This is a genomic window from Marinomonas sp. PE14-40, from assembly GCF_051623805.1.
Taxonomy (GTDB): Bacteria; Pseudomonadota; Gammaproteobacteria; order Pseudomonadales; family Marinomonadaceae; genus Marinomonas.
The window spans coordinates 1,211,101-1,266,582 of the sequence record NZ_CP130700.1 but is presented as its reverse complement, the minus strand read 5'-3'; the positions used below and the strand labels follow the sequence as shown (position 1 = coordinate 1,266,582).

The 55,482-nt window shown below is 39.7% G+C and carries 61 protein-coding genes (1 of these 61 only partly in view); 36 read left to right on the top strand and 25 right to left on the bottom strand.

Translation table 11 applies throughout. The annotated features are described in order from the left end of the window. Positions 1-2,923: the 3' portion of a DEAD/DEAH box helicase gene (locus Q0A08_RS05840; protein WP_438465543.1), read on the top strand. 599 nt of this gene lie to the left of the window's left edge; the window shows 2,923 of its 3,522 coding nt (coding positions 600-3,522); the start codon falls outside the window, past its left edge; the stop codon is at positions 2,921-2,923. Between the two features lie 319 nt (positions 2,924-3,242). Here Q0A08_RS05840 and Q0A08_RS05835 read toward each other — a convergent pair whose 3' ends face one another. Together Q0A08_RS05835 and Q0A08_RS05830 are read right to left on the bottom strand one after the other, a co-directional pair. Further along, positions 3,243-4,490, bottom strand: coding sequence for a tyrosine-type recombinase/integrase (locus tag Q0A08_RS05835; RefSeq protein ID WP_438465542.1), 1,248 nt, complete (start codon positions 4,488-4,490; stop codon positions 3,243-3,245). A gap of 260 nt (positions 4,491-4,750) precedes the next feature. Further along, complete coding sequence (locus tag Q0A08_RS05830; RefSeq protein ID WP_438465541.1) at positions 4,751-5,959, bottom strand: multidrug effflux MFS transporter; 1,209 nt, start codon at positions 5,957-5,959, stop codon at positions 4,751-4,753. Between the two features lie 135 nt (positions 5,960-6,094). Between Q0A08_RS05830 and Q0A08_RS05825 the strand changes: the two genes are divergently transcribed. Together Q0A08_RS05825 and Q0A08_RS05820 are read left to right on the top strand one after the other, a co-directional pair. Next, positions 6,095-7,126, top strand: coding sequence for a S66 family peptidase (locus Q0A08_RS05825; RefSeq protein ID WP_438465540.1), 1,032 nt, complete (start codon positions 6,095-6,097; stop codon positions 7,124-7,126). A gap of 227 nt (positions 7,127-7,353) precedes the next feature. Further along, positions 7,354-8,664, top strand: coding sequence for a diguanylate cyclase domain-containing protein (locus Q0A08_RS05820; protein ID WP_438465539.1), 1,311 nt, complete (start codon positions 7,354-7,356; stop codon positions 8,662-8,664). Between the two features lie 20 nt (positions 8,665-8,684). Here the strand turns inward: Q0A08_RS05820 and Q0A08_RS05815 are convergent, their stop codons facing one another. Together Q0A08_RS05815 and Q0A08_RS05810 are read right to left on the bottom strand one after the other, a co-directional pair. Beyond that, on the bottom strand, positions 8,685-9,128 hold the full coding sequence (locus Q0A08_RS05815) for a MarR family winged helix-turn-helix transcriptional regulator (protein WP_438465538.1): 444 nt from the start codon (positions 9,126-9,128) through the stop codon (positions 8,685-8,687). A 47-nt stretch (positions 9,129-9,175) separates the two neighbouring features. After that, the gene (locus Q0A08_RS05810) at positions 9,176-9,808 is read right to left on the bottom strand and encodes a cytochrome b/b6 domain-containing protein (RefSeq protein ID WP_438465537.1); all 633 of its coding nucleotides are present in this window, start codon (positions 9,806-9,808) and stop codon (positions 9,176-9,178) included. Between the two features lie 147 nt (positions 9,809-9,955). Between Q0A08_RS05810 and Q0A08_RS05805 the strand changes: the two genes are divergently transcribed. Together Q0A08_RS05805 and Q0A08_RS05800 are read left to right on the top strand one after the other, a co-directional pair. Further along, positions 9,956-10,438, top strand: a complete 483-nt coding sequence (locus tag Q0A08_RS05805; RefSeq protein WP_438465536.1) for a c-type cytochrome — start codon at positions 9,956-9,958, stop codon at positions 10,436-10,438. A 114-nt stretch (positions 10,439-10,552) separates the two neighbouring features. Continuing rightward, entirely contained in the window at positions 10,553-10,915 is a 363-nt protein-coding gene (locus Q0A08_RS05800) for an antibiotic biosynthesis monooxygenase family protein (protein ID WP_438465535.1), read from the top strand. A 118-nt stretch (positions 10,916-11,033) separates the two neighbouring features. Here Q0A08_RS05800 and Q0A08_RS05795 read toward each other — a convergent pair whose 3' ends face one another. Then, positions 11,034-11,324: a putative quinol monooxygenase gene (locus tag Q0A08_RS05795; protein WP_438465534.1), complete on the bottom strand. Its 291-nt coding sequence runs from the start codon at positions 11,322-11,324 to the stop codon at positions 11,034-11,036. A gap of 57 nt (positions 11,325-11,381) precedes the next feature. Then, on the bottom strand, positions 11,382-12,407 hold the full coding sequence (locus Q0A08_RS05790; protein ID WP_438465533.1) for a zinc-binding alcohol dehydrogenase family protein: 1,026 nt from the start codon (positions 12,405-12,407) through the stop codon (positions 11,382-11,384). A gap of 88 nt (positions 12,408-12,495) precedes the next feature. Between Q0A08_RS05790 and Q0A08_RS05785 the strand changes: the two genes are divergently transcribed. Further along, positions 12,496-13,461 (top strand): LysR substrate-binding domain-containing protein, encoded by a 966-nt coding sequence (locus tag Q0A08_RS05785; protein ID WP_438465532.1) that lies wholly within the window; start codon positions 12,496-12,498, stop codon positions 13,459-13,461. A 15-nt stretch (positions 13,462-13,476) separates the two neighbouring features. Here Q0A08_RS05785 and Q0A08_RS05780 read toward each other — a convergent pair whose 3' ends face one another. Further along, on the bottom strand, positions 13,477-14,358 hold the full coding sequence (locus Q0A08_RS05780; protein WP_438465531.1) for an AraC family transcriptional regulator N-terminal domain-containing protein: 882 nt from the start codon (positions 14,356-14,358) through the stop codon (positions 13,477-13,479). A gap of 271 nt (positions 14,359-14,629) precedes the next feature. Here Q0A08_RS05780 and Q0A08_RS05775 point away from each other — a divergent pair, with 271 nt between their 5' ends. From Q0A08_RS05775 to Q0A08_RS05760, 4 genes are read left to right on the top strand one after another with little or no spacing between them, the layout of a single operon-like run. Next, positions 14,630-15,091: a (2Fe-2S)-binding protein gene (locus Q0A08_RS05775; protein ID WP_438465530.1), complete on the top strand. Its 462-nt coding sequence runs from the start codon at positions 14,630-14,632 to the stop codon at positions 15,089-15,091. Between the two features lies 1 nt (position 15,092). Continuing rightward, on the top strand, positions 15,093-17,255 hold the full coding sequence (locus Q0A08_RS05770) for a molybdopterin cofactor-binding domain-containing protein (protein WP_438465529.1): 2,163 nt from the start codon (positions 15,093-15,095) through the stop codon (positions 17,253-17,255). Between the two features lie 11 nt (positions 17,256-17,266). Next, on the top strand, positions 17,267-18,313 hold the full coding sequence (locus Q0A08_RS05765) for an XdhC family protein (RefSeq protein ID WP_438465528.1): 1,047 nt from the start codon (positions 17,267-17,269) through the stop codon (positions 18,311-18,313). Further along, positions 18,313-18,936, top strand: coding sequence for a nucleotidyltransferase family protein (locus tag Q0A08_RS05760; RefSeq protein ID WP_438465527.1), 624 nt, complete (start codon positions 18,313-18,315; stop codon positions 18,934-18,936). The genes Q0A08_RS05765 and Q0A08_RS05760 overlap by 1 nt, the downstream gene beginning before the upstream one ends. A 55-nt stretch (positions 18,937-18,991) precedes the next feature. On the opposite strand, the gene Q0A08_RS05755 is transcribed toward Q0A08_RS05760, so the two are convergent. After that, positions 18,992-19,804 carry a TauD/TfdA dioxygenase family protein gene (locus Q0A08_RS05755; RefSeq protein ID WP_438465526.1) on the bottom strand — a complete coding sequence of 271 codons (813 nt, stop codon included), beginning with the start codon at positions 19,802-19,804 and terminating at the stop codon, positions 18,992-18,994. A 202-nt stretch (positions 19,805-20,006) separates the two neighbouring features. On the opposite strand from Q0A08_RS05755, the gene hxpB reads away from it, so the two are divergent. Beyond that, a complete protein-coding gene (gene hxpB / locus Q0A08_RS05750; protein ID WP_438465525.1) occupies positions 20,007-20,663 on the top strand; it encodes a hexitol phosphatase HxpB in 657 nt (218 codons plus the stop codon). On the opposite strand, the gene Q0A08_RS05745 is transcribed toward hxpB, so the two are convergent. Then, positions 20,632-21,066, bottom strand: coding sequence for a PACE efflux transporter (locus tag Q0A08_RS05745; RefSeq protein WP_438465524.1), 435 nt, complete (start codon positions 21,064-21,066; stop codon positions 20,632-20,634). The two genes, hxpB and Q0A08_RS05745, sit on opposite strands and share 32 nt — an antisense overlap. A 116-nt stretch (positions 21,067-21,182) precedes the next feature. Between Q0A08_RS05745 and Q0A08_RS05740 the strand changes: the two genes are divergently transcribed. Next, the gene (locus Q0A08_RS05740) at positions 21,183-22,037 is read left to right on the top strand and encodes a LysR family transcriptional regulator (protein ID WP_438465523.1); all 855 of its coding nucleotides are present in this window, start codon (positions 21,183-21,185) and stop codon (positions 22,035-22,037) included. A gap of 75 nt (positions 22,038-22,112) precedes the next feature. Here the strand turns inward: Q0A08_RS05740 and Q0A08_RS05735 are convergent, their stop codons facing one another. The 3 genes from Q0A08_RS05735 to Q0A08_RS05725 form a co-directional block, all read right to left on the bottom strand. Beyond that, positions 22,113-22,697, bottom strand: a complete 585-nt coding sequence (locus tag Q0A08_RS05735; RefSeq protein WP_438465522.1) for a LysE family translocator — start codon at positions 22,695-22,697, stop codon at positions 22,113-22,115. 100 nt (positions 22,698-22,797) lie between these two features. After that, positions 22,798-23,631 (bottom strand): helix-turn-helix domain-containing protein, encoded by an 834-nt coding sequence (locus Q0A08_RS05730; protein WP_438465521.1) that lies wholly within the window; start codon positions 23,629-23,631, stop codon positions 22,798-22,800. A gap of 178 nt (positions 23,632-23,809) precedes the next feature. Then, positions 23,810-24,667 carry an aminotransferase class IV gene (locus Q0A08_RS05725; RefSeq protein WP_438465520.1) on the bottom strand — a complete coding sequence of 286 codons (858 nt, stop codon included), beginning with the start codon at positions 24,665-24,667 and terminating at the stop codon, positions 23,810-23,812. Positions 24,668-24,803: 136 nt separating this feature from the next. On the opposite strand from Q0A08_RS05725, the gene Q0A08_RS05720 reads away from it, so the two are divergent. The 8 genes from Q0A08_RS05720 (at position 24,804) to Q0A08_RS05685 (ending at position 32,165) form a co-directional block, all read left to right on the top strand. Further along, positions 24,804-25,838 carry a LysR substrate-binding domain-containing protein gene (locus tag Q0A08_RS05720; RefSeq protein ID WP_438465519.1) on the top strand — a complete coding sequence of 345 codons (1,035 nt, stop codon included), beginning with the start codon at positions 24,804-24,806 and terminating at the stop codon, positions 25,836-25,838. A 136-nt stretch (positions 25,839-25,974) separates the two neighbouring features. Next, a complete protein-coding gene (locus Q0A08_RS05715) occupies positions 25,975-26,361 on the top strand; it encodes a YciI family protein (RefSeq protein ID WP_438465518.1) in 387 nt (128 codons plus the stop codon). Between the two features lie 4 nt (positions 26,362-26,365). Further along, positions 26,366-27,655, top strand: a complete 1,290-nt coding sequence (locus Q0A08_RS05710) for an RNA polymerase sigma factor (RefSeq protein ID WP_438465517.1) — start codon at positions 26,366-26,368, stop codon at positions 27,653-27,655. Positions 27,656-27,849: 194 nt separating this feature from the next. After that, positions 27,850-28,677, top strand: a complete 828-nt coding sequence (locus Q0A08_RS05705; protein WP_438465516.1) for a c-type cytochrome — start codon at positions 27,850-27,852, stop codon at positions 28,675-28,677. Positions 28,678-28,880: 203 nt separating this feature from the next. After that, positions 28,881-29,582, top strand: coding sequence for a ceramidase domain-containing protein (locus Q0A08_RS05700; protein WP_438465515.1), 702 nt, complete (start codon positions 28,881-28,883; stop codon positions 29,580-29,582). A gap of 112 nt (positions 29,583-29,694) precedes the next feature. Beyond that, positions 29,695-30,327 carry a LysE family translocator gene (locus Q0A08_RS05695; protein WP_438465514.1) on the top strand — a complete coding sequence of 211 codons (633 nt, stop codon included), beginning with the start codon at positions 29,695-29,697 and terminating at the stop codon, positions 30,325-30,327. 211 nt (positions 30,328-30,538) lie between these two features. Further along, positions 30,539-31,603, top strand: coding sequence for a hypothetical protein (locus tag Q0A08_RS05690; RefSeq protein ID WP_438465513.1), 1,065 nt, complete (start codon positions 30,539-30,541; stop codon positions 31,601-31,603). Between the two features lie 121 nt (positions 31,604-31,724). Then, positions 31,725-32,165, top strand: a complete 441-nt coding sequence (locus Q0A08_RS05685) for a hypothetical protein (RefSeq protein ID WP_438465512.1) — start codon at positions 31,725-31,727, stop codon at positions 32,163-32,165. Positions 32,166-32,360: 195 nt separating this feature from the next. Here Q0A08_RS05685 and Q0A08_RS05680 read toward each other — a convergent pair whose 3' ends face one another. The 3 genes from Q0A08_RS05680 to Q0A08_RS05670 form a co-directional block, all read right to left on the bottom strand. Further along, entirely contained in the window at positions 32,361-32,807 is a 447-nt protein-coding gene (locus Q0A08_RS05680; protein ID WP_438465511.1) for a hypothetical protein, read from the bottom strand. Positions 32,808-32,905: 98 nt separating this feature from the next. Beyond that, entirely contained in the window at positions 32,906-33,175 is a 270-nt protein-coding gene (locus tag Q0A08_RS05675) for a hypothetical protein (RefSeq protein ID WP_438465510.1), read from the bottom strand. A 309-nt stretch (positions 33,176-33,484) separates the two neighbouring features. Next, positions 33,485-34,369, bottom strand: coding sequence for an MBL fold metallo-hydrolase (locus Q0A08_RS05670; protein WP_438465509.1), 885 nt, complete (start codon positions 34,367-34,369; stop codon positions 33,485-33,487). A 98-nt stretch (positions 34,370-34,467) separates the two neighbouring features. Between Q0A08_RS05670 and Q0A08_RS05665 the strand changes: the two genes are divergently transcribed. Continuing rightward, the gene (locus Q0A08_RS05665; protein ID WP_438465508.1) at positions 34,468-35,307 is read left to right on the top strand and encodes a LysR family transcriptional regulator; all 840 of its coding nucleotides are present in this window, start codon (positions 34,468-34,470) and stop codon (positions 35,305-35,307) included. A gap of 10 nt (positions 35,308-35,317) precedes the next feature. Here the strand turns inward: Q0A08_RS05665 and Q0A08_RS05660 are convergent, their stop codons facing one another. From Q0A08_RS05660 to Q0A08_RS05640, 5 genes are all read right to left on the bottom strand, one after another. Continuing rightward, complete coding sequence (locus Q0A08_RS05660; RefSeq protein WP_438465507.1) at positions 35,318-35,902, bottom strand: paraquat-inducible protein A; 585 nt, start codon at positions 35,900-35,902, stop codon at positions 35,318-35,320. Between the two features lie 212 nt (positions 35,903-36,114). Continuing rightward, on the bottom strand, positions 36,115-36,507 hold the full coding sequence (locus tag Q0A08_RS05655) for an ArsR/SmtB family transcription factor (RefSeq protein WP_438465506.1): 393 nt from the start codon (positions 36,505-36,507) through the stop codon (positions 36,115-36,117). Positions 36,508-36,641: 134 nt separating this feature from the next. Continuing rightward, on the bottom strand, positions 36,642-37,661 hold the full coding sequence (locus tag Q0A08_RS05650; protein WP_438465505.1) for a permease: 1,020 nt from the start codon (positions 37,659-37,661) through the stop codon (positions 36,642-36,644). A 370-nt stretch (positions 37,662-38,031) separates the two neighbouring features. Then, complete coding sequence (locus tag Q0A08_RS05645) at positions 38,032-38,277, bottom strand: DUF2024 family protein (protein WP_438465504.1); 246 nt, start codon at positions 38,275-38,277, stop codon at positions 38,032-38,034. A 15-nt stretch (positions 38,278-38,292) separates the two neighbouring features. Beyond that, positions 38,293-39,042 carry a hypothetical protein gene (locus Q0A08_RS05640; protein ID WP_438465503.1) on the bottom strand — a complete coding sequence of 250 codons (750 nt, stop codon included), beginning with the start codon at positions 39,040-39,042 and terminating at the stop codon, positions 38,293-38,295. Positions 39,043-39,146: 104 nt separating this feature from the next. Here Q0A08_RS05640 and Q0A08_RS05635 point away from each other — a divergent pair, with 104 nt between their 5' ends. Further along, complete coding sequence (locus tag Q0A08_RS05635; protein WP_438465502.1) at positions 39,147-39,704, top strand: MarR family winged helix-turn-helix transcriptional regulator; 558 nt, start codon at positions 39,147-39,149, stop codon at positions 39,702-39,704. 84 nt (positions 39,705-39,788) lie between these two features. On the opposite strand, the gene Q0A08_RS05630 is transcribed toward Q0A08_RS05635, so the two are convergent. Beyond that, on the bottom strand, positions 39,789-40,781 hold the full coding sequence (locus Q0A08_RS05630; RefSeq protein ID WP_438465501.1) for an SEL1-like repeat protein: 993 nt from the start codon (positions 40,779-40,781) through the stop codon (positions 39,789-39,791). Between the two features lie 257 nt (positions 40,782-41,038). On the opposite strand from Q0A08_RS05630, the gene Q0A08_RS05625 reads away from it, so the two are divergent. Further along, positions 41,039-41,701: a hypothetical protein gene (locus Q0A08_RS05625; RefSeq protein WP_438465500.1), complete on the top strand. Its 663-nt coding sequence runs from the start codon at positions 41,039-41,041 to the stop codon at positions 41,699-41,701. A 39-nt stretch (positions 41,702-41,740) separates the two neighbouring features. Here Q0A08_RS05625 and Q0A08_RS05620 read toward each other — a convergent pair whose 3' ends face one another. Beyond that, positions 41,741-42,628 (bottom strand): LysR substrate-binding domain-containing protein, encoded by an 888-nt coding sequence (locus Q0A08_RS05620; protein WP_438465499.1) that lies wholly within the window; start codon positions 42,626-42,628, stop codon positions 41,741-41,743. 143 nt (positions 42,629-42,771) lie between these two features. Between Q0A08_RS05620 and Q0A08_RS05615 the strand changes: the two genes are divergently transcribed. Both Q0A08_RS05615 and Q0A08_RS05610 read left to right on the top strand, forming a co-directional pair. Further along, entirely contained in the window at positions 42,772-43,452 is a 681-nt protein-coding gene (locus Q0A08_RS05615) for a pirin family protein (protein ID WP_438465498.1), read from the top strand. 82 nt (positions 43,453-43,534) lie between these two features. Further along, a complete protein-coding gene (locus tag Q0A08_RS05610; RefSeq protein WP_438465497.1) occupies positions 43,535-43,765 on the top strand; it encodes a DUF2798 domain-containing protein in 231 nt (76 codons plus the stop codon). 61 nt (positions 43,766-43,826) lie between these two features. On the opposite strand, the gene Q0A08_RS05605 is transcribed toward Q0A08_RS05610, so the two are convergent. Next, the gene (locus tag Q0A08_RS05605) at positions 43,827-44,729 is read right to left on the bottom strand and encodes a LysR family transcriptional regulator (RefSeq protein ID WP_438465496.1); all 903 of its coding nucleotides are present in this window, start codon (positions 44,727-44,729) and stop codon (positions 43,827-43,829) included. A 241-nt stretch (positions 44,730-44,970) separates the two neighbouring features. On the opposite strand from Q0A08_RS05605, the gene Q0A08_RS05600 reads away from it, so the two are divergent. The 4 genes from Q0A08_RS05600 (at position 44,971) to Q0A08_RS05585 (ending at position 48,644) form a co-directional block, all read left to right on the top strand. Further along, positions 44,971-45,966: a zinc-dependent alcohol dehydrogenase family protein gene (locus Q0A08_RS05600; RefSeq protein ID WP_438465495.1), complete on the top strand. Its 996-nt coding sequence runs from the start codon at positions 44,971-44,973 to the stop codon at positions 45,964-45,966. A 205-nt stretch (positions 45,967-46,171) separates the two neighbouring features. Continuing rightward, a complete protein-coding gene (locus Q0A08_RS05595) occupies positions 46,172-47,014 on the top strand; it encodes a lysostaphin resistance A-like protein (RefSeq protein WP_438465494.1) in 843 nt (280 codons plus the stop codon). An 86-nt stretch (positions 47,015-47,100) separates the two neighbouring features. After that, positions 47,101-47,592 carry a thioredoxin family protein gene (locus tag Q0A08_RS05590; RefSeq protein ID WP_438465493.1) on the top strand — a complete coding sequence of 164 codons (492 nt, stop codon included), beginning with the start codon at positions 47,101-47,103 and terminating at the stop codon, positions 47,590-47,592. A 239-nt stretch (positions 47,593-47,831) separates the two neighbouring features. Next, entirely contained in the window at positions 47,832-48,644 is an 813-nt protein-coding gene (locus tag Q0A08_RS05585; RefSeq protein WP_438465492.1) for a pyrroline-5-carboxylate reductase family protein, read from the top strand. Positions 48,645-48,711: 67 nt separating this feature from the next. Here the strand turns inward: Q0A08_RS05585 and Q0A08_RS05580 are convergent, their stop codons facing one another. Then, positions 48,712-49,395 carry a glutathione S-transferase family protein gene (locus Q0A08_RS05580; protein WP_438465491.1) on the bottom strand — a complete coding sequence of 228 codons (684 nt, stop codon included), beginning with the start codon at positions 49,393-49,395 and terminating at the stop codon, positions 48,712-48,714. 184 nt (positions 49,396-49,579) lie between these two features. Here Q0A08_RS05580 and Q0A08_RS05575 point away from each other — a divergent pair, with 184 nt between their 5' ends. Beyond that, positions 49,580-49,858 carry a hypothetical protein gene (locus Q0A08_RS05575; RefSeq protein ID WP_438465490.1) on the top strand — a complete coding sequence of 93 codons (279 nt, stop codon included), beginning with the start codon at positions 49,580-49,582 and terminating at the stop codon, positions 49,856-49,858. A 122-nt stretch (positions 49,859-49,980) separates the two neighbouring features. Beyond that, a complete protein-coding gene (locus Q0A08_RS05570) occupies positions 49,981-50,196 on the top strand; it encodes a hypothetical protein (protein WP_438465489.1) in 216 nt (71 codons plus the stop codon). 85 nt (positions 50,197-50,281) lie between these two features. Here Q0A08_RS05570 and Q0A08_RS05565 read toward each other — a convergent pair whose 3' ends face one another. Then, positions 50,282-50,779, bottom strand: coding sequence for a lactoylglutathione lyase family protein (locus Q0A08_RS05565; RefSeq protein WP_438465488.1), 498 nt, complete (start codon positions 50,777-50,779; stop codon positions 50,282-50,284). Between the two features lie 127 nt (positions 50,780-50,906). Between Q0A08_RS05565 and Q0A08_RS05560 the strand changes: the two genes are divergently transcribed. From Q0A08_RS05560 to Q0A08_RS05540, 5 genes are all read left to right on the top strand, one after another. Beyond that, positions 50,907-51,809 carry a LysR family transcriptional regulator gene (locus Q0A08_RS05560; protein WP_438465487.1) on the top strand — a complete coding sequence of 301 codons (903 nt, stop codon included), beginning with the start codon at positions 50,907-50,909 and terminating at the stop codon, positions 51,807-51,809. A gap of 200 nt (positions 51,810-52,009) precedes the next feature. After that, positions 52,010-52,843, top strand: coding sequence for a pre-peptidase C-terminal domain-containing protein (locus Q0A08_RS05555; protein ID WP_438465486.1), 834 nt, complete (start codon positions 52,010-52,012; stop codon positions 52,841-52,843). Positions 52,844-53,015: 172 nt separating this feature from the next. Continuing rightward, the gene (locus tag Q0A08_RS05550; protein WP_438465485.1) at positions 53,016-53,528 is read left to right on the top strand and encodes a GNAT family N-acetyltransferase; all 513 of its coding nucleotides are present in this window, start codon (positions 53,016-53,018) and stop codon (positions 53,526-53,528) included. 75 nt (positions 53,529-53,603) lie between these two features. Continuing rightward, positions 53,604-54,218 (top strand): DUF6151 family protein, encoded by a 615-nt coding sequence (locus Q0A08_RS05545; RefSeq protein WP_438465484.1) that lies wholly within the window; start codon positions 53,604-53,606, stop codon positions 54,216-54,218. A gap of 14 nt (positions 54,219-54,232) precedes the next feature. Beyond that, positions 54,233-55,465 (top strand): sugar efflux transporter, encoded by a 1,233-nt coding sequence (locus tag Q0A08_RS05540; RefSeq protein WP_438467608.1) that lies wholly within the window; start codon positions 54,233-54,235, stop codon positions 55,463-55,465. Positions 55,466-55,482 lie beyond the last annotated feature (17 nt).

Below are 55,482 nucleotides of genomic sequence, written 5' to 3'. Positions count from 1 at the left end.
TAAATTGCATTTAACCGGCCAAAAAAATAGCCCTCAATGTGTTGCTCAAAAAAGGGTCTTCGAATCGAATAAAGATGATGAAGGCTATAGTCCCGTGCAAGTTATTAACCAAACATCAGGCAAGCATGGTAATAAAGTTTTTTATGGTTGTTCGGCCAGAGGGGCAGTTTGGCAAACTATTGAAGAGGGAACCACATTTGAGGTTGACCATCGAGCAAATAAGAATAAATGCTATAAACTTAAAGCATATGAAGGAGAGATTCAGGTAGATTTACCAGAGCATATGGTTGAAAACCCATTCATTGGTTTGATATCTGGTCAACAAGTTAATGCCTGGTTTTATGAGTATGACTTACTTCTAGGGGGAAAGCGGCTTAAGCAATCCGAAAGGCAGTCAATAAAGCAGACTGTAAAGGTTAGTATGACTCCCTCAAACTCTACTGAATTATCTGAAGAACCTGTTTATCTATTATTTGATGAGCGCGATATTCAGGATGATTTCGCTAACTTTTTAAGCATTGATGGTGTATCGGATTGGATGCTAGCTGGTTCTAGAATTGATGTTGATAATAATAAGTATTCTGGTGTTATTGATTTAGTTAATCAGAGAATTAAAGTTACATGTGCTATTGATGCTTTAGGCGGTTTTTTGATTGCTAAGTCATGGGAGGAGTATCTGCCTACTGGCCAAGAAACATCTTTGAATGTTGACGTTATTCCGCTTTCTCAAAGTATTTGGAGTGATCATTTATATGGAAATGAAGGGTTGGTTAGTTTATGTGGGTATTGTCAGCAAGCAGAGGTAAGTCGTTCGTCTAATAACTTGAGGCATGAGTCAGCAGTTTTTTTTGATCGTTGGAGGCAAGTTGTCGAATATCAGAAAAAAGCAAAAGAATTTGTGCTGGAGTTCCCCATTACTCAACCTGAAAGCACTGAGTGTGGTGAGCTCACTATTCCTCATGTAGAAAAAATCATTTCTGAGGGAACAGCTACTACTGCGCAGTGGCTTAAGGAATACAGGCGTATTGAAAAAGGGATAAAAGGAAACTGGTCGCCATCTTGTTCTCTTGAAATTTACTACGGTTCTGAAAAAGGGAATCAAAACTCTACATGGAGAAAAGTGGCCGATTCTAGTGGAAAAGGAAATCGAAGATTAGAACTTCAAGTTGAAAATGGCCTTATTTCAGTCAGTTTGAATGAAGCTACAAGTGGAAAAATAGTAAGTCATGGAGGGTATGCTCGATTAACAGTTGATGAAAGAGATGCTTCTTTACAGCGTCAGCAAGATGCCTTAGTTGATTTCAAGAAAGATCGAATTGCTAACCCTATGCTAAAAGAAATTTTGGTTTCCCCCTCATCCTACATTTCAAAAAGTGACTTACACTGGAAAAATTACTTTTCTGAGAATGTAGCGTGGCAAAATGAGTTGTTAACCGATAGTCAGAAGCGAGTGATTGAAAGTGCGTTAAGTGAAAAGTACCTTTCAATCATCCAGGGACCTCCTGGAACTGCGAAAACAACCTCGATTGTAGAAATGTTGTTTCAGATTTATCAAAGTAATCCAAATGCTAGAGTATTACTCGTCTCTCAGCAACATACAGCCGTAGATAATGCACTTGATCGTTTCCTTAATATTTCTCCACTGTTAAAAGAGTCCGCGCCAGATATCCTTAGGATTGGCCCTGAAGAAAAAATGCATGGTGCAATTAAACCTTATGCATTGGGGACGGTGCTTGATGAGTTTAAGTCCAATTGTATCGATAAAACCGAAGAGTTAATCATGGGAGGGGATGCTGTTTTAAGAAACTTAGCTTTCCAATGGCGTAACGCTGTATTACCAAGTGATGAGGAAAGCAGAACTGACCCTGAGTTGGTTTCGTTGTTCTTAAATAGTCGTCAATTAGTAGGTTCAACGTGTGTTGGCCTAGCTAGCCGAATTGGCAGTACCGATAAACTGAAATTTGATGTAGTTATCGTAGATGAGGCGGGGAGGTCAACAGTTCCTGAGCTGCTCATACCAATCAACCGTGCTCGAAAACTAATTTTGATTGGTGATCATTTCCAGTTGCCACCAAGTATTGCACCGTTGTTGCGAGAGGATGACGCAAAGGAAGAGCTTGCATTTATTGAAGAGGAGTTTCTGGAAACTAGTTTCTTCGAGAGACTGTATGAAAGTTTACCTAAGCTTTGTAAAACTCGCTTGGAAGAACAGTTTAGAATGCCTGAGGCTATTGGTGATCTTGTCGCTAATATGTTTTATACCATTGAGGGTGAACGGCGTTTGTTCAATGGTCGGAGAAAATGTGAATGCAAATTCTTATTTCAGAGTAAAGAAATCATACAATGGGTTGATGTTAAGGGTAAGCAGGAAAAACCAAAGAATAGCACTAGCTCAAAAAATGAAAGAGAGGCTTATCAGATAGTGGCTTTTATTGAAGCCACTTCTAAGTATTTGAAAGGCTCATTTAAAAATAAGCTACCGTGTGGGTGCAATGAATTTAAAATTAATGAAAGTGGTGATGTACATAAAAGCGTGGCAGTGATTACTCCCTATGGTGAGCAAAAGAGATTACTCAGGTCTCTTCTGGAAAAGCATCAGGGAGTTTTTCGAAGTAATGAAGATCGTAATACGTTCATTCTTGGTAACTTGAGTATACGAATTGATACTGTAGATAGTTTTCAAGGAAGCGAGGCTGATTTGGTACTCTATTCAGTTGTACGTACTTATGGTGATTTACGATTTATTCTTGATTGGAAGCGCTTGAATGTTGCTTGTTCTAGAGCCAAAGAAAGTTTGGTATTTTTCGGTCATAAATCCTTTTTAAAAAATTGGAAGCCAAGGATGCATGAACGAAATCTATTTGGTGAAATTATTGATTTACTAGAAGTTGAAAAAATGCAGAAAGAAAAATGCTTGGTATAGGAGAAGCTTTAAACATGTTTGAGAAAAATCTTGTTGAACTAAGAACAGCTCAATGAGTTTTTTAACTAAAAGTCGATATATGACGTATTTTTAGATGATTTATATTTTAGATGATTTATATTTTATATTATTAAGTTTAGTTATTTTGTTGAGTTCTTGCTCGTTAGCTTGAATTATCTGATAATTCAAGCTAACGATGGAGTGCGAGTTTATTTTTATTCCTAAATACTTTTCTTTCACAAAATCAAATTTAATTATATGCAACAAGCAATCACTTTTTAAATTTACCTAAATGAATATGATATAAATGCTTTTAGAATTAATTTTCACAATCACTATTAGCAAAAGAGATATAAGTTTCCTGATACCAATCCTCCATCAGAACTCGTCTTTTCTGAAGTAAGTCTCCCCGTTGATAAGCCGCTTCCGCCTGATCTTTTAGTTTATGCGCTAGCGCATGCTCAATAACTTCTCTCGGAAAGCTGGTGGTTTCACCAGCCCAATCTCTAAAAGTAGATCGAAAGCCATGCTGAGTTAGGTCTTTTCTATCCATGCGTTTAAGAACGGCTGTAAGCGTCATATCTGACATTTGCTTACCTTGTTGGCCAGGAAATACTAAATTGCCACCAGCTATTCTAGGTAGCTTTTGAAGTATCTTCATTGCCCCAGATGATAGAGGAACGCGATGCTCTTTACGTGCCTTCATGCGTTCTGCTGGAATAATCCAAATCTTTTTATCAAAGTCTATTTCACTCCATGTCGCACCACGTACTTCACCTGAGCGTGCAACGGTCAAAATTGAGAATTCAAGCGCTCTGGCTGCGATGCCAGAGCGTTTGGATAGCTCTTTAGTGAAAGGGCTAATATCAGCATAAGGAAGAGCTGCATGGTGTTTGCGAGTTTGTATCTTACTTGGTTCCGGTAACAGGGGTTTTAACATCCCTTTCCAAGCAGCAGGGTTATCACCTTCTCGATACTCTTTCGCTTTAGCGTAATCAAGAATAGTTTCAATGCGACCACGTAGGCGGCTGGCGGTTTCATTTTTATCCAGCCAAATTGGTTGCAGTACATTTAAGACATGTGTTTTGTTAATTGTACTGACAGGGAGATGCCCAATAATTGGAAATGCGTAGTTCACTAAACTAGAACGCCATTGAGCGATATGCTTGGCGTTTTTTAGTTCTCGTTCTTTTATCACCAAGACTAATTCAGCACATTCGCTAAAAGATGTATTTCTACCTAGTTGGCGAACAGCTTCCGCACGTTTCTCTTTTTTCTCTTCGATGGGATTTATACCGCCTTTGATTTGACGACGGCTTTCTCGTGCTTTTTCTCTAGCTTGGGCGAGAGAGACTTCAGGGTAAGAACCGAGCCCTAAATACAAACGATTAGGTACTTCTTTGCCTTGTTTGTTGAGCTTAGTACCCATTACCATACTGAGTACCCAGCTTCGAGAGTTACCGATGATTTTCAAGTATAAACCTGCCACTCCACCAGCAGCATGACGACCTTCAGCTTTTAACTTAGAAACAGCTAGGGCGGTTAGTTCTTTTGCAATTTTTGGCATGCAATTCTCCTGTACATCATAAAGTACACCATTAAACTCTAGATTTGAGTATATTCGGTTGGACGCTATTGGAAAGGTTTATTATGTAACATATTGATATATAGTTGATTAATGGATAATTAAGGATGTTACTGGAATCTAATAGGGCGGACTTGCTCACCGCCATTATTCTAAAAAACCGCATCTTACGAGATGCGGTTTTTTTCCGTCTATCAGAAAGATCTGAATGTTTGGTTAAAGTGCTCTTAAGTAAAGAATGACTAAGATCGCTTTCTTTCGTCTTTCATTTCGAGTCTTTTATTCAGGTAAAAGCTACTTAATCCTAAGCATGCAAATCCAATCATGGTAAAGGCCATGGCGCTAATGGGGTTAAAACTCAAAATACCAATAACACCACTGGCGATGATAGCGCCTAAGGTGTGATACACCCCGTACACGGAACTAATTACACCAACCTCTTTAATTGAACTTGAAAAAGCACCAGCCAGAGCATTAGGGAATACCATTCTAGAAGAAAGCATTAGCAAGAATACATTGGCGCTCATGATAATAAGGTGGGGTCCGAATAGCTTGAAACTTAAATAAATGCTCATACCTGTAAGTAACATTCCAATTAAAGCCCATAAAATGACTTGATTTGGGCTTAGATACTTTAACAACCAATTATTAAAGAAACCGCCAATAATATAAGACACGGTAATAAGCCCAGCGAGCCAGCCAAATTCGATCATACTTAGCCCAAATAGGTTGAGGAAAATGAATGGCGCAGACACCATATAAGTCACAGCACAACCAAAAGCGCAAAGAGTTGCCATGCCGTAGGTAAATACCTCTTTATCTTTAATTACACTGATAAAAAGTTTACCTAGATGCTTAGGTTCAATGACCTTAGGGTCAATCTTAAGATTGGTTTCAGGTAAAAAATAATAGGTAAGTGTTAATACAAGAAGCGTTAATACAAAGAGTAATTGAAAAATGCGCTGCCATTCATAAAAGCTAGCGAGATAAGCTCCAATCAAAGGGGTGATAAAAGGCATTAAGGCAAACACCATATTAATACTGGAAGCCGCTTTTGATAGCTCAACGCCTGTAAATAAGTCTTTTAAAACTGCTCTAGCAACCGGAATACCGGAGGCCATACCAATGCCTAAAATGCATCTTCCAATAAAAAACTGCCAAATGGATTGCGCGCTAAAGCAAATAACTGCACCTACCGCACCAATTACAATACCTAATAGAATGACTTTTCTACGGCCTTTAGCATCGGATAAAGGGCCAAAGATAATTTGTGCAAAAGCAAAACCAATAAAATAAGCTGTCACACTAAACTTCAGCATGCTCTCGCTAGTTTGAAAATACTCAGTCAATAACGACAAGGCTGGTAAATAAGCATCAGCTGCAAGCGGTGCCAAAGAACCAACAAGTATCAGTAAAACGAGAATGTGGTTTTTCTTATCGACCGTAAGCAAGCGACTTCCTTTTTGCTAAATACAGAGAGGCTCTCTAGATAGCCAGATGCTAAAGGGTTGGCAGTTAAATGGATAGATGCACTAAACTAGTGGTCGCATTTTTAATGCTGAAAAATAAAGAATTAAGGACGATATATGATTTATCCCGCCCCATTGGAACAAGGAAGTGTTATTGCAGTTACCGCCTTTTCATCTGGAATCAATGATGCTGCAAAGGGAAGATACCAGCATGTAGTGACAGACTTAAAAGAGAAAGGTTATGTCATTATCGAAGGCAAGTGTCTGATGGGTAATCGCAAACATGTTAGTGCATCTGCAGAACAAAGAGCAGATGAGTTAATGTCATTCTTACTAGATGACACTCTTGATGCTATTGCCGCGCCTTGGGGTGGTGAACTTACTATGGAGATATTGCCGCTTTTAGATTTTGACCGCTTAAAAGAGGCTAAGCCTAAGTGGCTCTTTGGCTTTTCAGATATTAGTACGCTCATGGTTGTTATGAGTTCAAAGTTAAATTGGGCAACGGCTCATAGTCCAAATTTAATGAATCTAGTGGCAAATGAAACCGAAACCTTAACCGCTAATTTTCTAACGAATATAACGACAAACACAGGTACTAGTTTTACCCAATATGCGTCTCAAGAGTACACGGATAAATGGCCTGATAGCGTGACTAATACAGCGGCAGTGCTAGAACCTTATCTGAAAACACAGTGGCATTGGCTGGTGGCTCCTTTAAGTGAGTCAAGCATAGAGGGGCGTCTAATAGGGGGCTGTTGGGATACCCTGATACATCTATTTGATACACCTTACTTAGATTTAAAAAATTACGCTAAACAGCATGAAGAAGGCGTTATTTTATACCTAGAAAATGTTGAAATGACACCAGCGGACCTAACAAGAAGTATTCTCAGTATGAAGTTTAAAGGTGTTTTTACCCATCTCAAGGCCATATTACTCGGGCGCTCTGCATATCCAGATTCTGATGACAAAGATGATTTAAATTACTATGAAGTGATAAAAAGACATTTATCTGACCTTGGTATTCCAGTGTTAATTGATATGGATATTGGCCATGTGCCGCCAAACTTAACGCTAATTAATGGTGCATTAGCGAAGGTCGGTTATGAAGAGGGTGATTGGAGAATTACGCAAAGTTTAATCTAATACGGATTGACTTAAAGCTGTTTCGCCCTGATAAAAGCCACCATGATAGGCCTGAATTCTCATCTTATATGAGGGTTAAGCTAAGACGAATCTGTTCTTAATTTGATTAGCTGAACTACACTTATCTTTGGTATTCTAATTAGCTAAGAAACAAAAAGGACTCATGTTTAGGGATAGTGACTTAGTGGAGTCTGCTTCAAAGGCCTCACGTACTTGTTGGTAGAAATATGCTGAATCGAGAAGAGGAAGCACTTCTTAAAAAGCTAAAAAGAAGTGAACAAAGGTTAATTGCTGCTTATAAATTGGTGGCGTTAGGGACTTGGGATTGGGATCTGGTAACCAACGAGCAAGCTTGGTCTGATAAAACCTATGAGATTCTAGGTGTTGATTCGAATGTTGTGGTAACGCGAGAGTTATTTGAGTCCTTGTTACACCCTGACGATCTTGATTATGTCAGAGAAAAGCTAGAACAAGGTATTAGCCAAGAAGATGATATTACTTATGGTTTTCGTATCATCAGACCAAATGGAGAAGAACGATACATCTACTCTCATCTAACATTCGAAAAAGATGAGCAAGGTAAAAAAGTTAGAGTGCTCGGGACAAATCAAGACATTACCGATCAAAAACGAGCAGAGCATGCGTTAAGAGAAAGTGAAGAGCGCCTAAAAGCCGCTCAATCTTTAGTGAATCTTGGTTGTTGGGATTGGGACCTTAAGACTAACAAACAAATTTGGTCGAACGAGACTTATCGCATATTCGGTATAGATTCAGCTATTGAACCGAGTCGCACACTATTTGAAAATCTTATACATCCTGATGACCTAGAGCGAACACAAGCCGCAACACAAGAGGGCATTGATGCAGGTGTTGATTTCAACTTTGAATTTAGAATTATTCTACCCAACGGAGTAGAACGTTATATCTCCACACATGTTGGTATCAAGTCTGATGAAGAAGGTAATAGCATTCGTTTACTTGGTACTAATCAAGATATTACTGAGCAGAAAGAAATTGAATTACGCATTATCCATCAAGCCTATCATGACCCTCTGACTCAGCTGCCAAATAGAATGAAGCTGAATCAAGAGTTGGAATCACTTTTACAACAAGGCGAATCAGCTGGTCACCCTTTTGCTATCTTGTGGGTAGACCTTGATTACTTTAAACAAATAAATGATAACCATGGACACCTAGCAGGTGATGCCGTTTTGCAAGAAGTTGCAAAAAGGCTTAATGCTCAAATTCAAAGGGGAGATTTAGTTGCCAGAGTAGGTGGTGATGAGTTTATTATCATGCTGCAAAGTGCTGGTGATGCGCAAAAACTCAATTCCTGCGCTCAGAAAATACTGAAAGAGTTCCAACAGCCAATATTGTTTGAAAACCTATTGCTAAGAGTAGGAACAAGCATAGGCGGTGCCGTTTATCCTCTTCATGGCAACAGTGTTGAGTCTCTATTTAGAGCCGCAGACACAGCGCTTTATCAGGTTAAAGAAGGTGGCAGAAATGCCTACATATTAGCTCAATTGGAAAATTGAGCTAATTGAAAAAATAAGCATTAGCTCTGTTTGATAATTTTAGCCACGAGTTTATGTAATTCATCGTTTTCTTCTGGTGTTAAAGCAGATAAAAATTCTTGATTACACTCATTTGCACGGCTTGTGCCTTCTGCTTCTAAACTTCTGCCTTTCTCAGTCAAAAATATTTGAAAAGCACGTCTGCTAGTTGGATGTGCTCTTCTTTCTACTAAGTCTAATTTTTCAAGAGAGTCCAATACGCGAGTGGTCGTGTAATGGGCTGTTTGGCATCTATGAGCTAACTCTGTCTGAGTTAAACCTTCTTCTTCCCAGAGGGCAAACAAAGTAGGCCAAAGGCCAATATGAAGGCCTATTTCTTTTAGTCTGCTATCTAATCCGTTAGCCATTTGGCCACCTAGCACGGCGATTAACCAACCAAAACTAGTATGTCTAGGGAGTTTGTTATTTGGTGCTTCTTTGCTCATTTATATGGTCTCAAATCATTTAAATGTATTTGGCCATTTAAATGTCTTTAATAGCTTAAAAAATACAGCGTTGTAATTAAGCTAATCGTCACAAGTGGGCTTAACAAGAATGTTAACCCAGCTCGGAGATTACCTTTTAAAAAAGGCTGTTTCTGATCACTGCTACTATACCCACTAATCATTGCCTTTACCAAAAAAATGCCTTTCGATCGGTAGATAATAATGGCAAGAATATGAATGAAAATAAGCACTAATAACAAGATAGCATTCAACTTATGCAGATTTTCTAAAGTATTTATCTTGTCCATTCCTATTAGAAAAACACCATCGATGAAATCTGTTGTCATCAGTCCAGATGTCGTCTGAAGCATTAACAATATCAGCATCATTATTACCATAATAGCACCTGCAGGGTTATGTCCAACATGCTTACTTTCGCCGCTACTTAGATACTTTATTATGGCTTGCGGCCCTGCTAAAAAGTGAGAAAAACGGGCTGTTTCACTGCCAATCACTCCCCATGCAATACGCCAAAATAACAATGTCATTAAGATTAGCCCTGCGCCAATATGAATGAGAGTAGATCCTTTCCCGCTAAAACCAGATGTAAGTAAAAGCACCACTAATAAGGCTTGGCCCCAATGATAAAGCCTAATTGCTAGATCCCATTTTTTAATCATACCAACTCCAAAACATCTAAAAGCATGAATTTAGCGCCATTATAATGATAAAAAATAAAATTTAGCAAATGCTATTGTTGCGTTTGCAACTAATTTTTCTTCATGCTACCTTGTGATCAATCTCAGCAACTAATTGGACCGGTGAAAATGCATAAACAACTTCTATCAAGTCTTTTAATGGTGCTTTTCTCAGGATTTTTGGCAGCACAGCAGAATGTTGTTGAACAGAGGCAAGCGCTTTTTAATAAAGTGGAAAATGGCACTGAGTCATTAGAAAAGCTCATTGAGCAAGGTGAAATGTCAGCAATCTCGGTTCAAGCTGAGATGTTATCTAAACATGTAGCAGAGCTTGCTCATCTGTTCCCAAATCAAAGTGGAGGAAAGGGTGGTAGTAGCAGCTCCTGGAGAAAGTGGGTTTTCCCTGAAGGCTCAAAAAGTGATGGAAGAAGTAGCAGCAAAATTTGGAAGAACTGGGATGACTTTAGTGCTCGTTTATCGCGTTTAGAAAGTGCATATGTACAGATGTATGCAGCAGCTTCTGAAGAGGATGTAAAAAGAGTTAAGCAAGCCTTTAAGTTAGCTGACTCTTCTTGTCGTTCCTGCCATATGAAATACCGATCACTTTGGTAACCTCGTTTTTTAAAATGAGTATTCGAGTAATGAAATAGCGCACTGTTAAGTGTCAGGTTTAAATATTAAATAGGCTGAAATCCAGTAGGATAAAAGCTAGCAGAGGTAATAAAGATGAAAAATTTAGTTCTATCTATGATGTTTGTTGTATCAAGTGTTTTCTCTACATTTGCACTGGCAAACGAAAATATTGTCTTGATCAATTCCTTCAAGGTACCAGAGCATCAACTTGGAGAGGCCATTAAAATGTGGGAAAAGGCTCGAGATTATTTACAGCAACAGCCAGGCTATATTTCGACAGCATTACATCAATCCCTATCTTCAGATGCACAATATAGGCTGATTAATGTGGCTCAGTGGCGCACTGTCGAGGAATATACAAAAGCAACTCAATCAATGCGAGCGAATGCTGGTCTTCCTCGAATAGAAGGCGTAAAACCATCTCCAGCTTTGTATCATGTTATTCGCAGAGATTAACTAAGATTGAGTGGGACTACTCTAGTGAGTTCAAGTTCAGAAACCTAATAAAAAGCCTGATTAACAACAAGCGGTTAATCAGGCATTTATTAGGGTCGTTTCAACCGTTTATCTAAACTTAAGCGATGTGGTTCATTTCGTTAAGGGTAAACTCAACAACAGCGCCTTCAGTAGCGGCCATATAGTCTTGTAAATGTTGGTTGCCCATGTGTGTTTGCCAAAGTTCACGTGTTTCCCAGTTCTCAAAAAACATGAAGTGAGCAGGGTTTTCGTTATCTTGGTGAAGGTCATAGTTAATGCAACCTTCTTCAGCACGAGTAATGTCAACTAGCTTTAAAAGTTCCGCTTTTACTAATTCAATTTTATCTTCATGTGCTTTGATATTGGCAACAATCGTTAGCTTAGTCATTTTTAATTCCTTTCAATTTAATTTTTAATAATTGTAAAACGTTTTGATCAAACAGGTTTAGAAGCCTTCCAGAACAATCTTGCCAATAGATTGGCCTGATTCAATTGCTTCATGAGCTGCTCTTAGGTTTACTGCATTAATCGGGCTTAATTGCTTATTCACTGTGGTCTTAATAAATCCTTGGTCTACAAGGTCAGCGACTTTATTAAGCAGCAGGTTTTGCTTGTTCATGTCTTCTGTTTTGAACATAGAATGCGTGTACATAAACTCCCAATGAAGTGACAAGCTCTTACGCTTCATCTTAGAAACATCCAATGTTGCAGGATCATCTATGAGAGCAATCTTGCCAAAAGGCTTTAAGATTTCGGTATAGGTTTCAAAGTAGCTATCCGTGCTATTTAAACTAGCAACATGGGTAACAGGGCCAATTTCAAGTGCATTGATTTGATCTGCTAGGTCTTTCGTATGGTCAACCACATAATCTGCGCCTAACTCTTTAACCCAAGTTTTAGATGACTCACGAGATGCTGTACCGATAATGGTTGCACCAGAAATCGCTTTAGCCAGTTGAATCAAGATAGAGCCCACACCGCCTGCAGCTCCAACCACAAGAATAACTTCGTCAGATTTTGTATTTGTGCCAGGTGCTTGGGTTTTGATTGCAAGGCGATCAAATAGTAATTCATAGGCTGTAATGGCGGTTAATGGCAAAGCGGCAGCTTCAGCATTATTCAAACTTTTCGGCTTATGGCCAACAATACGTTCATCAACAAGTTGGAATTCAGAATTACTACCAGAACGAGTGAGATCGCCGGCGTAAAACACTTTATCACCGGGTTTAAAAAGGCTGGTGGCTTCGCCTGTAGCAACCACTTCACCGACAGCATCCCAACCAATAATTTTATGTTCATCACCTTCTGGCGCAACATTCTGACGTATCTTGCAATCCACTGGATTCACTGCAATTGCATCAATTTTAACTAATAAATCATGACCTGTAGCCTTAGGTTGTGCTACTTCAATATCCATCAAAGAGTTCGCATCTGAGATAGGTAAAGATGCTTTATAGCCGATCGCTTTCATTGTGTATCTCCTTTAAATTTTGAGTTCGTTTACTGAACTGATGAGCACATGATAGGGATTGCATATTGATAGATAAACAGGATAATCATTGAATCTTTTTCTAATAATTTTGGATAATATGCTTTTAGAAGATTTACATGTCGTCCTGAAAGTGGCGGAATTTCGTAGTATAACCGCAGCGGCAATAAGCCTAGATATGCGCACAGGCACAGCAAGTGCGGCATTAAAACGAGTAGAGGCTGAACTCGGTGTGTCTTTGTTTGTGAGAACAACAAGGCAACTTAGAATCTCAAGTGCGGGTGAAAAGTACATTCCTCAATGTCAGCAGGCCTTGCAGATATTGTCCCAAGCTAAACAGAATATGAAAGATGGGTTAGACATAGTTGAGGGCGAGTTAAGACTTGCTGTCTCATCAGATTTGGGGCGTAATCTTGTTATTCCTTGGCTAGATGAGTTTATGGATGACTACCCAGATTTAAGTCTTAGGACAAACATTAGCGATTCTAATATCGATTTCTATCGAGACTCTGTCGATATTGCCCTGCGATATGGCTTCCCTGATGATTCTAATCTTTACGGTTTTAAAATTTGCAATGTGCCAAGACTAACCTGCGCCACCCATGAATATCTCGCCCAACATGGCACACCCAAACATCCTCATGAGCTTTCTGAACATAATAGCTTGAACTACCAGCTACAAGATGTGGTTTATGATGTCTGGAATTTTAGGCATGAAAATAACGAGATCAAAATGAAGGTGAAAGGTAATCGAGTCTCTAATGATGGCGACCTCGTAAGGCGCTGGTGTGTCGCAAGCAAAGGCATAGCGGTTAAATCTAGCTTAGATATGGCGGCAGATTTATTAGCCCAAAGAGTGGTGAATATCATGCCTGAGTATCACCCAACTCCCACAGAGCTTTGGTTAATTTGCCCAAGCAAACAATCCATTTCACCCGCTGTCAGGTTACTAAGGGATAGGCTAAGAGAAAAGAGCCGTGACTTATTAAGTCAGTTAGTGGAAAAAGAGATTCTTGATGAGAGCGTGCTTAGCTAGTTTTTTCGCTTGCCTTTAGGTAAGCACGGCTAATTCTTGTCTTGGAGTATTACCAAATTTACGGGAATACTCTCGGCTAAACTGAGTAGGGCTTTCGTAACCGACTTCAAAAGCGGCTGCTGAAACTGAGGTATTCTCTTCTCGGATCAAACGCTGTGCTTCTATTAACCTTAATTCTTTTTGATACTGTAAAGGTGTCGACTTAGTCACTTGTTTGAAGTGCTCGTAAAAAGAAGAGGTGCTCATACCAATGTTTTTAGCAAGATCAGGTATAGATAGGGTCGTTTTAAAATTCTGACGTATTTGCTCAATGGCTTGAGCGACTTTACTCACATGGCTGTCTTGCCCTGTTAGGTGTCGCAGCATATTACCATTGGATGACTTCAATAATAAAAAGTGAATTTCTTTTAAAATTAATGGCCCCATCACCTTCATTTCTAAGGGCTTACCTACTAAGGAAAAATAGCGGCCCATGGCATCAATTAGCTCATGGCTGGATTGCGCTGTACTTAGTGGTTTGAACTCTTTGTTTAGAATATCTAGCTCACCAATTTCACGCTGTAAACTACGAAGTATGCTCAAATCTAAGCAAATGGCGAGGCCAATGTAAGGAGCTTCCTCGCTCGCTTCAACAATACGAGAAAAGGCGGGTACGCTATGGCTAGCAATTAATGACATGCCAGCCCGATAAGATATTTTCTCATCCCCAACAATAGCCTCCTTACTCCCTTGTAGAATGATGCAGGCAATAGGGTGATAAAAGCAGGCATTTAATTGAGTAGGCTTTTTCGACTGATGCACAAAGAAATCAGGGATAGGTGATAGTAGTTCATCGTTGCCCATTGACTGAGATTCCATGTAATTCGTCGCTAATGCTAACAACTCGGTTAATGTCATTTTGGCCTTGTTTCATCTGTGTTGGGAAATAAAAAGTATATTGAATTTTTTGCCATAAAGCACACCGGACACAATCTCTCTGGAGAATTAGGCAGGTGTTTTAGAGTATTTGATAAGTTCTCTTCAGCTAAAGTCTCTAGTATGAACTAAGTTGTAATGGCGCTATTTATAAGGAGCGAGCATTTCACATAACAAACACTTATTAAACATCACCGAAATAAAGAACGGGCAGGTTTGGGTGGTATTTGGTTAAACAGGCATGGGAGACGGTATGTTATACAAATTAAACGTTAACGGAAAAGCACAAGAAGTCGAAGCAGAACCAGGGACACCTTTGTTATGGGTTATTCGTGATGAGCTAGATCTAACGGGTACAAAATTCGGTTGCGGTGTTGCTGCATGCGGTGCCTGTACTGTGCATTTTCAAGGTGCACCAATTCGTTCATGCTCTTTTCCAATCGATGCAGTTGGCGAAAATGAAATCACCACAATCGAAGGTCTAGAAGATAAAACCGCCAAAGTAGTACAAGCAGCATGGAACGAAAAAGACGTAGTGCAGTGCGGTTACTGCCAATCGGGCCAAATTATGTCTGCAGTGGGTTTGCTTAAACAAAACCCATCACCATCGGATGCCGAAATAGAAGCCGCGATGCAAGGTAATGTTTGTCGTTGTGCCACTTACGTGCGTATTAAAGACGCGATTAAAACCGCAGCTAAAAACTTGGAGGCATAAGATGAGTCAGACTATTTCAAGACGAGGTTTCTTAAAGTCAGCCGCAACGGGTTCTGCCGTTATGATGGTAGGTTTGAACGCGGGTGGTTTATTAGCGGTTGGTACTGGTGATGTGGTCGTCAATCCATTTGTAAGCATTAACCAAGACGGTGAAATCACAGTTGTCATCAAACATTTTGAAATGGGCCAAGGAACAACAACAGGCCTAACGACTTTGGTAGCAGAAGAATTAGATGCCGATTGGCAAAAAATGAAGATAGACTTCGCACCAGCTGACGGCATTCGTTACAAAAACCTTTTCTTTGGTGCTCAGTTAACGGGGGGTTCTACTGCCATTGCTAACTCTTACATGCAATACCGTGAAGCCGGTGCCATGGCGAGAGATCTATTAGTGAGATCCGCAAGTGCCGCTTGGAATGTGAGTCCAAATCAAATCCAAATTCGCAATGGTGTTATCAGTGTTGGCAGTAAAACTGCGCACTTTGGTGAGTTTGTGAAAGAAGCCATGACGCTTAAGCCAAATGATAAGCCAGTCACTAAAACGCCTGATCAGTTCAACCTGATAGGTAAACTCAAACTGCCACGTAAAGATTCTCAAGCAAAAACCACTGGCCAAGCTATGTTTGCCATGGACGTGAAATTACCGGGCATGTTGTATGTGGCGATTCATCGTTCACCTAAATTCGGTGGCAAGGTAAGTTCATTTAATCTAGATGGCGCTAAAAAAATAGGCGGTTTTGTCGATGCCAAACCACTTGCTAACAAAGCAGGTATTGCTGTTTATGCGAAAAATACGTGGGCGGCATTCAAAGCAAGAGACGCATTGAAAGTGAGCTGGGACTTCTCTGGTGCAGAGACCCGTGGCACAGAGGAAATGCGTGCTGAGTACAAACGACTTGTCGATGAACCCGCCATGTTTAATGGTTTACCGACAACGAAAGAAGCCGCCAATACAGCCATGCAAGATGCCGAGCATTTGGTTGAAGCGGATTTCCAATTTCCTTTCTTATCCCATGCCCCAATGGAGCCTTTAAACTGTGTCATCGAAAAAACAGCAAATGGGGTGAGATTCCATGACGGCTGCCAAGGCCCAAGTTTAGTACAAGGCGTAGTTGCTTATGTCTTAGGATTAGAGCAGTCACAAGTTGAGGTGAAAACCTTCTACGCGGGTGGCTCATTTGGTCGTCGTGCCAATGCAAATTCGGATTACCATGTAGAAGCGGCTTTGGCATTCCAAGCTTATGGCGGTCAAACGCCGGTTAAACTTGTGTGGAGCCGTGAAGACGATATCCGTGGCGGTTATTACCGTCCTATGTCTATGCACAGAGCGAAAATCGGTCTGGATGCAAAAGGTCAACTACTAGGCTGGGACCACCACGTCGCTGCTCAACCTATTATGAAAGGTACACCGTTTGAAGCCATGGTGGTTCATAACGGTATCGACCATACCAGTGTTGAAGGTCTATCAGACACCTTGTACCAAGTACCTAACATGTCTATGGGTGTAAGTGACTTTAAGTCTGTGATTCCTGTACTTTGGTGGCGTTCAGTCGGCCATTCTCATACGGCGTTTGTAATGGAAAGCTTGATGGATATGGCAGCAGCAAAAGCCAAGCGTGATCCTGTTGCTCTTAGATTAAGTTTGCTTAATCAGGCGGACGCGAAAGGCCAACGCATGGCGAACACCATTAAAACAGCTCGCGACATGGCGAATTGGAAAGAGGGTGATAAACGCGGTTTCGCGTCTCACTTCTCCTTTAATACCTATGTGGCAGTAGTGGCTGATGTCAGTGTTAAAGCCAAGCAAGTCCATATTGATAAGCTTTACATCGCCGTTGATTGTGGTGTTGCCATTAACCCTGACGTTATCAAGGCTCAAATGGAAGGCGGTGCAGGCTTTGCGCTGGGTGCCATTGCGCGTAATGAGGTCACACTGGATAAAGGCGAAGTTATTGAAGCTAACTTCCCACAATATGAACCAACTCGTTTTGGTGATATGCCAGAGATTGAAGTTGAAATTGTTCGATCTAACGAAGCGCCAACTGGGGTAGGAGAACCAGCCGTTCCACCAACAGGGCCAGCGATTGCTAACGCAATTTATGCTGTTACGGGTATGCGAATTACGGATCTTCCTATGACAAAAGCAGGTTTCACATTTAGCTGAGGTACCTTCCTATGAGCAACCAACTGACAGCTATGCTACAAGCATGGAAAAAAGGCCAAGATGAGGCTGATTGGGTGCTGGGGACGGTTTATAAGACACAAGGCTCCTGCTATCGAAAAGCAGGGGCCTTGACCCTTATAAACAGTCGAGGAGAGCAATACGGTTTGTTAAGCGGAGGTTGCTTAGAAGCTGATATTGTCCGCAATGCCAGAAAAGTATTGCAATGGGGTAACCCCTTATTACTCAGTTATGATGCAACCGATGAGGACGATTGGTCCTATCAGTTAGGCATAGGCTGTGGCGGTAAGGTGTATATCATGCTGCAAGCTATCACCAAGGAAAATGACCTAGGTCTAGGTGCTATGTTGACGGCGTTAGAAAATCGTCAGCCAGGCTTGTATCACCAAAAGATCAATGCGAATCAGGCTTATTTTGAACCGCTGGCTGACAAGCCTTTTCAAAAGGTGGTTATTCAACACCGCAGTGACGAAAGCCGCAATGCCGAAAAACCTATTGAAGAAAGCTGGTTAGTGCAGCCGATTGTGCCAGAGCCACATTTAGTTATTGTAGGTGGTGGTGTGGATGCTAAACCTTTGGTTAATATGGCTAAAGAAATGGGCTGGAAAATTACACTTGCTGATCCAAGAGCCAGCCATGCCAGAGCAAAGAACTTCCCCAATGCCGATATGATATTGGACGATGTGGGCGAGCCTTTGTCTGAGTATCTGCTTAATCAAGGTGTGGATGCGATGGTGATCATGTCTCACAGCATGGAAATTGACGCTAAAGCATTAAAAAGTGCACAGGTTAAAGTAATTGATTATGTGGCCATGCTAGGGCCTAAACATAGGTTTCAAGAGGTACTGGGTATCGCGAAACTCAAACCTTCTCAACTTGTATCAAAAGTCGCTTCACCAGCTGGTTTTGATATTGGCGGACAGTTGCCTGAGAGTATTGCTCTATCTATTCTAGCCCAGTGTCATAGCGTGCTGCATCATAGCAATGTGTCCCAAGGTGAGCAGAACGAGCAGAATGAAGAGACGAGGATAGCCAGCTAATGAAAATAGCTTACGTGCTATTAGCGGCTGGCAATGCGAGTCGCTTTGGCAGCTGTAAACAGTTGGCAGAAGTGCACGATAAGGCCATGATACTTCATAGCCTTGAGACCTTAACCGCTTTGGCTGAGCAGACTCAAAACCAACCGACTCATACCCAACCAAATAGAATCAAACCCTTTGTTGTATTAGGTGCTTATCATGAGCAGATCAATCCAATCATAATGGACAAAGCCGAGGTGATTTATAATCCAGATTGGTCGCTCGGCTTGGGTGCATCTATCGCTAAAGCAAGTGAGGTTATACAAAGCTTAGGCGATTATGACGGGGTGCTTTTTACCTTGTCTGATCAAGTAAAGGTCAACCTTGAAGACCTTGAGAATCTCATCAAAGGTTACGATGGACAGACAGTTCGAACTGCTTACTATGCCAATAAACCCGGTGTGCCTGCGATTTTTCCAGCCAGCCAATTTACTGAGCTAAAAGGTCTTAAAGGCAAACAAGGTGCAAAGCCTATCTTGATGGCGGCGAAAGATAATCTAAGCCTGCAAGTGATGGATAATGCGCTTTTTGATATCGATTACCCAGAAGATCTCGAACAATACCTGTCTGCTATCAAAGCCTAAGGCACCACTCAAATAAAACTTTGTATGTCACTTAAAAAAAGCGTCGCTCAAGCTTTTAATAAACCGTCACCCTGTGTAGTTTTCTCGGCTCATCACCATAATCAATCACAGCATAATGTTGCGTGCTACGATTATCCCAAATGGCAAGTGTATTTGGCTGCCATTTAAAGCGTACCTGATACTCAGCTTGCCTTGCTATAGCAAATAGCCGATCGAGTAGTGCTCGGCTTTCGGTGTCATTCAAGCTAAAGACAAAGCGGGTGAACTGCTCGTTGATAAAGAGAATTTCTTCACCTGTTTCAGGTAGTTTAGTGACCATAGGGTGCTCAACCGGGGGGTTCGCCGCCGCTGTTTTAATTACATCTTTATGCCAGTCGGCATTTACATCGTCTGTTTTTATGTTTTCAAATGCATGCAATGAGTGCATTGTCTTAAGCTGGCGAACGCTGCTTTTATCCTCTTCAGACAGAGCATTAAACACAGCTCTCATAGAGCACCAAATAGTATCGCCACCTACTTCTGGTAAATGCTGGGCATGTAGCAGCGAGGCTTTAGATGGTCTTGTTTGCCAAGTTAAATCCGTATGCCAAACGCTTTCTAGTGGTGCTTTGCCTCTCACTGTTTCGATAACACTCACTTGCGGTGTCTCTTTCACATTCGGGAAGAAAGGATGAACTGGTGCAAGCTCACCAAAACGGGTGGCAATTTTGAGATGCTCTTCAGGCGTCATTTTCTGATCTGGCAAGAAAATAACCCCGTTTTGATACCAAGCTTGATAAACCATTTCGAACTCAGCATCACTGCATTTTGCGAGGTTAACTCCATGAATCATGGCGCCAATATGCGGTGTTAATCGTTCGATCTGCATCTGGTGTTTTCCCTTGTATCGATAATGCTTTATTAGAAAATTCTATATTAAAGTGTTGAGGCACTTTTTACTTTTTGCTTTTTACTTTTTAAGAGCCACTTTCTAAGAGACTGTTTTAAAGATAAAGTTCACTCTCTAAAATCAGGTGTCTTATTAAAACCTTAAGTTTACCTATTACTGCTTTAGCAAAAGAGAAGAGACTATGATCACTGCCGCAATTTTTGATATGGATGGTTTATTGTTTGATTCAGAGCCATTGTGGCAAGAAGCTGAGTATCAGGTATTTAGTCGCCTTGGCGTAGAAGTAACCCCTGAATTGAGCGCCATCACAGCGGCAATGACAACTAAAGAGGTTACTGAATTTTGGTATCAGCAGCATCCTTGGCGAGGTGACTCTTTAGCATCTGTCGAGCAGGCAGTAATTGATCAAGTCGAATTGCTCATTAGGCAAAAAGGCGAAGCAAAATCCGGTGCAAAAGAGATTCTTCATTTCTGTAAAGAACAAGGCTTAAAGATAGGCTTGGCAACCAATTCACCCTATCAATTAATCCCAGTGATTTTAGATGCCCTAGAGGTAAGACATTACTTTGATGTGATTACTTCGTCAGAACAGGTAGAAAAGGGGAAGCCTGCGCCCGATGTTTACCTTAAAACCGCACAAAGGCTCAATGTAGAACCTAAGCAATGTGTGGTGTTTGAAGATTCTGCTTCCGGCATGGCTGCTGGGCTTGCAGCGGATATGAAGGTAATCGTTGTACCCCAGAAGGAACACTATGACAATCCTAAGTTCGAATTGTCACAGTTTAAATTAGCTAGCTTGTTAGATTTTACGAAGCTTCACCTTGCGGCGCTTGCTTAGGCCAGAATTTTCCCTTAATGACATCGTAAGCCCAGTTGTAAGCAATGGCATAAATGATGAAGAAAACTACCGCGCCAATATCAAGCATAAACACAGTCCAAAAGCTCATTTTAGTGACCCACATAATCACTGGAAAAGACGCTAAAATCATGCCTGCTTCAAAACCTAAACCATGACCTAAGCGTAATTTAAAACTTCTTTTTAGCCTATCGCCCGGGAAAAAGCGATCAAAGATCACGTTATAAATATAGTTCCAAGCCATAGCGATAACAGAGAGTGCGATGGCAAGCCCAGTCATTGCTGAGGTTTCTTGTCCTGGAAGCAAAGAGGCGAGGCTAATTAATAAAATGAGTGCCAGCGCTTCAAAAAGCAATGCATGGAAAATACGTTCTTTCGTTTTCATTTCAAACTCCTAATAGAAAATCTCAGCTTGTTAATGGGTATTCTATTATTTATATTGATTAGACCAAGTTAATAACTATCACTTTTAATGATATGAATAATGTAGAACAGTTACGCATGTTTCTCGAAACGGTAGAGCAAGGCTCTTTTTCTGCTTGTGCAAAAAAGCTAGGGAAGGTGCAATCTGCTATTAGCCAAGGTATTGCTAATCTAGAGATAGATTTAGATGTGCAGCTCTTTGATCGATCCACAAGAAAGCCAAGCCTCACACCAGAAGGAGAAAGGCTAAAACCCTATGCTGAGGCCATCTTGCATCAGGTCAATGAGTTTCAAGCCGTAGTGGATTCCATCAATAAAGAGGAAGAGGCGCTAGTTCGTATCACCTTTGATAACGCCTTATTGATGCCTGCTCTTACTAAAATTTTGGCCGAGTTTGATCAGAAGTTTCCAAATACCTCCTTAGAAGTAAATACAACTTCGAGTCTACAAGTTGCGAATGAAGTGCGCTTAGGTCGTGCTGATATTGGTATTATGTTAGCTAATCCAAGCTTTAATAAACTGGTGGATTTGTGCTTTATCGGCCATTTGCCTTTTTATGCTGTTTGCCATGCAGAATACCCACTTGCCTGCATGTCTAAAATCAATGTGGGAGATCTAACGGCCCATAAACAAATCGCGTTAAAAGAGGATAGGGTTGAAACCAACCAAAGTACGCCACTTTTATCCGCAAATTTATGGTGGGCAAATGACTTTCTTAATATTAAAGCCATGATAATGCAGGGCTTAGGTTGGTCTTATTTACCCGCCCACCTTGTGAAGCAAGAGATAGAGGCTGGTAAACTTTGTAAATTAGATTTAACTTTCGACCATAAAATCTGGAGCCCACCGATTGATATGGTGACAGAGAAAAACCACTCAAGAGGCCCTGCTCAAGAGTGGCTGTTTGAAGCCCTAAAAGGCCTTTTTGACTAGTTTCTTAGTTATGTTTTTAGTCATGTTTTAGCCATTTTTTAGTTATGTTTTTAGCCATATTTATAGGTGATCCAGCTATAAAACAGCAACAAACTGATAAGCCACAAACCAAAGCAGCAGCGCCATTACACGGTTTATCCATGCCATAACTCTAGGGTTTAACGCAAAGGTTTTAAGTTTGTGTCCTGCCAATAAATACAGGCTAGGCGCGCCACAAGCCATCATGCCCAAAATAAAAGACCATACTGCAATCTGGTTGCCTTCGATCGCAGCGCGTGGGAACTGAATCGATACAATAGGAATGATGGCAACCAAGGCTTTTGGGTTACAGATTTGCAACACAAAGCCTGTTTTGAAGAAGAGCTGAGTATTATTTGTTTGCAGGGAATGGCTAGCAAAGCTCGACTTCATAATCTTAAATCCCAAGTAACTTATATAGAGGGCGCCTAAGATAGTGATTCCAGCTTGATAGTGTGGCGGTATGATATTGCTACCCAAATAGCCGACCAGCAAAAATAAGATGAGCATGGCAAAGCCAACCCCAACACAAAACAGCAAGGCTTGTTTCCCTTGATTATTAACACCAGCAAACAGGGCAAGCATGTTCATTGGCCCTGGACTGTACATGATGCCAAAGGCAAAGATAAGAATTTCGAGCATAGTGATCCCTCAAACTGAATTTGATGATTAAAAATTAATAGGTGGATTAGGCGGATGTTTAGTTACTTACTTTCGAAAATCACTTCTCTTGAAGCTGTAGCTATCTACCTTGAAGAAAGTCCCTTTGGAACTGATAAGGGGTCTTGCCATAAGCGGGTTTAAAGCGTCGGTTAAAATGGCTTAAATCATTAAAGCCATAATCAAACACAATGTCGGCCAAAGGTGTGCCGGCTTCTAACGCATCTTTCGCACGATTGATACGATAATTAAGCCAGTATTGGTGAGGTGTCATGCCAAAGTACTCTTTAAAACGTCGTAAAAAGTGAAATTTGGACATATGTACTTCGGCGCTTAAATCATCAAGGGAGAGTTCTTGGCTAAGATGAGCATGTAAGTATTCTCTTGCTCTTTCTAATGCAGAATCGCGACGACGATAGATAGCCCCTTGCTCTATGCCTTCTTCTTGCTTAGCAAGCAAAACGGCAAATTCGTATAGGGCAGAATAATAAGCTATAGAAGTGGTAGCAGGGTCTTCTACCAGTTTAAATAAACGCAAAATGTGTTGTTGCATAACGGGGTTGTCTTGCACCGTTTCCTTGATACGAAAGTCAGCGGCGTTATGAATCCCAGCTTGCTGTAACATGGGTGCTAATGTATCTGGGTGTACGTAAAGCATTTTATAACGCAGGGTGTCGCTAGTACCCACATGACCATCGTGGGCGTCTCCAGGATTAATTGCCATCACGTTACCTGCATGGCTTTTGTGATGTGTGCCTAAGGAGAAGAAGTCCTGTCTGCCTGCCAAGGTGATACCAAAAGAGAATTCTTCATGGGCATGTTTGCAAAAGGTAAAGTCTCGCATAGAGGCTTCTAATAAAATGATGTCATCATGACTTTCACTTTTAGCAAACTGAAAATGGTTTTCTACTGACATGGGTCTCACCTAAGAAGTAACGCAACTCAATTTAATAAGAGTGATTAGAGTATACAAGCTTCTTAGGTAAGACTTGGATAAAATTGCTTTATCTTCTTTCTTTCGTTCTTGAGGTCTGCTTTTACTGCTTGGCCATTTATTTCTATCTTTAACTCCTGACTTTTAAATTCTTGTTTCTTTAACTCTTGGCTTTTAACTCTTGGTAAGCACTAAAAAGCTGCTGCCAAATCGGGCCGGGTTTGCCAGAACCTATGCTTTTACCTTCAATGGCGATAATTGGCTTTAGCTCCTCAATGGAGTTTGTTAACCAAACCTCGTCCGCATTCAATAGCATTGCTTTGCTGGGAGAGATCTCTTTTAGGTCAAAACTTGATTTATGAATTAGCTTAACCACCAAGTCTCTCGTAACCCCCGCTAAAATGTTATCAAGTGGTGGCGTATAAATAACCTTATCTTTCACCATGAAGAGGTTACTGCTGGGGGCTTCGACGACCAATTCATCTCTCACTAACAGGGCTTCATCATTCTCATGACCTTGTTGATAAAGTTGCTGATAAGCCAAAATATTGCCCATTAAGCTGGTGGTTTTTATCTCACACTTTTGCCATCTCAAATCCTCTTGGAAATAGGCATGAGAGCCTTGGTAATCCAGAGCAAAAGGCACGTCATAAGGTTGAGAGTAAAGCAGGATAGTTGGCTCAGCCGTCACAGGAAAACGGTGTTTTCGTATTGCTTCAACACCACGGGTGACCTGAATATATACCAGCTCGCAAGTCTGCTGCTCACTTAAAAGGGACTGGCAAACGCTCATTAAATCATCAAATGAATAGGGCAGGCTAAGGTCAATTTTCGCTAAGCTTTGCATTAATCTCTGCAAGTGCTCATGGGCACCTAGCAATTGGCCATGAAAAGCTGGAACTACTTCATAGACACTGTCGCCAAACAAGAAACCTCTATCCATGGGGGAAATGCTAACCTGACTCAGAGTCATGAATTCACCATTGTAAAATGCAGGTAATGACTTATCATCTGACATAAACTTCTCCTAATTTGTCCTCAATTTAAGGGATATGTTGAATAGTGAGCGAATATAGAGTCACTAAGAGGGGATAACTGATCAATAGCTTAGAGACTTAACATGTCATCAACAAACGAGTTCTGGTTCTTATGGTATGACTGAAATTCATGGTAATAAGCGTTATCCAAGGCTGCCTGCACAGCAATCTATTCGCGTATTCGAAGCAGCAGCCAGACATTTAAACTTCACTAAAGCAGGTGACGAGCTTGCTCTCACTCAAAGTGGCGTGAGTAAACAAATTAAAGGGTTAGAAGCTTTTTTAGGCTCAGCACTTTTTGTAAGAGAAGGGCATCAACTTGCGTTAACAGAATCAGGCAAGATACTGCAACAAAGGGCCAGCCAAGCCCTCGATTTACTGCAACTTGCAGTGGATGAAATACAAGGCAGCCAACCTTTATTAAGATTACAAGTGCCGCCTACTTTTGCAGCGAGATGGCTTATCCCTAAAATGGGCGAGCTTAAGCAGTCCAAGCCTGAGTTAGATTTGCATATTGAAACCACCTGGATGAGGAAAATCACAGATACCGTCAACCTGAAAGGGGATGAGCTCGCTTTACATGCTTGTCTAGATTACACAGACAAAGACGCCTCAATAGTAAAACTAAGGCAAGAGTGGCTTTGCATATTAGCGTCACCCGCTTATCTTGAGAAAAGTGAGCCAATAAATTCAGCTAAGGACCTTATCGGGCAAACCCTGATACACACTCGCTTAGATGGACACATACACTGGCAAGCTTGGAATGAATTGCTAGGAGGGCCAGCCCTCGAAAGAAAAGGGCAAGAAGGAAAAGAACTAGAAAAAGAAGCGCTTGATGTTAGCCAAGGTTATGAGTTTGAAACGCTAGATATGGCCCTGTCAGCCGCAGAAAATGGTATAGGGTTAGTGGTGTGTGATCTGTTTTATGCCATCAAAGCCTTAGCCGAAAAACGCTTAGTGATCCCTTTTAATATGCCGATTTTATTAGGACTGGACTATCTTTTAATCTCTAAGCAGCCCAGCAAAGGGGCCATGGCGAAATACCAAGATTGGTTAGTGCAGCAAGTTCAAGAAGATGAAACGCAATTAGTGCAAGTGTTAAGCGAATTAGGCATTGATGCTAACCAGAGAATCGAGGCCTTTTCTAAATAGAGGCCTTTATTAAAGAGAAGATTTTTCTAAAGAGAAAAGAAATTTTAAAAAAGTGTCCAAAACTCACGAGCTCACACGTTTATAGAGTATCAGAGGTAATTAAGCCCTGATCTAAGGTCAAACTTTTGGAGCAACTATGTCAGATAAAACAATGTCAGATAAAAAAACGTCTAATAAAACCTATATGTGTATTTTACGCAGTGAATCAGAGCAAGGCTGTGATAGCTTATCCTCACCATCTCCTTCAGAGATGGAAGCTATGTATGCCAAGTACCAAGAATGGCAAGATAAGTTCGCAGATAATATTAAAGACATGGGCGGTAAATTGAACGGCAGTGCCAGTGTTGTACGCCAATCTGGTGTCGATGATGGTCCTTTTATTGAGCTTAAAGAAATCGTTGGCGGTTATATGATGATTAGTGCAGCAGACATGGAAGAGGCCGTAGCGGTTATTAATCAAAGCCCTATGATAGAAAGCCCTAACGTGAGCATCGAAATTAGAGAAATCTGGACACCAGCATAGCCCAATGAACTCAAATGGTACTAGCCATCAGCAAGCGAAGCCGCATCAAGTTGATCATCTGTTTCGACATCATTATGGTCAACTTGTCGCAAGTTTAAGTAAGCGGGTAGGCATAGCGCATCTCAGCCTAGTGGAAGATGCCGTGCAAGATGCTATGTTAACCGCCTTAGACACTTGGCCTGTGAGCGGTGAACCAAAGCAACCAAGTGCATGGCTTTACCAAGTGGCTTATCGCACGCTGATGTCTGAGTTTCGCACTGATAAACGCAAACAAACCTTGCTCATTCAGCATGCGTTAATTCAAACGGATGAACAAGAAAGTAAACAAGAAATGGGCTTGCAAATTCCCTTATCTAAAGAGATGAGTGACGATATGCTGTCCCTTTTGTTTATCTGTTGTGATTCATCCTTACCAGCGCAATCACAGTTAGTTTTTACCCTTAAAAGCGTGTGCGGCTTTAGTACTAACGAGATAGCTAAACGCCTTTTCATCTCAGAAGCCAATGTTTATAAACGCTTTAATCGAGCTAAGTCGTCTCTACAAACGAGTGAGCTAGATATTGCTAACCTCAGTTTATTTGACCTTAAGAGTCGCTTTTCAAATGTACTGAATGTTATTTATCTAATTTTTACCGAAGGGTATTTATCATCCCATCCAGACAAGGCAATTCGGCTAGATCTGTGTCAAGAAGCGATTCATCTTGCCAGTGTCTTGTCGGAACATCCTAGTGGTAATAAACCCGAAGCCTTTGCCTTATTGGCCTTAATGTTCTTTCACCTCGCAAGAATGAATAGCCGCCAAGAGGGCAGTGGTGAACTGATATTGTTCTCGGATCAAAACAGATCGCTCTGGCATGATAAATACATTAAAACCGGCATGAGTTACCTTCTTGACTCAGCAAAAGGTGAGCATTTATCTCGATATCATCTAGAGGCCAGTATTGCCGCAGAGCATTGTTTAGCTCCTAGCTTTGAACAGACCAATTGGCAAAGCATCTTATCGGCATACGATAAACTACAACAGATTAGCCCTTCGGCATTATTAGGTTTAAACCGTGCCATAGTAGTATCTCATCTAGATGGTCCAGAAGCGGCTCTCACTTTTTTAGCTAGCCTCACACCACCCAATTGGCTTGCATGCTCATACCACTGGTATGCAGTCAAAGCGGATTTACTTTTTCAGATTGGGAAGTCTCAAGCTGCATACCTTGAAATGCAAAAAGCAATCAATGCCGCTCCAACAGAACACATTAATGCACTCCTTAGAAAGCGCTTTAATCGCTATTTAGTCTAGTTTTTTACTTAAATGGATTGTTTAAGTGTTAATTAATTTTTCTATTATCTTATTGTTTTAATTGTACTAATTTAGTCTTAAATCACTCATTTGTTAGTCTTCTCAAAAATTGATACAAACCTTTTGATCTCTCCCCCCGTTTCATGCAGTATCCCGCACGATTTTATGGAACTTGAATATAAGGATGATTATTCATGAAACGGATTTTGTTGAGCTGCCTACTGACGGCAGGTATTTCTATGTCAGCAATGGCCTATGACGAGTCTCAGGAGTTTAGAATTCAATCTGAACAATACGAGTCAGTGATGACCCTGTCTGACATGATGGACACATTCAAAGTGCAATCCTTTACCGTCTACGATGTGTCTTATCATGAGGATAAAACGTACGAAGGCATTTCGCTAAAAGCCATGCTAGAACACAGCAATTATTCATTAGACGACATAGCAGAGGTTACGGTTGTTTGTGCAGATGGGTACAAGGCGGTACTTGATGGCGACATTCTACGTAAATACCCAGATGCCCTGATCAGCTATCGTCAATTGGATCAAAATGGTAAAGGCATTGCCGGTGATTTTGAGCCAATGCGAGAGGGCAAGAAAATTGCTGATCCTTCGCCTTTTTATATGGTGTGGCCTCAAAAAGAAACATTCGGTATTTTCCCTTGGCCTCATCAGGTAGTTGCTTTAGAAATATCTGCCAAAGATAGCTATCAGGTGATTAAACCAGAGCAATCTGCATCCGCTTCAGTTCACGAAGGCTACAAGTTGTTTAAAGGTGCTTGTTTGGCCTGTCACTCAGTTAATTTAGTCGGTGGCGTGATTGGCCCTGAGCTGAATATTCCGCAAAATATTACCGAATATCGTACTAAAGAGTATATGAAGCAGTTTATCCGTAATCCAGATAGCTTTAGAGCGAGAAGTAGAATGACAGGGCTGCCTGATTTATCCGATGAGGATATAGACAACGCCATTGATTACCTTGTGTATATGAAGGAACACAAGAATACGAACAAGCTCTAAACAGTGGGAAAGTAATTGTCATGTCATAGCTTTAATCTACAGCCTCAACAGCAGGTATTAAAAAGCGACTTAGCAAGCGTTTTAATACCTGTTTTAGCATGGTTTTAGTCTCACTCTTGCTCTAAAATGCCTGCTCTTGCAGGTCATACTCATTATGATCAATAAGCATATCAACCTGAACCCAATTACAAGGAAGTGAGTAAATGGAATGGTTTACCGAGATAGATCTTTACTGCGAACGAGTCGGAACGGCATTTTGGGCTGAACCAATCAATGCACTATCTAACCTAAGTTTTGTGATTGCTGCATTTTGGGCTGCATCAAGCGCTCGAAAAAGAGGGCCGTTTGATATCAGCACAAAGGTATTATGTCTACTCGGAGCTTGTATTGGCTTAGGCTCTTTCTTATTTCATACCACGGCTAATCTTTGGTCATCCTTTGCGGATGTCATCCCTATTTGGAGCTTTGTTGCTCTTTATATGCTGGTGGTGTTTTTGAAACTTACAGGTCGCCAAGGTTTAACAGGCTCTCGTTTGTTGATGTTGTTACCACTTCTATTCATCAGCCTAGGTTGGGTCTTTATTTCAGGCAGTGCCACTCAAGTGAACGCCTCAACAGATGCCTTAAATGGATCGGGTCAATATACGCCTGCTCTTATAGGGCTTTGGTTTTTTGCCCTAATCAGCTTAATAAAAAAACGCCCTATATGGCCTTGGGTAATGAGTGCTGCAGTTGTCTTTAGCTTATCCCTTGTCGCAAGAACCTATGACCTCGCTTTGTGCTCTAGTTTTGCTTTAGGTAGTCACTTTCTCTGGCATTTACTGAATGGCCTAATGATTGGGCTCTTATTGCAGGCTTTGATACGTATTGAGCCCACTAGCAGTTTAAAAGAAAGCAGAGTTTAGCCGTTCTGGGTTATGAAAGGTTGGCTAAGTAGTTAATAGTACTGCCAAGGAAAGTGCTCTATGATGGCTGCATCTATAAATCACTGACAAATATTTAAACGGAGTTTATGACATGTCTTTTGAGTTCTATCTGATTTTTACAGTGACTGTATTCCTTACTTCAATCATTCCTGGGCCTAGTATGTTTCTAGCATTAACTCATGGCATAAAGTATGGTGTGAAAAGAACGGTTTTTTCTGCATTAGGCAATGTGACTGCGACTCTTCTTCAGGCATTAATATCCATTGTGGGTTTAGGAGCTCTTCTTATCGCTTCAGAAACGGCGTTTGAAATCATTAAATGGTTGGGGGCAGGCTACCTCTTCTACATGGGAGTTAGTATGTTGCGCGCATCAAGACTAAACACATCAGATAATGAAGAGCTTGTAACAATTAATGAGATAATTAATTTTCAACTGTATCTTCAATCGTTTTTTGTGACGGCAGGAAATCCAAAGGCAATCATTTTCTTTGGAGCGATATTCCCTCAGTTTTTAGTCAGTAGCGCGCCAATTATCCCGCAGGCTATCCTACTTGTCGGTGTTTGTGCACTAACCGCATTTTTTAGTTTTATGGCTTATGCAGTTGGTGGGCATAAGGTTTCAAAATTATTCTCAAAGGATACCTTTCGTAGATATATGCAGAGAATTTCTGGTGGTACTTTTATTAGTTACGGGCTTGCTTTGGCTGCATCTAATTCAAAGTAAAAAATTAAATATAAAAAAGACAAAGACAGCCATGATAAAAACTTAACAATTTCTCATGGCTTTTATTGTCCAAAAAAGCCACTAAACCCGAATCCTCATCCATAAATCTGCTTTGTATCTCTTGCCATTTAATATATGATTTTTTAGCTGAATCTTATTTCAACTTTTCTGTTCCTAAATTCAGATATAGGTAGCACTTACAAGGATTTTTATGACTACGAGTACTAGCATCTATTATCAATCCATAGAAACAAATAGCTCTGACCCGACAAGTTCGTATTCTTGGAAAGAGTGCATGCATACCCGTACTACGGCTAAGCGCGCAGTAAGTAGCGGTACTGTTAGATTTCGTGAAAAGCTACTTAGAGCCTCTAAGAGCATTGCTAAAAAAGCTAAACCGACAAGAATCAAGCTAGACGTTAAAGTGAGAGAGTATAAGCCACTAGTAAGCAGGGATAAGGACAGAATGCTTAGAAGGCGATACATAAGGCGTTTGATCTTGAATGGCCAAAGGCAAATGCGCCGAAGCATTAAACAGCATGTAGATATTACTTGTGTCGGGGAGCTAAACGCTCAGATTACTTCGGATGATATCAGTGCTTTTAGGGATCTTGGGAAAAACGTCAGAGTTGCTTCTGCAAAGAAGCATTGTCAAAATTTCAGCTTGTTCACGCCGATTTTAGATACCAACTTAAGTTTGAATACACACTTTTTAAGTGACACCGGCTTTGTCGCATTTATCAAAAACAATTTATTGATCGTCTTTTTACATGTGCCTAATAGCAATGCTTCTTCCAGTACTGGTATGCAGAGCTTTTTCACTGGCTTAAAAAACAAAATTAACGCCTCTAGCTTAATTAAAAAAATACCCGATATCATCATGGGCGACACGAATCAAAGCGGCATTTCTACCGTGGTAAATACGCTAAAAACTATATATACAGGTGGTAATAGTTTTAAGCTTGCTACATCTATAGTAAAAGACTCAACCTTAAAGAGCCCATTCGGTAACCTCCACGGAACTAACTCTACCGGAGAGAAGTTTTACGATATTGCTTTATATAATGAAAATACCGTTCATCTTCCTTGGATAGAGTATACCAATCAGTTTGTTTACCACGGCGTAAATGATGACGGAGACGATGGCTCGGACAGTGACGATGACGACGCAACCTATGAAGGTCGCACTGATCATCAACTAAGTAATATAATGAGTAATGGTGCTGTTGCGGTAACAGACCATAAAGGGATCTTGCTGCATGTTAAGTTGAAGTAGAGGGGCTTATATGAAAGTGCCTATATTAGGGCGATTATATGAAAAGCTAGTATACACTCCCTAGTTTGATATTAGAGTTAATGTCGAGAGTATTTATGTCAATTAAATCGGATGATAGTTAATGGAAAAAAGTATTGGATTAATTATTGCTGCCTTCATGGTGACATTTGTATTCGGATCGCTTCTATTTATGTATTTTGGTGGGCGGAGACGGTTGAATGAAGAAGTTGGAGAGATACCATTATTTACTGAGCAAATAGCGGGTAGGTTTAATGATTTTTATTTATCCTACTTCCTAGTTAGGCATACTTACTACAATGATTTTATTGTCATTTCATACGGCAATAAACGTTATGCTCTTAAATATTCTGATATAAGGGAAGTGCTATTAGAAAAGCATATTATTTCTAAGGGGGTTACTTATAAACATAATATTAAAAGTATACCTATGTTTTGTAGTGTTTTCTCTTTTTCATATAAAAGATCAGAAAAACACCTTTTAGCTAAAGGTGTCGAAATAAAGCGAGTTAATATTAAAGGTATGTTGTTTGGGAAGTTTTGATCTTTATCATAATAAAAGAATAACAAAATGAGAGTGACAACCATCATATATAATTATGTTAATGATAGTTGTCTATATAAAAAGATTTATTTTTTATATGAATTTTTGTGGGATAAAAATAAAATTTATTTTAAAAAGCCATATTTCCCTCTCCCAATTTTTTGAGTGTATGTAGACATAAAATTAAAGTTTTATTTATGCCTTCCAGTAAAACCTAATATTGTCATTAGTGGGTGTTATTCCTTCTGGGTGATCGTTGTCTATTTTTTTCCAGGTACTTCCTACTTTTTTAAGAATATAGGTATGAGCCTCGCCAGCGGGGTCAATAATAAAGCTCTCCCCTGAGCTGTGTTTACATGTAAATTTACTAATTGTATTTTCATCCGTTGTTGGTTTTACTGGGGTCAAGCCAGATGCAATTCTTATTTGTGCTACTTCTCTATCATTGTCATAACGTTTTGTTTTAGGGTTACTTCTAAGCACATAATGTAACTGCTCTGGTGTGGAAGCATTTAATAGCTTCGGTTTTAATTCAAGGAGAGCGAACAGAGTACACGCAAGACTTTTATTATATGTATCTGTAATTGAAACTCCATCGTCACCACCCCCTTCCAAATAATTATCTTTAGATGGATTAACCAAATTTTTATAATCTATATTGTTTTTTATATTCTTGATATTTTCATAAAAAGTAGGGTCTATAAGCTTTATGTATGATCTTTTATAGCTCTCTGAAAGTTTTATAAAAAAGTTATCGTAGTTATCATTAGGTGAGATGTTTGCGCCAGTAAGCTTACTTTTCTTGCTTTCAAAAAGTTGTTTGTATTTTGGATGTCAGATTTAGTAAATCTCTCGATTTTAGCATTTATTTTTTCTAATATTTCTTCTTTTGATAGATTTAGGTATGAAGTTAAACTATCTATTGTTGGGTAATCTTTTGTTCCTATTTTTAGCATTTGAATAGGTTTTTTTGTATTGTTTTGAGGTTCTCTTTTAATGGCTTTGTACATTTCAAATATTCTCTTAATAAAATAATATTTTTAATTTATATCTAAATATTTATGTGAATAGGAGGTAAATGACTAATTCGTTCATTTAATATTACTCATATCACTAAATTAACCTCTGTCTAGTCGACGAAGTTTTCGGTTTTAACAATGTAGTATTTGCAGGAAGTAATAGGTTTTTTGATTAGATTGAGTGAGACGCTTTTGTAAAAGAGAAGGGGAGTGAGTTTGTATGAGGCGATTTGTATGTTTTTTTATTCGCTCCCATGATTTAACCTTGGCAAATATGGAAGCGAGAACAGCACTTTTAAATCACTTATAAACTAGGGTTGAACCTTCTGAGATTAGATCTAATGGCATATTGGATTGTTCGGCGAGTTTGGCTAACTCTGAGATGGGCTCTAAATACAGTTCATAGGTTGAGTGGTGTATCGGTAAAATTTTATCTGCTTTGAGTTGGCTTGCCATTTGGATGGCTTCTTTCGCGCCTAAGCTAATTTGTCCTAGTGGCCCAGTTGTGCCGACGCGGCCCATGTTAGGGATGAAGATATCAATATCGCCTAATGTTTTAACAAAGTTTATGACATTGTTTGTTGGCATAGAGTCACCTGTCCAATAAACAGTGTGTTGCCATTGGGCTTGTTCAAATTCAATAAAGTAGCCTAAACCATGGCCTAATATAGGCAATAAGTTTGTATTCTCACTGTGGTCTGCTGGTACTGCGGTGATACTAACCGTACCTTCGCCTGCTTGGTAAATTTGCTTATCTCCAGGTTTTAAAGCAAGTGGTTGTTTAAAGCCGTAATCCTGAATTTTTTTAAGGTCTTGTTGTGGTAGAAGTACAGGCATGTCTTTGTTTAATTGCTTTTGCGCCACTTGATCTAAGTGGTCTTCATGGGCATGACTTAACAAAACCATATCTACTTCTTCTAGATTTACGTCGGGTAGGTTAGTCAGACGTTTATGGCTTTTAACATTTGGGCCTTTTGTTAGGTCAAACATTTCATTTGGGTCCGCCATAATAAAGGCTTCGTCGCCTTGCCCAAGCATAGGGTCTGTTAACAAGGTAAGGTCATTGAATTTTATGAGTAGGCTAGGGCCACCTAACCAACGCATTTCTATTTCTGGTGTGGCTGCTTGTAATGGGGTGCATGCAAGCGAAACAAGGATTAATGATACTGAGCCAATTGATCTCATGATTTTCTCTTCTATGTGGATGAGGGCTCAGATTAGCAAGTTGTTTTATGATGAATAAGTCGTTTAAACTTGCTTAAACTAGACGAGAAAGTTGCATAATGAGTCATCTCATCCAGATACAAACCTTTATTGAAGTCGCGAGTGCTGGCAGCTTTGCGCAGGCAAGTCGCAAATTGGATTTACCAAGAACCACTGTGAGCGCTCGTATTAAATCGCTTGAAAAACGTTTGAATACACGACTCTTTAACCGAAATACGCGGAATGTGAGCTTAACCAATGAAGGGCAAGAATACCTCGATGCTTGTGAACAGGCCTTACAAACACTGACCCGAGCGGAAGAAAATCTAAGTTATCAGCAACAGCTTAAAGGGCGTATTAAGCTTTCTGTTCCTGTTGCGCTACCAAAAATTGCGCTGGCATCTTTATTGGCTGCTTTTAATGATGTGTACCCAGAGTTACATGTTGAGGTGTTAGTCTCTGACAAGGTAGAAGATCTCATCGCTCAAAATATCGATTTGGCATTAAGAGGACGTGATGTAACTGACCAAGGCTTGATTGCCCGTAAATTAGGGAGTACGTCACTAATTTATGTGGGCAGTAAAAAGGTGGTTCATGAGTTGGGGCTAAACGCTCAATCCGATGATTTAGATAAGCAGCTAGTCTTTGTACCCGGTGGAAAAGTTCAGAATAAAGCCTTTAGCACGACTAACTTTTCTCTAGCGCATGCCTTAATTTGTGAAGAGAAAGGTGTGGCTATATTGCCTGAAAGCCTATGTAGAAACGAGCTAGCCAGCAGAAAGCTCATTCAATTTAATGCTCGGCCAGTTCCAGAAAAACTGCCTGTTTATCTTGTTTACTCTGGCAGACATCAAGCAAAACGAACTCGCTTGCTTATTGATTTTATGATGGATAATTATCAAGCCCATGGTTTGGTGTAACTGGCTTTTATTAACTTTGCTCAACTACTGATTTTGCCTTTGCTTTATGGCTGCTTTGGCTTAGGTGTGTACCTAACAAAGAGAGTAGGCAATAACCTGTAAAATAGTAAAAACCTGCTCCCGCTGCAGATAGGGTTTGGCTACTGATGAGTAAATCAATGTTTAAACCAAAGGCTGAGATTGACTCTCTGTTTACGGTTTCACTGTGGTTAGTCGATAAGATAGCCAGAAAAATAGCGACAGTGAAAACATCTGCCATGGACCATTTACCGATACTGGCGACAAACCTTAAGATCTTGGCTTCATTATCGGCATTTTTAATGAAGTATGAAAAGCTAACCAATGAAGTTTTTAATAAGGGAATACAAACTGAAAATAAAAAAATCAGTACTGCCACGATAAAACGTTGATCCAGCCATAGCTCTTCAACTGTGGCGATAATGGATAACTCTTTATCGATCAAATTGGGTGTGAAGTTAGAGCCCATGACATTGATGCCCATTTCCATGGATAAAGACAGCATGGGCAACATTATCCCAGGGATGAAGAGGCCAATGGCGATAATGTTAAGAGCAAATCCTAGATGTTTTTTCATTCTTTATTAGCGAGTCAGTATTAAGGTGGGCTGATTATGTCGCAGCTGTAGATAGCTTCTCAAGTTAATTGGCTATTTACAGCCTTTCTTTACGCTTTCAAAAGTCTAACCAAATAGGGCGCTATCTTGCTAACAGCTTAATCCTTTCTAGTTATTCGCAAACTATCATTATGCTTGTGTCATACAAAGGGCCGTTTCAACTATGGCCATCCCTATTTACTAATGGCCGCAAGCCATTGTTCACTGTTAGGGCCAAGTACACATTCGCCATTCACTCTAAGTGATAAACGTATGACGCATCGTTCGCAAATTTCGACAAAATCTTCTTCTGGTAGATATCGAACTGAGTCAACTAGGCCTTTGCAGTGAGGTGCTGTTTGCTCCGTGAGCGTGTAGTACACCCATTTACCCTTTTTTTCTGGGGTGAGTAGGCCAGCCTTATATAACATTTTTAAATTACGAGAAACGTTATGTTGTGAATCTCCTGTTACATCCATCGCTTCGGCGACTGTGGTGCGTTGGTCTACATGGAGTAAAAGCCAGAACAAACGTAATCTATTCGGTTCTGATAAGGCTTTTAAGGCATCTATATACTTTTCGTTCATTCTTGGCCTTTGGTGTTCTCAAAATTTTATAAAGGCATTATACCTGCGCTATTTAGAAAGACTAGAAAGAGCAGAATAATGTGCGCCATTCTTAGAATGACGCACATTTCATTTCAATACTAATTTCCTAATACTCAAAACAGGTATTGAAAAATGGCGCCGCCCACTATAGCCGTTGTCAAAATGATTAATACAAATGCAACGACAGCTTTACGTTTAAGTACGGAAGAAACTAAGGCAATTTCAGGCAAACTCGCGCCTGTACCACCTATGATTAAAGCTAGTGCAGGGCCTAATCCCATTCCTTTCAGAATCAGTACATTTAACAATGGAATTGCCATTTCAATACGTAGATAAAGTGGTATTCCGATTACCGCTGCGATCACAATCGATTGCATGCCGTCCCCACCTACATATTTCTCAACTAGATCGGCAGGTAAATAGGCCGCCGATAAACCACTAATCAATGCACCTAAAAGCACATAAGGTATGATTTTTTTGAATAACGCCCAAGCGAATTTTGCTGACTTATAGAGTTTTGATGGTTCTTCAGACTCTAATGCCATCGCAACGCTTCCATCACAATTCATTTTAATTTCTGAACAAGCAGACTCTTCTTTTGAGGTGCTTGAACATGCTTGTGCATTGGCTGTTTGCAGGTTAGTTGCCTGAATTGAACCGCTACAGCTTGGAGCAGATGACGCTTCTAACTCTTCACCGCGTTTAATCTCATTTCTCCAAGGCGATTTTGAAATTAACCAACCACCTAATACCGCCGCAGTGAAGGTGATGGCTAAATAAGTTGCCACAACTTTTAGCCCAAAAGTGGCATATATCATCGCTAATACGATGAAATTACAAAGTGGAGCGGATATTAAAAAGCTTAACACTGTACCCAAAGAAGCGCCCATTGAGGCCATTCCCATTGTTACTGGTACAACCGCCGCACTACAAAAAGGTGTCAGCATGCCAAAAGCAGCGCCTAGTAATGAGCCCCATTTTTCATGCTTAGTCAGCTTAGCTTGAAGTTTATCTTGAGGGATGAACTCTCTCATTAATCCGGTAAGAACTGACACTACCGCAATGATGATGACTAACGCTCCTCCCACATGAATGAATTCTTCCAATGCAATTATCATTTTTTCAGTGTTCACAATTTAATCTCTGTTTAATGTTTAAGAAAAACAAATAATATGTACATATGCACGATTGTGCAAGTATACATGTAAAATAAATTTACTCGTACTTTATTTTTTTGCACAACTCTCATTTCAAAAAGAAAAGCTCTATTAATTAGTGAAAGGGAAATTCGACAGAAATTTAATCAATAGGGCACAGCCAAATACGGTGAGGTTTATCAGGGGAAGATTTTGTAAGATGTAAATTATTTTAATAGAGAGATCAATAAGGTGAGGCAATGACAGCCATTATTACGTTTTAGTTTTAATGACCGTCATGCTGCTTTAGAGAGTGATAAACGACAGTGAATTTTGTTTTAAGATTACTATGATCTTGATTAAATATTTACAAACGAATGATACTGTAGCCTTTCGCTAGAATATTCTCTTTTACCTCTGGATTAGCTACTTCGCTATGACAAAAATTACATCTTCCTTGTTTTATTTGATCCAATTTAACGTCTAAGCTGGCCAGATAATCATCAGCATATTTTCTGACATGAGAGATATTGTCGTCATTAACGAGAACATCAAAATGAATGTATTCGCCAGATGTTGTATGTACATGGGTGTCATAAACATGAATTTTCATAGGTGTTTCCTCTAGTTACTGACTTTTTCCGGGTAGGCTAAGGTCGCCTGAGGCAACATCAAACACGTCAGTTACACATAACAAAGGAGCATGAACTTGTTGGTTAACTTTTAAGCCAGCGGTGACACCATCAAATGAAAACTGGTTGTTGAATCCAATGGCAGACAAGGGAACTCGAACTAGTACTTCTGATCCTTCAAGAGAGAAATCATAACCTGGACTATCGATAAAGATAGGCAGCTTAGGCCAAGTATGTGGCAACTTAGGCGTCGAACCTTTGGGAATGTCTTTCACTTTTAATGCCCCATCTCCACAAGCATTATCAGGTACTAAAACCACCCAATGACTGTGCCAGTTATCCCCATCGTTAGTCTTGTTTCCATCATTATTCTCATCGTATAAAGGGGTATCATCAAAATCAGGATGGATAGTGAGAGCAAGTGCTAAAATGCCTTGATCTGCTTCAAAACCAACGGCGTCACTGTTTAAGGACGTTGGCCAAACATAACTAAACACCTTTGCATTAGCTAAACCCCCTACGGTATCGGGCACTTTTTCACCTGCCTTTCCTTTCACTGCTTGTTGAAAGACCAAGTGTGAACCTTGCGTTGTAATTTTGGCATGTACGATATCAAACTCAGCTGAGACACTTTTCGATTCTGGTGCTTGAATATGGCCAGTGTGCTTGTCGTTATGGGCAAAACCATTACTAGATATCACCGCCGAACTTACTGATAGCGCCAAACATAGTGGTAAATTTTTCATTGTATTTCTCCTAGAATAAACATTGTTTCGATTCGAAACTATATTCAGTTAATCATAAGAAAACTCAACTTGTCAAACAAGTTTTGACTCGATACTATAGGTGAATGAGTGAAGATTTATTTAACATAATTGAAAGGTTGGCGAACGTACTTAGACAAGAGGTGCGTGCAGAGGGGCAAAGCTTAGGGTTGCAACCCGTGCAACAAGAAGCTTTGTATTATTTATCCATCTGTAATCGTTATTCCGATACCACATTGGCGGTTACTGAATATTTGGGGTTAACCAAAGGTACCGTCTCACAATCGTTAAAGGTGCTTGAGAATAAAACGCTGATATATAAAGAAAAAGATAAAGACGATTTACGAATTACTCACTTGAAAGTGACTGAGGAAGGTAAGCTGTTTCTTGCGGAAACTTGCCCGCCGAAAAAGTTCACTGAAGCAATAGAACAGCTTTCAGAAACTAAGCAATCTCAAGCCGCTGTATTAATGCAAGATATATTGAAAAACTATCAAAAAGCCGTAGGCAGAACGGCTTTTGGTGTTTGCAAGAACTGTAAGTACAACCAAAAGAATGAAGCAGATAGCTTCTATTGTGGCTTAACTAAAGAAGTCTTAAGTATTGATGATACTCAATTAATTTGTCGAGAGTATGCGACTTAAATCATAAAAGTAAGTTTATTTTTTCTAATATTTACTTACTAAGTAAAGGGGGATTTTATTGGCCCTTTACTTAGTAAAAAGGCATTAATTTAATTTTTCAAGAAGTTGTTCTGCTTCATTAATATGGTTTTGCTTAGCTAAACTTGCCCAAAAAATAGCTTTATTTATATTTTTAGGAATTAACTCTCCAGCATAATATATTTTGGCCAGTGCCAGTTGAGCCAGACCTTCTCCTGAATTTGCGGCACTGGTATAGTATAAAATAGCTTGATCAATATTTTTATTATCTCTTACATATAACTCTGCTAATGCTAGCTGTGCTTTTTTATTGCGTTCATTTGCAGATAGAGTAAACCAATCGATCGCAGTGTTCGTATCTTTTTCTAAGCCATCTCCTTTTAAGTAAATATCACCAATCAGATATTGGGCGTCGTCACTAAAATAATCGATAATGATGGCGTCTTGAAGCGTATCATCTAGAGGTATTTTTAACTCGTTTTTGTATTGCTGCTGATGATTAAAAGAGGCTGTTTCAAGCCAATAAGTACGTTTATCCCAGCTTTTATCAACTCCGATACCCTTCTCGTAAGCCTCTGATAAGGCTGATTGGCCTAATTTGTAACCACCTTCCGCAGATTTTTTGTACCAACTAAAAGCTGCAACATCATTTTTTATATCTCCAATACCATTAGAGGCAAAATAGCCTAAGTAGAACTCTGCTAGATGATTCCCCTGATTTGATGCTTTAGTAAATAGTTGAATGGCTTGGTCTGTATTTTGTTCAACCCCAAAGCCTAAATAGTACCTCTGTGCCAGCTTGAATTGTGCGAAGGCTAGCCCTAGGTTTGCTGATTGTTGCAACCAATAAGCAGCCTTTACGTGATCTTTCTTGATATCTCTCCCTTGAGCATAACAGCGTGCAAGGCGATATGATGACTGAGCGTTAAGTGAACTAGATTGTTCTATTAAAGAGTTACATGTATTTATATCTGAAGAAGATGTTGAAGGTCTTACTGTCGATTCTGTACAAGCTAAAAGTAGTGCGCTGGAAAGTGTGGCTATTAATTTTAATTTCATTCGTTTCAAAATCCTTATTATTAATCATTCACAATGACAGTCTTCGCTAATATGATCAATTCCTTTTAATATCTTGCAGAAATTGAAATTGGAAAAAATATGTAATACAAGGGAAGTAAGAATGAGGTTTCATTCGTATTTCAGCAATATTTGTATTCATACAGTTATCCACTGTATAAAGGATGGGCTAGTGTCATCTACTTAAAAATGATTGCACTATTTTTTCCAGCAAAGGATATGTAACTCAAGGATGATTTATGAAGAAATTTGGAGAGACAGCAGGTAGGCTGTCGAAGAACCCATTAGGTATTTTAGCCCTTTTGATCGTGTTGGTTTACGCCATAGCGGGCTTGGTTGCTTCATCTGATAACTTTTCAGGCAATGATCTAACCATTCTTGTTTGGTTTCTCGTTTTGTTCCCTTTGGTGGTGTTAGCCTCTCTGGTGTTTTTGGTTTGTAATCATCACGACAAACTCTATGCTCCCTCTGACTTTACTGATGAAAGCCATTTTGTCTCTTTGGTTGATCAGTCATTATCTCAATCTGAAAACTTTAACCGTTTAAATAATTCGACTAAGAGTATTGAACAAGAGTTAGAAGCTATTTCTGATAAGGACACAGACCAAGATGAAGTGATAGAAGAGCTGAGCTTCGTGAAAACCGAGCTGCCACATTTATCTAAGGAGAAAGTTTCTGTCTTGGAAGCTCTGAGAGATGGGGTGAACCTTTATCGTTCTATTTCTGGCATTGCCACAGATTGCCAGCTCACAAAAACGCAGGTACGTGATTTGCTATTTACCTTAGAGGAAGAGGGCCTGATTAGCTCAAGAGATAGAGGGCGCGGAATGAAGTATTTTATTGTAAATGAAGGTCGCAGTGCTTTGGCGCTTTCTAGTAAACCTTTGAATGCCAATGCTTAAAGTATTTGGCGTTTTAAATGTGCTTAGCTAACTAAGTTTTTAGCTAGCCTTAGTGTTAATTATTCTATCTATAAACCAGCGAGCTGCTTTGCCTTTGTTATTGCTTTTCCAAGAACAGTATTGAGGTGTTAAAGAAGCTGGTTCGCTGGTGTTTAATGTAACTAATGTCCCTTCATCTAGTTTGTTTTGAATCTTGTGTTTAGGCAAAAAACCAACACCAATACCAGCCTCGATCAGGCTTATTTTTTGTTGCATTGAAGCGACTTTAATCTGCTTTTGTTTGTCCATAAGACGATGGGATTTGATCGGAGAATGTCTGGATGAATCTTTAATCACAATGGAAGTATAAGGGGTAATCATCTTATTCGTTAATGGGAGGTTTGTCTGAGTTAGTGGATGATTATTTGCGGTCACAAAACACCATTGGCTTTGCATCACTTCCTTAAACTGTAAGCCTTGAATGGGCGTGTTTGGTGCTGGACCACCAAGGACAATGTCCGCTCTGTCTTCTATCAAAGCTTCTAAACTGCCACCCATGACCTCTTCTAAGAGATTGATTTCAACACCTGTATTAAGTTGCTGAAACTCAGTCAGAATAGGTAAGAACTGCTGTGTATCCCAAACTGTATCTAGTGCAATAGTGAGACGAACCTCCCAACCTGAATCCACCTGATGGGCTTTATCTATCATGGCTTGGGTAGCGAGTAGAAGACTTCTACCTTCCTCTAATAAAACTCGACCGGCTGGTGTGAGGACAGAACGCCTGCCTTCCTTTCTGAAAATAACAAAGCCTAGATCCTCTTCGAGCTTTTGTACTGTATAGGTTAGGGTGGAAGGGACACGAAATAGGGCATTCGCTGCTGCGGCAAAACTGCCTTTTTTATCTATCGCGTCGAGTACTTCAAGTGCATCTAATGTGAGCTTCATTTTAGCCTACTTACCTCAAATTAAAACTATTCAGTTTTTTCGAACAAATTGGTTAATTTATTCTGATTATTTAATTTTAATTCTTTATTTACAATGTTTTTAGCTTCAAAAAAACAAATAAATAAAGATAGAAGGAAATGATTATGAAGATTTTACACAGAGATTCTCTTAAACGTGGTGGTTTTGCTGGTCTTAAAGAAACTCGCTTGATTGTTGATAACAAAGTGGGTGGAAATAACTCGACTTGGAATGGGTTGGGGCAGTTTATTTTCCTAGCGGATGCAAGGTACTTACCTCATGGGGAAACCAGAATGCACCCTCATCATGAGGTGGATGTGATTACTGTCATGCTGGAAGGTAACTTGCAGCATGAAGGTTCGTTAGAGCATGGGCAATCGCTTTCTGGTTATCAAGTTCAAGCACAAAGGGCAGGAGCAGAAGGCTTTGAGCACAATGAAATTAATCCAGATGCTACTGGGAATCGCATACTCCAGCTTTGGGCCTTGCCAGAAACCTTGGGCGAACCTGCTGCTTACAAAATCTACGACCCAAAAGAGAATGAGCTAACACGTATTTATGGAGGTAGTAAGTTGCAAACAGAGACTTTTGATAGTCACACGACAATTGATATTGGCCTACTCAAGAAAGATAAAAACATTCAAATTAAAGATGAATTTTTAGCTTATATCAGCCAAGGCGAAGGGCTTCTTAATGGCGAGATTGTAAAAGACGGTGATCTAGTGAGAGGAGAGAGCATGGACCTTACAGTGACCAGTGAGCGACTCCATATCAGCCTTGTTCGTCAGCAAACTAATGAAACCTAGGATTAAGCAAGAGTAACTAAATTGATTTGAGGGTAATGCAATGTTCCATGCTAAATATTCTAATTTTTTGTTTGGATTTTTTATGGCGCTTTTGATGTCTGGTGCTATGTCATTTGCCATGACACTTATACAACTTGATGTAGAAGCATTCATAGGTTTTTTATTGGCTTGGTTTACTGCTTGGGGAATCTCTTTTGCTGTTGCCTTGCCTGTTACCTTCATGATTAATCCTGTGGTGATATCGATTGTTAAATCTTTGACAAGAAGCTCTCTAGCAAAAGAGCCTCTTATGAAAAAGCCAAGGCATGATTAGGATAGAATGTGAACCTACTGAAAGATAAAACCTAAGATTGTTATCAGTCTAAGGCTAGGGTTTAATTATGATTATTCTCAATGATAGATTTTTTGATAAAGTCTAAAAAAACTCTGATCTTTGGGGCAATAAATTGACGGTTCAGATAAATTCCATAGGTAGATGTAAGGTGTTCATTAGGGCTAAAAATATGTTGTGGAAGAAGTTGCAATAGTGACTTTTCTTCAAGTTCATTTTTTACAGCCCATTGAGGGATAAGCGCAATACCAGCATGATTCAATATCAACTGCTTTTGACCATTTACTGAATTAACACTAATTGGTTTTTCTAAGTTTAAACTTTGCTTTTCATTGGTGAGTAAATACCAAGATTGCCAACCCGAGTAGCCATAATGAATACATTGATGTTTACTTAGGTTATCTGGAGATAATATTGCTGGGTGTTTGCTTAGATAGTGTGGGCTGGCACAAAGTATAAAGTTGTTATCCATTAGCTTTGTTGCAATTAAGCTAGAGTTTTCCAGCTTTCCACTTCGAATTGCAATATCGATATTGTCTTCAACAAGATCGACTACTCTTTCTGTTAGGTCTAGTTCTACTTTAATTGCTGGATACTGTTCTAGGAAAAGTGGGATAAGGGGTAAAATCACATTTTCACCAAACCCCACAGTAAGGTTTAATCTAAGCAATCCTTTTGGCGTTTCTTGTAGGTCATTTACGACACGTTTTGCTTCGTCCAACTCAGCCACAATTCGCTGGCTGTACTCAAAGTACTTTCTGCCTGCTTCTGTTAAACCAATGTTACGTGTAGTACGGCTTAGTAGACGAACTGATAGTTCCTTTTCTAGCGCAATTATTTGTCTAGAGATAGAAGAAGGTTGAACATTATAGCGCTGGCTGGCTGCTGAGATACTACCTAATTCAACGACAGCATTAAAGTAATGTAAACGAGTGATTTGGCTCATTTTCTAACCTATTTATTCCTGTTTTAAAACTTACTTACAGTGAGAGAAAATGTGAATTTTAATTAAAATTTTGCTTAAAAAGCAAAAGTTGTTTGCTTTTTTGGGTGTTTATGGTTTTTTAGACAAATATTAAGCTTGCAGGTATGAGGTAGCAAGCTAACTTTCTGTGTTACTTCACAAGTACTGGTAGAGATACCAGTTGACTATTTGTAAACAAAATATATTTAGGTAAAGCAGAGCAATGAAAAATGAAAACTCAATGAAGGCTATGGTGATTCAGGGTAAAGGTAAGACTGATGTTTTTAAACTTGAGCAAAGACCAAAGCCTAAACTTAAATCAGGCCATCTTCTGGTGCAGGTAAAAGCAACAAGTGTTAATCCTCTAGATACTATGTTGCGTTCAACTGATACTCCTTGGTCTGAAAACCTCCCTGATATCTTGCATGGCGATGTTGCAGGTACAGTAGTTGAAGTAGCAGATGATGTAGAGCGCTTTAAATTAGGAGATGAGGTATATGGATGTGCTGGTGGAATTGCGGGCATAGATGGCGCCTTAGCGGAATTTATGTTGGTTGATGCTGATTTAATGGCATTGAAACCGAAAACTCTGTCTATGCGAGAGTCTGCTGCGCTACCTTTGGTTTCAATAACTGCATGGGAAGCGTTAAGAGATAAGCTTAAAATTCAGCCAGGAGAGCATGTATTGATACATGGAGCTGCAGGTGGCGTGGGTCATATAGCGATACAGTTAGCAAAGTCTTTTGGTGCCAAAGTGAGTGCTACGAGTACACCCAGAAATATGGAAGTTGCAGCTCAATTTAACCAAGATAATTTAATTAATGTAAAAAAAGAAGCCGTAGCTGATTATGTAAAGAACTATACTAATGGCAAAGGGTTTGATGCTGTATTTGATACCATCGCAGGAGAAAATATTCAGCGAAGTTTTGAAGCTGTAAAAATTAATGGATCTGTAGCGACTACTTTGCCCGTTGAGAATGTTTTACCAGTTGCTTTAAAAAGCTTGAGTTTTCATAACGTACTCATGTTAATTCCTTTAATTGAAGGTATTAATAGAAAAAAACATGGTGAGATATTAGGGGAGATAGCTACATTAGTTGATTCAGGTGCAATTAAACCTCTGATAGATGAGTCTAAATATAGCATTTGGCAGGTAGCTAAAGCGCATGACCGTTTAGTATCAGGAGTTGCAACAGGTAAAATTGTGATGAGCATTTAATCTTAATTGCATTAAAATAAATGAAAGCCTCTTAAGTTATTTTTTAATGGGCTTTTTTTGTTTTACTATTTATTAAATACTCTGGCAAAGTGGCTGAATAGATAGGCTTCTGAAAAGAAAAATAAGTGTAAATAGTTTATCTGGGTTATATGGCCTATTAAGTGACGTGCTAGTATCCGCGCACAGAATTTAATGGATTTACTTGATGGAATTTTTATTCTCGCTTTTCCCCGCAGGTTTTACTTGGCTTCTGCTAGGTATAGCAATTATCACGAGCTTTTTTAAGCCTAAGTATGGGCTTTTTGCTTTAGGGGCTTGTGCTTTAACCGCTTTATATCAATCTCATTTGGAATTGATCGTAGTGCTATATGGTGTAGCTGGTTTAATTGTGGCCGCTTATGGCGCAAAAACTAAAGGGATAAAGCGCCTTATTTGCCATGTGATTGTGATTGTCTGGGCTCTTGCGTTAGCTTTACATCTCGCCCCTGGTTTTAATAATTTACAGGTGTTAAATCAGGTACAAAGTGGGGTAAATAGTTCTGCTTATACACTTTATTTAAACCTTGATAAGCCGTTGATATTCTTTGCATTGCTTTTACTTGTACCTAATTTACTAGGCCGTGTTAAAACAATGACTCAAATGCAGATACGAACACTTGCCGCTTTGTTTTCAGGTGTTTTCTTACTCGCTTTCCTTTTGGGTCTGATTCAATACGAACTGAGCCTGCCAAATTGGTGGTTGGTTTTTGCCTTTAGTAATTTGCTATTAACCTGTGTCGCCGAAGAAGCCTTGTTTAGAGGCTATATTCAAAACCTGTTAACCCGTCGCTTTAATCCAGTTATCGGCGTAGGTATTGCCAGTGCTCTATTTGGCTTAGCGCACTTTGCTGGTGGTCCTGTTTTTATTTTAGTGGCAACTCTCGCTGGGATTTTATACGGCTTAACCTATTTTTGGAGCGGGAAACTAAGTTATGCAGTGGCTGTTCATTTTGCTTTTAACTTAGGGCATCTGACTTTTTTCACTTATCCTTTGTTGGCATCTTCATAAATTGAAAATGTTTTCAGTTTATTTGTGTTCTTCTGTTGGTAAGATGGTGTTTGTAACCAATAAAAAGAAAAGGTAATTGTAAGCTTATGGCATTTAAAAATTTTTTTGAGCAAGGGATCGACTTTAAAACCTATTTGGCTCAAGGCACCGAAGATGAAGCGCTTGCTGTAATTAAAGCCGCAGACGCTTTAGCAGGACAGCTTACGCAATCACTCGCAATGAGAATTGCCAGTTTGGAGCAAGGTGCCAATATCTTGATAGCTGGTGAAACTTGGTGTCCAGATTGTCAGTTAAATATTACAGCAATCAGTGCGATGGCTGAGCTTCACCCTAAGATCAAAGTCTCCATTGTTAGCCGTGATTTTGCTCAAGAAAACCTGCTAGATAAGCTAGATATTACTGAGATCAAAATTCCTTTAGTGGTTGTATTAGATCAATATTATCAACCAAAAGGCTTATTTATCGAACAGCCAACTAAGGTGAAGGAAAGCCAAGACGAAGCGTTACAAAGTGCCTATGATAATGCTGAGCTTTTAACTCAAACCATTGAAGAAGTGCTAGATATTATCGCTCGATAAACTCTCTTCTCATGTCTTATTTTATATATCTCCAAGGATGGAGATAGTGAGTTTTTCCACTCAATTTCACTTCTATTCTTTGTTTTTATTTTTAATTAAATCAATTAGTAGCTTTATTTTCTTCTAATGTTTTAACTCTTCTCCCTTTGTATTAAAGCCTTGCAACTTTGAATTCTATTCGTACCATCAAGTTTTCGAATAGAAAACGAAAATGGATAGGATTAAGGAGAAGATCGCAAATGTTGCAAAAAAATTGTGTGTATTTAGGTGTGGGGAATATGGGCTTTCCTGTATTCAAAGCGACACTTCCTTACTTTTTAAATACTTGGCAAGTGAGTGTTATCGACAAAAGTGAAGAAAGGCTAAAACTTGCGCAAAGCCTTGGTGATATTGAGGTGAGAGAAGGGCTCCCCGAAAATACACACATTCTCTTCTTAGGCATAAGGCCCCAAGACTTACCTAATCTAGCGATGCAAAACCGAGACTCGGGCGCTAACGATCCTGCTTTAATTGTTTCTATGTTAGCTGGTGTGTCGTGTGCGGAAATTCAGCAATACTTTCCTAACTCTCAAGTGATGAGATGTATGCCAAATACGCCTTGTGAGTTTGGTGTAGGAATCACGCCTATCTATTTTAGCGGTGCTTTTAGTGCTCATTATTCTGCTTTTCTTGAGGCGGCTCAGTTTATGGGTGAGCTTTTCTTTGTAGAGAAAGAGAGTGATATAGATGGCGCAACGGGCATCAGTGGTGGAGGCCCTGCTTATGTCATGCTAATGGCTGATGCCATGATTGAAGCCTCTCAAGCATTAGGCTTTAGCTATGAAGAGTCAAAGCGGTTAGTGGGAAAAACGTTAGAAGGTAGCGGTAAAATGCTGCAAATGTCTGATAAATTACCCGTTCAGCTTGCTCAAGATGTGATGACGCCAAATGGCACAACTGAGCAAGGGGTGAATGAGCTGAAAGCCAAAAAAGTAGAAACCGCTATTTATGATGCTTTGCTAAAAGCTTCTCATAAAGCGGTAGATATGTCTGATCCTGACAATAGGGATTAATGGCTTTCTAGTTATTGGATCTAATTAAGGGGAGAGAGCCAAGACGTTTAGGCTCTCTCAATGCTTCTTAATGTAGGTAAGAATCATAATAAATGGGGTCTAACTCATAGGCTTCATCTAACCAAGCTTTGACATGAAGTCGGTTTAATAAACGTTCTGCCCAAGCCTTTGTTAGGGGGAAGTGATGAGATGGTTCAAGGTGTGAAGTAAGCCTTAATACGCTAGGTACTAAGGTAAGGTCCGCAAGGGACACGTCGCCAAATAAATATGGACCTTGGTATTTAGATAATAGACCTTCCCATACTTGATAAAGGCCTTCGGCGCTTTTGACATTATCAGCTGACAATATTTTCTTATCTGGATAAAAGCTGCTTTCAAAAGATAGGCTAGGGCAGATCTTACCCATATCAGCATGTTGCCAAGCAAGCATAGATCTGGCTTCAGCTCTTACAAATTTATTATCGGGAAGTAATTGGTTATTGGATAATTCATTAACGAATTCCATGATGGCCTGAGAATCGTAAATAATGTGTGTGTCTTTGCTTTGGGTTTCCTCCTCTTCAACCACTAGTACAGGGACGCGTGAGGCAGGTGAAAAGGTGCTAATTTCAGCTATGTTTCGCCATCTTTGAGGGCGTTTGATATCTATAATAATTTCTTCAAACTCAATGTTTGTTTCCTTTAGGCTTAACCAAGCTCTCATAGCCCAGCTTGAAGCGTTACGTGTGCCAGAATAAAGGGTTAATTTCATGATTCACTCCTTAATAATCAGATTAAAGCATGTCATTATTTTAGTGATATTTAGCTTTTATGGCGCTGCAAAACCGCCTTACTTGGGTGCTTTAATATGCATTTTAGTTCTAGAAATAAAGAAAATCGTCCCAACTGTTTATTTGAATAGATGTTGATGAGTTGCAATAAAAGAGGAGCTTTAAATGAGAAGAGAACCTTATAAACGAAAAATAGGGGTGATGTTAGTGCCTCATCTTTGGATAGGTGCCGCTATCTGGCCAATTCTTTTGTTTCTTGGTGTATCTGATTTAACTGAGTTTTACTTTTATCTTTCTCTCTTTTTTATCGGTTCAACGGCTTTTTGTATTCATCAAGGCTGGTATGCATTTAAACATAAGGAGTATTCTGATTTTGCTGTTTTAGCTGTCGTTCCTTTTATCTTATCCATGTTAATATTGGTCTGGTATTTAACGAGTAACTGATTGGCATGATGAGTTATTTAATTGGAGTTTATTTAAAAACTTTTAGTCAGATTTTAACTTATTTTGGTAGTTTATTATTTAAGTGATTTTAGAGTTAAGCGTTTTTTAAAGGAAAGTAGTAAATGATTAAAATAGCCATGTTAGGCGTTGCTCTGATTTTAGTTACAGGCTGTAGTAAAAAAGATTTGTATGAGAATATCCAAGCGAATAATCAGTTTGCTTGTAATAATGTAGCGCCTTCTCAATATGATGAGTGCATGGAAAGGTCGAGCATGTCATATGAGGAATACGAAGCAAAGAGAACAGAAGATCCATATGAATCGAGCCTAGGTTATTAGGCCTTTATCTAGCTAGCAATAAGACTGACTTATTTGCAGGTGTTTGAATAAGCTGTAAGCCAGTCTTTTACTTTTAGATTAATGCTTAATCTTGATAAGCGCCTGCTGAGTAAGTTAACTCGTAAGAGTGTGAGTAGATCTCGATGATGTTTCCCCATGGATCTTCACAGTAAACCATACGGTAAGGCTTTTCTCCTGGATAATAACTGCGAACGGGCATGCGCTGCTTACCACCCGTTGCGACTATCTTCTCTGCTAAACCCTCTACATCAGGGTCAGTCATGCAGAAATGAAAAATGCCCGTCTTTTTATACTCTAAATTATTTTCGGGTGTTTGATTGTCAGGGAACTCAAACAATTCGATACCGATTCTATCTGCTGTTGCTAGGTGGCAGATTTTAAACTTACTCCAGCTCTCACCAAATACGTCATCACACATAATGCCAATGGCACTGTCATCTCGTGCAATTTCTGTTGGCTCCATTATTGGGTAAAGCCCTAAAACATCGGTATACCACTTAAAAGCAGCGTCGACATCGGGTACGGATAAACCAATGTGATTAAAGGCTCTTGGGTAGCTCATGTACTTTCCTTATTAACGGTTTAGATGGGTCTTTCTCGTCGTGTTTAACGAGTGAATAAGGCAAGGTTACATACGTATATTAATAATGATAAATTATTATTTAAAATGAAAATAAGTATATTTTGTTATGATTAATCCTGTCCTTTTAAAAAGCTTTTGTACTCTGGCCGAGCTTGGCCATTTCACTCGTACCGCTGATAAGTTGCATATGACGCAATCTGGCGTAAGCCAACATGTTCGAAAGTTGGAAGAGTCTCTTGGGCAGACTTTATTAATACGACAAGGGAAAAAGTTTAGTCTGACCCATGCAGGTAATCAGGTTTACCAAAAGGGAAAGCAGATATTACAGGCCATGGAAGAGCTCGAAACCAGCTTGCAAGACGACCCTGAATTTGAAGGGGAGGTAAGTATCATGTCTCCTGGAAGTGTGGGGTTAAGACTTTATCCTGATGTTTTGGCTATGCAGCAAGTTCACCCTAAATTAACGGTGGATTATCGTTTTGCGCCTAATGATTCGATTGAATCACACTTAAGCCAAGGCGTATTAGATATTGGCTTGATGAGTAAACTTACGGCAAACCCTAAAATAGACGCTAAGGAAGTGGCAAAAGAAGCCCTTGTGTTGGTAACGCCGGCTGACTTTGATGATTGTGAGTTAACTTCTGCTGCAGTGTCTTCTGTCTTGTGGAATCAGCTTAAAGCATTAGGTTTTATTCAACACCCAGATAGCGCTTATCAAGCCGCTTTGTTGCTCGGGGCTAACTTTCCTGAATTTAGTCATATTGATGATATTCGTAAAAGCGGTTTTTCAAATCAAATTGGCTCGATTCTAGAGCCGGTCAGCTTAGGTTTAGGTTTTACTGTCTTGCCTGCTTTTGCTGTTGATGCCTTTGCTTATCAGGACAAGATTAAACGGCATACACTTCCAAACCCAGTAAATGAAACTATTTACCTTTGTACTAATCGAGAGCATGTATTGCCAAAACGTGTAATAGGCTTACTTGCTAGATTAGAGGACTGGTTGGCTTAGCTTAAGGAATCATCGATTGATTTAGCTCAGGTTCCCCAACCTAATCTAACCTAAGCTAATCTGAGACCCTTGATCTAGTTATATTAGCCTTTTTAACTTTTGCTCAGCTACGGCAAAAGCATTGCTAGTATGTTGATCTGATTTTGTGAAAAAACAGATCAAAAACAAACTAAAACAATGTGTTATAAAAAGGATTTATCATGATTAAGAAGGCTTTAACTGTCTCTGTCGTGGGTATGAGTATGGCTTTATCTGGCCTATATGCTTCTTCATTAATGGCAGCGGATGCGAATATCATTTATCTAACACGCCATGCTGAAAAGCTAGATACTGGCTCTGACCCCTCTTTATCTGAAGCAGGTAAACTACGTGCTGCTAACCTCGCTAGCATGCTTAAACATACCAATATTAATGCGATTTTCAGTACCTCTTATAATCGTACCTTAGAAACAGCTGCCCCCTTGAGTGAACGTATCTCAGTTGGCGTACAGGCTTATGATCCATTTGATTTGAGTGGTTTTGCAGCAAATTTAAAAACACTAGATGGTAATACCATGGTAGTGGGGCATTCTAATACCACACCAGAGTTGGTGGGCTTATTAGGTGGTGAAGCAGGCTCTGCCATTGATGAAAGTGAATACGATAGACTTTATCAGCTTATCTTTAATCAAGATGGTTCTGTTACTACAGTGCGTCTTACCTCTTTGCCTAGCGAAGATAAGCAGAGTTGTGAAGTATCTGACCTTGCTTTAACGAACTTATCAGGCTACACAGGAGAGTGGGCTTATTATCAGCTTGATCTACCTGATTGTGTTGCTTCATTCGAAGTTAGTATGAGTGGAGGCACGGGGGATGCCGATTTGTATGTTAAATATGGTGCGCAACCAACTTCATCTGACTATGATTGCCGACCTTTTGAAACGGGTAATAATGAAATATGCCAGATGAGTAATCCAGCATCAGGTACTTATCATATAGGGACTTACGCCTATAAAGATTATTCAGATGTAAGTCTTTCAAGCAGCGCTCAATAAGTCACTTTGTTTACAAGGTTTAATAAGAAGTCATAAAGGTTTCAATTGCATTATTGCTACTGAGTTTCTTATTAAGCCTTGATTCTAAATGAGAATTTATCTCAACACCTATTAAGTTAATCTCATATGCCTTAAAGTATATCTATGGATTCACATAGAGCAGGGCGTACTTGTGTTATTTCGAAAACTCACTCCAGAAGATTGGCTACTTTATAAAAAGGTTCGCCTTAAAAGTCTTGATGAAGCTCCTCAGGCTTTCGAGTCTAGTCTACTTGAAGAATCTCATTTTGAGGAGAGTGTATGGCGTGAACGCTTGGAATCGAGAGAATCTTCTTTTTGTCTAGGGGCATTTATTGAAACAGGCGAGCTTGTTGCTATCGCAGGTTTTACTCAAGGTCATAAGCTTAAAACTCAGCATAAGTCTTATCTCTGGGGCGTTTATGTCTTACCTAATGCAAGAGGCTTTGGGATTGCCTCAGGCCTAATGAAGACCATTATCAAAGAATTTGATGCCCTAAAAGCGGTTTCTAGTTTGCAACTGACTGTTACTGCTAATAATACTCAGGCAGTGGCGCTCTATAATAAGTTTGGTTTTAAAGAGTATGGGTTAGAGAAAGACGCCATTCGAGTGGCAGGTGTTTCTTATGATGAGATTTTGATGCATTTAATTAAGTCATTCAACTGAACTGATTAAGTGACTCTTTTCGATTTAAATTTTTTCAGTATGATTCTTTTCAATTAAACGGCGGAGGTAAGAGCTATGGCAGAAATAAAGCTAGCTTGTGATTGCGGTAAAGTTCAGGGGCATGCCCATGATATGGATGCGATAAAGGGTAATCGTCTTACCTGTTGCTGTTCTGATTGTCAGGCTTTTGCTTACTATTTAATGAATTTAGGGCGTGGCAACAATCCTACTATTCTAGACCAATACTCTGGTACTGATATTTTCCAAATGCCTATATCTAAGTTGACCATCGATCAAGGTGTTGAGGAAATTACCTGTATGCGCTTAAGCGAGAAGGGGATGAACCGTTGGTATACAAAGTGTTGTAACACGCCTATTGGCAATACGTTAGGGGGCAATATGCCCTTTATTGGCGTAGTGCATAATTTTATGCGACATCAAACTAGTCGGGTAGGTGAAATTGGCCAAAACCGTGCTTATGTGCAAACTCATGAGATTAAAAAGCAAATTCCGACAGCATTAAAAGGCTCTTCTTCTAAGGCGATTCTTAGAAGCATCAGTAAACTAATTAGCTGGAAATTAAGAGGTTTTCATCGACCTTCTGTATTTTTTACCCAAGAGGGTAATTCTATTGTTACCCCTATCATTAAGCATAAATCAGAAATAATGCAGAATATCAAAACGAATTAAGTATTTAGACACCTCTGACAAGGAGTCAGAAACAAGGAGAAAGGGACATCAAACGCATTTATCATTTTCTCAGCGGTGAGGCTGGTAATTACTATATTATCAATGGCTTAACTGCGCTTTCATATGCTCTTATTATACCTATATTAAGTATTTTCTTAATCGACGGACTCGGCTTTGAGCCCATTTATATTGGTATTTATACTGTGGCTTATACTGTCTCTGGAATCTACATTACACAAAAGTTTGGCGCGCTTGCTGATAAGGGAATAGACCGCAAAGTTTTGTTTATTATCGCTTTGATGGGAATCGTCTGTGCGGCATTGAGTTACGCTTTTCTAACCGCATTCTGGCAAATATTGATTGCTGGTACCTTGTTTATGGGAGTCGCTAGGGCGTCGATTCCTATGATACTGATTATGGTCAGACACTTTGCTGAAAGCTCGGCAACAGACCCAACTCAATTGAATGCACAAATACGATCTTCGGTATCCTTTATCTGGATTCTTGGGCCGCCATTAGCCTTTTTATTAGTCGATAAAATAGGTTTTCAGTTTACCTTTCTTATGGCTGCGTGTGCTGGCGTTTTTGTCGCCTTTTATGCTTGGGGGAAACTCCCTCAGCAAGAAAAAGTATCAGCGGCTAAGGACGAGTCACAAGCGCTGAAAAATCAAGCCATTCCGAGAGTTGTGTATTACTTAGGGGCGGTGCTTTTTCTTGGGAATGTGGCTAACTCAAATTACATTACAGCCATGCCATTATATTTGACTAATGACTTAAACTTGCCTGTGTCTTTCCCTGGGCTCTTGTTAGGGTTGACCGCAGCATGTGAGATCCCAATTATGTTGATGTCTGCTAAATGGGCTAAGGCAATCGGCACAACTAAGGTTTTACTTATTAGTTTTATTGCCGCCATGGTGTTTTATATATTATGTACTTTAGTCGAAAGCATGCTGAGCTTTATTTTGATTCAGGTTTTTAATGGTGTTTTCTTTGGTATTTTCGTGGGTGTCGGGATTAGTTTATTACAAGACAAAGCACCTAACTGCATTGGTAGGGCTACGGCTTATTATTCAAATATGATGGCGTTAGGGAGTATGGCAGGAGCGTCTTTAATGGGGATTGTTGCGCAATATTTTGGTTACAAAGAAGCATTGTTCATTAGCTTCGGGGCTATATTTATCGCCTTTATAATGCTGTTTTTTTATGAACTTTTGATGCGAAAGAACCAAGCTTTACAAGAAGCTTGATTCTATATCCGCTTTCT

What these genes read in the sequence shown, in the direction of transcription:
- Q0A08_RS05835 (WP_438465542.1), bottom strand. Translation starts at nt 4,490, where the DNA reads ATGCCAAAAATTGCAAAAGAACTAACCGCCCTAGCTGTTTCTAAGTTA.
- Q0A08_RS05825 (WP_438465540.1), top strand. Translation starts at nt 6,095, where the DNA reads ATGATTTATCCCGCCCCATTGGAACAAGGAAGTGTTATTGCAGTTACC.
- Q0A08_RS05820 (WP_438465539.1), top strand. Translation starts at nt 7,354, where the DNA reads ATGCTGAATCGAGAAGAGGAAGCACTTCTTAAAAAGCTAAAAAGAAGT.
- Q0A08_RS05815 (WP_438465538.1), bottom strand. Translation starts at nt 9,128, where the DNA reads ATGAGCAAAGAAGCACCAAATAACAAACTCCCTAGACATACTAGTTTT.
- Q0A08_RS05810 (WP_438465537.1), bottom strand. Translation starts at nt 9,808, where the DNA reads ATGATTAAAAAATGGGATCTAGCAATTAGGCTTTATCATTGGGGCCAA.
- Q0A08_RS05805 (WP_438465536.1), top strand. Translation starts at nt 9,956, where the DNA reads ATGCATAAACAACTTCTATCAAGTCTTTTAATGGTGCTTTTCTCAGGA.
- Q0A08_RS05800 (WP_438465535.1), top strand. Translation starts at nt 10,553, where the DNA reads ATGAAAAATTTAGTTCTATCTATGATGTTTGTTGTATCAAGTGTTTTC.
- Q0A08_RS05795 (WP_438465534.1), bottom strand. Translation starts at nt 11,324, where the DNA reads ATGACTAAGCTAACGATTGTTGCCAATATCAAAGCACATGAAGATAAA.
- Q0A08_RS05790 (WP_438465533.1), bottom strand. Translation starts at nt 12,407, where the DNA reads ATGAAAGCGATCGGCTATAAAGCATCTTTACCTATCTCAGATGCGAAC.
- Q0A08_RS05780 (WP_438465531.1), bottom strand. Translation starts at nt 14,358, where the DNA reads ATGACATTAACCGAGTTGTTAGCATTAGCGACGAATTACATGGAATCT.
- Q0A08_RS05775 (WP_438465530.1), top strand. Translation starts at nt 14,630, where the DNA reads ATGTTATACAAATTAAACGTTAACGGAAAAGCACAAGAAGTCGAAGCA.
- Q0A08_RS05770 (WP_438465529.1), top strand. Translation starts at nt 15,093, where the DNA reads ATGAGTCAGACTATTTCAAGACGAGGTTTCTTAAAGTCAGCCGCAACG.
- Q0A08_RS05765 (WP_438465528.1), top strand. Translation starts at nt 17,267, where the DNA reads ATGAGCAACCAACTGACAGCTATGCTACAAGCATGGAAAAAAGGCCAA.
- Q0A08_RS05760 (WP_438465527.1), top strand. Translation starts at nt 18,313, where the DNA reads ATGAAAATAGCTTACGTGCTATTAGCGGCTGGCAATGCGAGTCGCTTT.
- Q0A08_RS05755 (WP_438465526.1), bottom strand. Translation starts at nt 19,804, where the DNA reads ATGCAGATCGAACGATTAACACCGCATATTGGCGCCATGATTCATGGA.
- hxpB (WP_438465525.1), top strand. Translation starts at nt 20,007, where the DNA reads ATGATCACTGCCGCAATTTTTGATATGGATGGTTTATTGTTTGATTCA.
- Q0A08_RS05745 (WP_438465524.1), bottom strand. Translation starts at nt 21,066, where the DNA reads ATGAAAACGAAAGAACGTATTTTCCATGCATTGCTTTTTGAAGCGCTG.
- Q0A08_RS05740 (WP_438465523.1), top strand. Translation starts at nt 21,183, where the DNA reads ATGTTTCTCGAAACGGTAGAGCAAGGCTCTTTTTCTGCTTGTGCAAAA.
- Q0A08_RS05735 (WP_438465522.1), bottom strand. Translation starts at nt 22,697, where the DNA reads ATGCTCGAAATTCTTATCTTTGCCTTTGGCATCATGTACAGTCCAGGG.
- Q0A08_RS05730 (WP_438465521.1), bottom strand. Translation starts at nt 23,631, where the DNA reads ATGTCAGTAGAAAACCATTTTCAGTTTGCTAAAAGTGAAAGTCATGAT.
- Q0A08_RS05725 (WP_438465520.1), bottom strand. Translation starts at nt 24,667, where the DNA reads ATGTCAGATGATAAGTCATTACCTGCATTTTACAATGGTGAATTCATG.
- Q0A08_RS05720 (WP_438465519.1), top strand. Translation starts at nt 24,804, where the DNA reads ATGACTGAAATTCATGGTAATAAGCGTTATCCAAGGCTGCCTGCACAG.
- Q0A08_RS05715 (WP_438465518.1), top strand. Translation starts at nt 25,975, where the DNA reads ATGTCAGATAAAACAATGTCAGATAAAAAAACGTCTAATAAAACCTAT.
- Q0A08_RS05710 (WP_438465517.1), top strand. Translation starts at nt 26,366, where the DNA reads ATGAACTCAAATGGTACTAGCCATCAGCAAGCGAAGCCGCATCAAGTT.
- Q0A08_RS05705 (WP_438465516.1), top strand. Translation starts at nt 27,850, where the DNA reads ATGAAACGGATTTTGTTGAGCTGCCTACTGACGGCAGGTATTTCTATG.
- Q0A08_RS05700 (WP_438465515.1), top strand. Translation starts at nt 28,881, where the DNA reads ATGGAATGGTTTACCGAGATAGATCTTTACTGCGAACGAGTCGGAACG.
- Q0A08_RS05695 (WP_438465514.1), top strand. Translation starts at nt 29,695, where the DNA reads ATGTCTTTTGAGTTCTATCTGATTTTTACAGTGACTGTATTCCTTACT.
- Q0A08_RS05690 (WP_438465513.1), top strand. Translation starts at nt 30,539, where the DNA reads ATGACTACGAGTACTAGCATCTATTATCAATCCATAGAAACAAATAGC.
- Q0A08_RS05685 (WP_438465512.1), top strand. Translation starts at nt 31,725, where the DNA reads ATGGAAAAAAGTATTGGATTAATTATTGCTGCCTTCATGGTGACATTT.
- Q0A08_RS05675 (WP_438465510.1), bottom strand. Translation starts at nt 33,175, where the DNA reads ATGTACAAAGCCATTAAAAGAGAACCTCAAAACAATACAAAAAAACCT.
- Q0A08_RS05670 (WP_438465509.1), bottom strand. Translation starts at nt 34,369, where the DNA reads ATGAGATCAATTGGCTCAGTATCATTAATCCTTGTTTCGCTTGCATGC.
- Q0A08_RS05665 (WP_438465508.1), top strand. Translation starts at nt 34,468, where the DNA reads ATGAGTCATCTCATCCAGATACAAACCTTTATTGAAGTCGCGAGTGCT.
- Q0A08_RS05660 (WP_438465507.1), bottom strand. Translation starts at nt 35,902, where the DNA reads ATGAAAAAACATCTAGGATTTGCTCTTAACATTATCGCCATTGGCCTC.
- Q0A08_RS05655 (WP_438465506.1), bottom strand. Translation starts at nt 36,507, where the DNA reads ATGAACGAAAAGTATATAGATGCCTTAAAAGCCTTATCAGAACCGAAT.
- Q0A08_RS05645 (WP_438465504.1), bottom strand. Translation starts at nt 38,277, where the DNA reads ATGAAAATTCATGTTTATGACACCCATGTACATACAACATCTGGCGAA.
- Q0A08_RS05640 (WP_438465503.1), bottom strand. Translation starts at nt 39,042, where the DNA reads ATGAAAAATTTACCACTATGTTTGGCGCTATCAGTAAGTTCGGCGGTG.
- Q0A08_RS05635 (WP_438465502.1), top strand. Translation starts at nt 39,147, where the DNA reads ATGAGTGAAGATTTATTTAACATAATTGAAAGGTTGGCGAACGTACTT.
- Q0A08_RS05630 (WP_438465501.1), bottom strand. Translation starts at nt 40,781, where the DNA reads ATGAAATTAAAATTAATAGCCACACTTTCCAGCGCACTACTTTTAGCT.
- Q0A08_RS05625 (WP_438465500.1), top strand. Translation starts at nt 41,039, where the DNA reads ATGAAGAAATTTGGAGAGACAGCAGGTAGGCTGTCGAAGAACCCATTA.
- Q0A08_RS05620 (WP_438465499.1), bottom strand. Translation starts at nt 42,628, where the DNA reads ATGAAGCTCACATTAGATGCACTTGAAGTACTCGACGCGATAGATAAA.
- Q0A08_RS05615 (WP_438465498.1), top strand. Translation starts at nt 42,772, where the DNA reads ATGAAGATTTTACACAGAGATTCTCTTAAACGTGGTGGTTTTGCTGGT.
- Q0A08_RS05610 (WP_438465497.1), top strand. Translation starts at nt 43,535, where the DNA reads ATGGCGCTTTTGATGTCTGGTGCTATGTCATTTGCCATGACACTTATA.
- Q0A08_RS05605 (WP_438465496.1), bottom strand. Translation starts at nt 44,729, where the DNA reads ATGAGCCAAATCACTCGTTTACATTACTTTAATGCTGTCGTTGAATTA.
- Q0A08_RS05600 (WP_438465495.1), top strand. Translation starts at nt 44,971, where the DNA reads ATGAAAAATGAAAACTCAATGAAGGCTATGGTGATTCAGGGTAAAGGT.
- Q0A08_RS05595 (WP_438465494.1), top strand. Translation starts at nt 46,172, where the DNA reads ATGGAATTTTTATTCTCGCTTTTCCCCGCAGGTTTTACTTGGCTTCTG.
- Q0A08_RS05590 (WP_438465493.1), top strand. Translation starts at nt 47,101, where the DNA reads ATGGCATTTAAAAATTTTTTTGAGCAAGGGATCGACTTTAAAACCTAT.
- Q0A08_RS05585 (WP_438465492.1), top strand. Translation starts at nt 47,832, where the DNA reads ATGTTGCAAAAAAATTGTGTGTATTTAGGTGTGGGGAATATGGGCTTT.
- Q0A08_RS05580 (WP_438465491.1), bottom strand. Translation starts at nt 49,395, where the DNA reads ATGAAATTAACCCTTTATTCTGGCACACGTAACGCTTCAAGCTGGGCT.
- Q0A08_RS05575 (WP_438465490.1), top strand. Translation starts at nt 49,580, where the DNA reads ATGAGAAGAGAACCTTATAAACGAAAAATAGGGGTGATGTTAGTGCCT.
- Q0A08_RS05570 (WP_438465489.1), top strand. Translation starts at nt 49,981, where the DNA reads ATGATTAAAATAGCCATGTTAGGCGTTGCTCTGATTTTAGTTACAGGC.
- Q0A08_RS05565 (WP_438465488.1), bottom strand. Translation starts at nt 50,779, where the DNA reads ATGAGCTACCCAAGAGCCTTTAATCACATTGGTTTATCCGTACCCGAT.
- Q0A08_RS05560 (WP_438465487.1), top strand. Translation starts at nt 50,907, where the DNA reads ATGATTAATCCTGTCCTTTTAAAAAGCTTTTGTACTCTGGCCGAGCTT.
- Q0A08_RS05555 (WP_438465486.1), top strand. Translation starts at nt 52,010, where the DNA reads ATGATTAAGAAGGCTTTAACTGTCTCTGTCGTGGGTATGAGTATGGCT.
- Q0A08_RS05545 (WP_438465484.1), top strand. Translation starts at nt 53,604, where the DNA reads ATGGCAGAAATAAAGCTAGCTTGTGATTGCGGTAAAGTTCAGGGGCAT.